Here is a 57671-nt window from a genome sequence, read left to right as displayed (position 1 = left end):
CGACATCGACCCCGAGGAGACCTCGGAGTGGATCGATTCGTTGGACGGCGTGATCGACGCGGGTGGGCCGAAGCGCGCCCGGTACATCATGCTGCGGCTGCTCGAGCGCGCCCGCGAGCGCCAGGTCGGCGTGCCGCCGCTCACCACCACGGACTACATCAACACGATCGCGCCGGAGCGCGAACCGTGGTTCCCCGGCGACGAGAACGTGGAACGCGCCATCCGTCGGTACATCCGGTGGAACGCCGCCATGCTGGTGCACCGCGCGCAGCGGCCGGGCATCGGCGTGGGCGGGCACATCTCGACCTTCGCCAGCTCGGCCAGCCTGTACGAGGTGGGCTTCAACCACTTCTTCCGGGGCAAGGACCACCCGGGCGGCGGCGACCACATCTTCTTCCAGGGGCACGCCTCCCCGGGCATGTACGCGCGCGCGTTCCTCGAGGGCCGCCTGACCGAGCACCAGCTCGACGGGTTCCGCCAGGAGCTGTCGCACGCGGGCCCGGGCGGGGGCCTGCCGTCCTACCCGCACCCGCGCCTGATGCCCGACTTCTGGGAGTTCCCGACCGTCTCGATGGGTCTGGGTGGTATCAACGCCGTCTACCAGGCGCGGTTCAACCGCTACCTGCACCACCGGGGCTTCAAGGACACCAGCCAGCAGCGCGTGTGGGCGTTCCTCGGCGACGGCGAGATGGACGAGCCGGAGTCGGTCGGCGCGCTGTCGCTGGCGGCCCGCGAGGAGCTGGACAACCTCACTTTCGTGGTCAACTGCAACCTGCAGCGCCTCGACGGCCCGGTGCGCGGCAACGGCAAGGTCATCCAGGAGCTGGAGGCGTTCTTCCGCGGCGCGGGCTGGAACGTGATCAAGGTCGTCTGGGGCCGGGAGTGGGACCCGCTGCTCGCGGCGGACGTCGACGGCGCCCTGGTGAACCTCATGAACGTCACGCCGGACGGCGACTACCAGACGTACAAGGCCGAGTCCGGCGCGTACGTCCGGGAGCACTTCTTCGGTCGCGACCCGCGCACCCGCAAGCTCGTCGAGGGCATGACCGACGACGAGATCTGGGGCCTCAAGCGCGGCGGCCACGACTACCGCAAGCTCTACGCGGCATACAAGGCGGCGACCGAGCACACCGGCCAGCCGACCGTCATCCTGGCCAAGACCATCAAGGGTTGGACGCTGGGTTCGAGCTTCGAGGGCCGCAACGCCACGCACCAGATGAAGAAGCTGACGCTGACCGACCTGAAGTCGTTCCGCGACCGTCTCTCCCTGGACGTGCCGGACTCGGTGCTCGAGGCCGACCCCTACCAGCCGCCGTACCTGAAGCCCAACGCCGACGAGCTGGCGTACCTGAAGGAGCGGCGCGCGGCGCTCGGCGGGTCGATCCCGTCGCGGCGCACCACGACGATCCCGCTGAACCTGCCCGACAACAAGGTCTACGCGGACCTGAAGAAGGGCTCGGGCAAGCAGAAGGTCGCCACCACGATGGCGTTCGTCCGCCTGCTCAAGGACCTCATGAAGGACAAGGAGATCGGCAGGCGCTGGGTGCCGATCATCCCGGATGAGGCCCGCACGTTCGGCATGGACTCGCTGTTCCCGACGGCGAAGATCTACTCCCCGCACGGGCAGAACTACACCCCGGTCGACCGGGAGCTGTTCCTGTCCTACCGGGAGGCGACGACCGGGCAGATCCTGCACGAGGGCATCGACGAGGCCGGCTCGGTCGCGTCGTTCACCGCGGTGGGCTCGAGCTACGCCACCCACAACGAGACCATGATCCCGGTCTACATCTTCTACTCGATGTTCGGCTTCCAGCGCACCGCCGACGGGCTGTGGGCCGCCGCCGACCAGATGACGCGCGGCTTCCTGCTGGGCGCCACCGCCGGCCGGACCACGCTCAACGGCGAGGGCCTGCAGCACGAGGACGGGCACTCGCTGCTCATCGCGGCGACGAACCCGGCCGTCGTGGCGTACGACCCGGCGTTCGGCTTCGAGATCTCGCACATCGTCGAGGACGCCCTGCGGCGGATGTACGGCGAGAACCCGGAGAACATCTTCTACTACCTGACCGTCTACAACGAGCCGATCCACCAGCCGGTGGAGCCGGAGAACGTGGACGCGGCGGGCCTGCTGAAGGGCCTCTACAAGTACCTCCCCGCGCCGGCGATCGAGCCGTCCGCGGCGCACGCCACCGTGCCGAAGGCGCAGATCCTCGCCGCCGGCACCGGCATGCAGTGGGCGCTCAAGGCGCAGGACCTGCTCGCCACCGACTGGGGCGTGGCCGCCGACATCTGGTCGGCCACCTCCTGGACGGAGCTGCGCCGCGACGCGGTCGAGGTCGAGGAGTGGAACCTCATGCACCCCGACGCGGAGCCGCGCACGCCGTACGTGACGCAGGCGCTCAAGGGCGCCGAGGGTCCGGTCATCGCGGTCAGCGACTTCATGCGGGCCGTGCCGGACCTCATCTCGCGGTGGGTGCCCGGCGACTACGTCTCGCTCGGCACGGACGGCTTCGGCCTGTCCGACACCCGCCACGCGCTGCGCCGCCACTTCCACGTGGACGCGGAGACGATCGTGGTGGCGACGCTGCGCGAACTCGCCCGCCGCGGCGAGGTGCCGGCCTCCGCGCCGTCGGACGCCTTCCGCAAGTACGCCGTGGACGACATCACCGCCGCCCCGGTCGGCGAGACCGGTGGCGACTCGTAGGTCCCTAACAACGGACAGCGGCCGTCGCCTTCTCCAGGCGACGGCCGCTGTCCGTTCACGCGACCAGGGCAGGGTCAGAGCCAACTGGTGGCGAGCCATGCCGTCGCGACGGCGGCGGCCAGGAGGCCGATGTTGAGGCCGATGACGCGGGTCTCACCACGGGAGACGTGGACGACAATGCCGCCCACCTGGATCAGCGCCAGGCCGATCGCCGCGACGAGCGCCAGCACCGGGGCGATCCCGGTCAGCGGCGGCAGGATCAGGCCGACAGCGCCGAGGATCTCCAGGGTGCCGATGAGCCGGACCGCCGGCATGGGAATCTGGTCGACCCAGGCCATCATGGGCCGGAGCTGGTCCTGGGTCCGGCTGACCTTCAGGCCGCCCGCGTAGAGGTAGAACAGCGCCAGCAGCCCGGCGAGGATCCAGTAGGCAATATGCACGGCAGGGCCTTTCCAACAGGATGGTTACTGGTCGTAACCAGCCCTATCATGGGGCACTATTGAGGGCCCTACAAAAGGCACACGCGTGTGCGTTGGGCACAGGGAGCTGTCGTGGAGTACGAGCACACCTGCATGATCCGGGGCGACGGTGGCCGGACGATCCGCGCGATCCTCGACCGGATCTGCAACAAGTGGACGCTGTTGATCGTGGCAACCCTGGACGGCGGCACGCTCCGCTTCACCGAACTGCAGCAGCAGATCCCCGGCATCTCCCAGCGCATGCTGACCCTGACCCTGCGCAACCTCGAACGCGACGGCCTGGTCTCCCGCACGGTGTTCGCGGAGGTCCCGCCCAGGGTCGAGTACGCGCTCACCCCGACGGGCAGGAGCCTCATCCCACCGGCGCTGACCCTGGCCAACTGGGCGATAACCAACGTGCCCGCGATCGAGGCCAGCCGCGCCGCCTACGAACAACGGTGACCTGCCTTGACGCCGGCGGGCAAGGTCTAGCGTCGTGGGCATGCGGATCGGAGAGCTGGCGCAGACGGCCAACACGAGCACCCGCACGCTGCTGGTGTTCCGCGGACGCCGCTTCGCCAGCTCATGGACGCTCACGCGGCCGTCAGGTGAGCTCGACGCGGCCCCGGGCGCGACGCAGCTTCTGCACCAGGTCGACCACGCCCAGGATGACGAACATCAGGAGGGCGAACTTGACGACGTCGTCGGTGGGTCGCGCCCGGTAGACGGGGCCGGCGACGAGCACGGCGGCCATCACTGCGGTCAACACGACGGTGAGCCAGATGTCGACGCGCCGCGACCGGTCGTCCCACCGGCCCCGGACCACGAGGTATCCCAGGAACACCAGCTCGGCGCCCAGCACCGCGAGGATGGCCGGCGCGCCCCACCGCAGGAACCCCGGGTCGTACTCGAACGCCGCGTACGCCGCCGGGGCGGCCCGTCCGCCGAAGAGCACGTCGAGCATGAGGTCCGGACGGATCAGCACGAACGTGCCGACCGCGGCAGCCGCCAGGCCCACCGCGCCGCCGACCCGGTTGAACCGCTCGCGCGGGACCCGCGGCCGCCACTCGGCGCCGCTGGGCCACCGGCCGCGGGCCCAGCGGGCGACGGCGAGCCCACCGGCGAACAGGCCGCCCCACAGCAGCGACAACGTGACGGTGCCGTACCAGAAGCGCTGCAGCACGAGGAGCGCCTCGCCGCCCTCCCGCAGGGCCGTCGCGAGACTGACGATCCCGGCGACAACCGCGCCACCGACCACCGCCGCCCGCAACGACACCGGGTCGGGAGGGACGACGACAACGCCGGCCGGCGCGTAGCGGGCGGCCACGTCGGCCGGGCGCCCGAACGCCCGCAGCATGTCGAGCGCCACCTGCTCGTCGGGCAGCCCGTCGGCCGCCGCCCGGGCGCCGGCCAACTCGTCGGCGAGCAGCCCGCGCAGCTCCAACGCGAGGTCGGCCCGCTGGTCACGGGGCAGATACGCTACGACGTCCGCCACATAGGCGTCCAATAGCCGGTCCGCGTTCATGACGGCCCACCCTCCAGGAGTTGGTCCACGGTCTGGTGCAGGCCGCGCCACGCGTCGGCCAGCTTGCGGTAGAGCACGCGCCCCTCGGCGCTCAGTGTGTAGTAGCGGCGCGGCGAGCCCTCGTCCGTGCGCCATTCGCTGACGAGGACGCCCTGGGACTCCAACCGCCGCAGCAACGGGTAGAGCGTGCCCTCCTCGATCGGCATGCCCCGGTCGGCGAGCGAGCGCCGCAGCTCGTAGCCGTACCGAAAGGTGCCGAGCTGCGACAACGCGGCGAGCACCACGACGCCGCGCCGCAGCTCCAGCTCGAGCTTGTCAAAAGCACCCTCAACCCCCATGCACCACATAGTACTGTGTGCCACACAGTCCCGTCCACGAAAAGATCTTCGGGCCCTCCGGCCGTCCCAACGACCGACTGTCCAACCGTTGGCGCATCCGCTACGACGTGGCCGTGGTCGGGTACGACAACTGGGAGGTGCTGGCCGCGGACTGCCGGCCGCCGCTGACCACCGTGGACCTGGACCTGGAGCGCCGCCGCGGTCGCGTACCTGCTGGAGGCCCTGGACGGCAGTCGCCGGGCCGGGGTCATCCGCCAGCCCGGTCGCCTCGTGGTCCGCGAGTCCACCGGCCCTCGTCCGCGCCAGGCGTGAGGGATGCTCCGCACGCTTGCTGAACCTCTGTGGCACTGCTGTGGCACCGGACCGGAACGCCTACAGCAACACGGCGCGGCGACCGATCCGGTCGCCGCGCCGTGGGCTGTGTAGGTCGCCGTTACGGCGTGGCCGACGGGTCCGGGGTCGGGGTGGCCTCCGTGCCACCCTCGGTCGGCTCCGGCGGGATCGGCAGGGCGCTGCCGTCGGTCCACTTCTTCCAGCTCAGCTGCCAGTCACCGAGGCCGTCGCGCGGGTCGAGCTGCTTGCCCGTGTTCTTCACGTCGATGACGTCGCCGGGGCGGAAGTTGTCGAACATCCAGTAGATGAAGCTCGGCCCGATGTTGATGCAGCCGTGCGACGTGTTCTGCTTGCCGTGCGCCCAGATGTTCCAGTCGGCCAGGTGGAAGAACTCGCCGGAGTTCGAGATCCGGACCGCCTTCTTGATAAGTGAGTCGTAGTAGTTGGGCGAGTTCTTGTCGGTGATGCCGAAGCTCGCCGACGTCATCCGGTACTCGTTGTGCTTCAGCATGACCACGTGCACGCCGCTGTACGTCCGGAAGTCGATCTTCTCGCCGTTCGCGCCGGTCTCGACCTGGTCCTTGCCCATGCTGATCGGGATGCCGGCACTGACGTCCTTGCCGTTGATCTTCTTGACCTGCTTGCCGTCGAAGTAGACCTTCATGCGCTTGGTCTTGGCGTCGGCGATGGCGATGTGCGAGGCGCCGATCTTGAAGGAGGCGGAGACGTCCTGCTGGCCGTAGAGGCCGTTGCCGAGGTTCTTGCCGTAGACGCTGGCCTTCACGGTCACCTTGGTGCCCGCCGGCCAGTACTCCTTGGGGCGCCAGTGCACCTCACGGTTGTCGAACCAGTGCCACACCCCGTACACCGGCGGGTCGGTCTTGACGGTCAGCGACTCCTCGGCGGCCTTCTTGTCCTTGATCGGCTCGTCGAACCAGACCGTGATCGGCTGGCCGACACCGAAGGTGCCGCCGTCGAGCATCGTGCCGTAGTTGGCGCGCAGGTACGGCAGGGTCAGGTTCTTCGGCTTGACCGTCGTGAACTTCGTCGTCTGGTCGTACGTCTTGCCGTCGGCGCCGGTCGCCGTCACCTTCATGGTGTACGTCTTGTTGTAGCCGAGCTTCTCGGTCACCTGCCAGCTGCGACGGTCGGCGTCGAACTCGCCCTTGACGGCCTTGCCGGACGAGTTGGTGAGCTTCACCTCGGTCAGCGAGCCCCCGTTGATCTCCGCTCCGATCGGCCCGGCCGGGGAGACGTTCTTGGCATTGGCGGCGGGCGTGACGGTCAGCGCCGACTCGCCGGGGCCGGCGGTGGCGCCGGGGCTCGCGGTGGCATCGCCGGGCGAGTGCCACTTCGCATCGGCGGACGAGCCGCACGCACCGGTCAGCGCGACCGCGACCGTCAACGCGAGCGCCGCGGCGACACGCAGCCTCACCTGCCCAGACCGCAACATGACGACTCCTCCCACATACCGCCAGTAGGCGCGCCGGGGCAAGACCCGGCGCACCTGCACCGGAGGCTACTTCGTCGAATCAACCCCTGCATACCCGCCGTATCGGCGAGTGGCAATTGCCCTATATGTCCCTCGACCCAAGGAACCTGGTTGCGAACACGTACCGCCCCGGACCTACGCTGAACGCGTGACGGTACGCGTACGCTTTGCCCCATCTCCGACCGGCATGTTCCATGTCGGCGGCGCCCGGTCGGCCCTGCAGAACTGGATCTATGCCAAGCAACACAGCGGCACCTTCGTGCTGCGCATAGAGGACACCGATCTGTCGCGTAACCGACCCGAGTGGATCGACGGCATCCTGTCGGCGCTCGACTGGATCGGCATCGCCCGCGGCACGTACGAGGGGCCGTACTTCCAGTCCGAGAACGCCCAGGCGCAGCGGGCCGCGGCCGGCCAGCTCCTGCGCGACGGCCGGGCCTACTACTGCGACTGCACCCGCGAGCAGGTCACCGAGCGGGCCGCGGTGCGCGGCGGCGCCGCGCAGTACGCCGGGTACGACGGCTTCTGCCGTGACCGCGGCCTCGAGGCCGCCCCCGGCCGCGCGCTGCGCTTCCGCACGCCCGACGAGGGCGTGACCACGGTCGTCGACCTGGTCCGCGGCGAGCCCACGTTCGAGAACAGGCTCATCGAGGACTTCGTCATCGCGCGCGGCGACGGCTCGCCCGTCTTCCTGCTCGCCAACGTCGTCGACGACATCATCATGAAGATCACCCACGTGATCCGGGCCGAGGAGCACCTGCCCAACACCCCCAAGCAGCAGCTGCTCTGGGACGCGCTCGGTGTGACCCCGCCGATCTGGGCGCACGTGCCGGTCGTGGTGAACGAGAAGCGGCAGAAGCTGTCGAAGCGCCGCGACAAGGTGGCGCTGGAGGCGTACCGGGCCGAGGGTTACCTCGCCGACGCCATGCGCAACTACCTCATGCTGCTCGGCTGGGCGCCGAGCGGCGACCGGGAGATCGTCCCGTGGGACGTCATCGAGGACGAGTTCCGCCTGGAGGAGGTCAACCCCTCCCCCGCGTTCTTCGACGAGAAGAAGCTGCGCGCGTTCAACGGCGAGTACATCCGCGCGCTCAGCGTCGCGGACTTCATCGAGGCGTGCCAGCCCTGGCTCACCGGCGAGATCGGCGGCGCCCGGGTGGCCCCCTGGCCCGCCGAGGCGTACGACCCGGCGGTGTTCGCGGCGGTGGCCGAGCTCGCGCAGACCCGGGTGGCCATCCTCTCCGAGATCATCCCGAACGTGGACTTCCTGTTCCTCGACGAGCCGGAGGTCGACGAGGCCGCGTGGGCCAAGGCGATGAAGGAGGGCGCGGCCGACCTGCTCGGCGCGGCGATCTCCGCTTTCGAGGCCGCGCCCGACTGGGCGGCCGAGCCGCTCAAGACGGCGCTGGAGGAGGTCGGTCTCGCCCGCGGTCTCAAGCTGGGCAAGGCCCAGGCCCCGGTCCGCGTCGCGGTGACGGGCCGCTCGGTGGGCCTCCCGCTGTTCGAGTCCCTCGAGGTCCTCGGCCGCGACCGCACCCTGGCCCGCCTGCGGGCCGCACTCGGCCGCCTTACGACCGCCTGATACCCGCCCTCCACGCCGCCTCGCCGCTACACCCCACCGCGCTCCGCGCGGTGCATCCGACGTTGACCGTTGGACCTGTTATCCGCGCCGGAATAACCGGCCTGGCGGTCCAAATGTCGGGCGGCGTAGCGCGGGCGGCGGGGACGGCGGAGGGCGGGAGAGGGTGGTGCGGATCAGGCCTGGCGGATGGCCTCGGCGCCGATCTCGATCTTGATCTTCTTGCCGACCAGGACGCCGCCCGTCTCGAGGGTCTGGTTCCAGGTGAGGCCGAAGTCCTCGCGGTCGATCTCGGTGGTCGCGGTGAAGCCGACGACCTCCTGGCCCCACGGGCTCTTGGCGACGCCCTCGAACTCGACGGCCAGCTCGACCTCGCGGGTCACGCCGGCGACGGTGAGGTCACCCACGAGGGTGAACTCGCCGCCCTTGAAGTCGGCGACCCGGGTGCTCCTGAAGGTCAGCTCCGGGTGGGCCTCCACATTGAGGAAGTCACCGCTGCGCAGGTGGTTGTCCCGGTCGGCCTGGCCGGTGCTGATGCTCTTCGTGGCGATGGTCACGTCGACGGACGACGCGAGCGGGTCCTCGCCGACCGTGATCGTGCCCGTGACATCTTCGAACGCGCCACGGACCTTGGAGACCATGAGGTGGCGCGCCACGAAGCCGACCGTCGTGTGGGCCGGGTCAAGGGCGAACGTGCCGGCCTCGGGGATGGTGATGCCCTGGTAGTCGCGGGTGGCAAGCGCAGGCGTGGTCATGACGTACTCCTCCAAGAGCTAATGCTTGTACAGACGATGTCTGACGCAACAACAATAACCTAAGCAATAATCCCCGTGTCAACGGTTGATAGGATGGATGTGTGACAGCCCACCCCACCCACACGAACGCCCCGTCGGCCACCCAGCACGACCGGGCGCGCTATGACGACGACCGGATCACGGCCATGGGCCTGTTCGCCGAGGTCATCGGTGGCCTGAACGCGAAGTTCTCCGCCCAGGTCGGCGACCACAAGCTCTCCATGGTCGAGTTCGAGGTGCTGCTGCGCCTGGCCCGCTCCCCCCAGCAGGCCCTGCGCATGACCGACCTCGCGACCCAGACGCTGCTCACCACGAGCGGCATCACCCGCGTGGTCGACCGCCTGGAGCGCGACGGCCTGGTCCGCCGGTTCGCCTGCCCGACCGACCGCCGCGGCCTGCTCGCCGGCATCACCGACGCGGGCCTGGCCCGCCTCAACGGCGTCATGCCCGGCCACATCGACACGATCGACCGGTGGTTCACCGGCCAGCTCAGCGACGACGAGCTGACCACGTTCCTGACGATCCTGCGCAAGCTGCGCGACATCGTCCGCCCCGGCGCCGTCGCGGGCGCGCGTCCGGCACACCGCTGAGCCGGCGCTGCGGGTCGAGTCGGCCACCTCGGCACGCGCCGGGTCCGGGCGGTCAGTAGGGTCGGCGGCGTGGACGTGTCGATCGTGCTGCGGTACCGCAAGGCCGTGACGTACGGGCATCACACGCTGCTCGCAGCGCTGGAGGAGCACGAGACGCCGGTGCGGCACGAGGTGCGCTTCGGCACGGACGCGGCCACCACGGTCGCGGAGATCAGGGCCGCGCTGGGCGGCGCGGCGCGCGTACTCGTGTTGTGGTCTTTTTATTCGCCGGATGCCGAGGGACTGGCCGCTGAGCTGGCCGGGATCCGGGCGGCGGTCGACGACCCGCGCGTGCTGCACGTGGCCGGCGGGGTGCACGCGACCGCCGAGCCGGTGCCGACGTTGGACGCCGGGTGGGACGTGGCCGCCGTCGGCGAGGGTGAGGCGACGCTGCTGGGGCTGGTCGGCGCGGTCGGGTCCGGCGGCGACCTCGCGTCGGTGCCCGGGCTGGTGTTCCGGGACCCGGCCGGCGAGGTCGTCCGGACCGGCAGGGCGCACCGGGGGCCACTGGACCGGTACCGGGCGTTTCCGGTGACCCACAAGCGGTTCAACCCGATCGAGATCACGCGCGGTTGCGTGTACGCGTGCCGGTTCTGCCAGACGCCGTTCATGTTCTCCGCGAAGTTCCGCCACCGCAGCGTCGAGAACGTGCGCTGGCACGTGCGGCGGATGCGCGAGGCGCGGCTGCGCGACGTCCGGTTCATCACGCCGACGTCGCTGTCCTACGGCACGCAGGACGAGACGCCCGACCTCGCCGCCGTCGAGGAGCTGCTCGCGGCGTGCAAGGAGGAGATCGGGCCGGACGGGCGGGTGTTCTTCGGGTCGTTCCCCTCCGAGATCCGGCCCGAGCACATCACGGTCGACGCGCTGCGGCTCGTGCGGAAGTACTGCGCGAACGACAACCTCATCGTCGGCGCGCAGTCCGGCTCGGAGGATGTGCTGGCCACGGCCAAGCGGGGCCACGACGTGGAATCGGTGCGCCGCGCGGTGCGGGTCGGCATCCAGGAGGGCTTCCGGATCAACGTCGACATGATCTTCGGGATGCCCGGCGAGGGGGCCGCGCAGGTCGCCGACTCGCTGGCGCTGGCCCGGGAGCTCGCCGGCCTCGGGGCCCGCATCCACGCGCACACGTTCATGCCGCTGCCGGGCACCCCGTGGCGCGACGCCCCGCCCGGCCGGGTGGACCCGGAGACGATCCGCGAGGTCGACCGGCTCAGCCGCCGCGGCGCGCTCTACGGCCACTGGCAGAAACAACAGGACCACGCGGTACGCCTCGCCGACGCGGCCGCGGCGAATCCCCGGCCCGGGCGCTCCCGCACGCTGCCGGTCCTCCCCGCGCCGTCCCGCCCGCCCGCCGACGACTGACCGTCAGGACGTTTGAGGATCCGCCAGCTGAGCGGCCCTGGCGAAGCGGCGGGCCAGGTGGGCGAAGGCCGCCTGGAGTTCTGTCGGGCCGATGACCTCGATGTCGGCGTCGAACCTGCCGATCAGGGCGGCCAGGCCGGGCCAGGACCAGGCGCCCATGACCAGCCGGCAGCGGTCGGGGCCCAGCTCCTCGACGACGGCGTCGCCGGCGAAGCCGGACACGACGGCGGCCGGCCGGTGCAGGATCACCTCGCCCCGGCACGGCCAGTCCCGGGCGCCGGCCGCGCCGGAGAACCGGTGGGCGATGAACGCCGCCACGTCGCCGCCGGGCAGGTCGCGCGGGGTGAAGCGCGGACCGGTGGGCACGCGGGGGCTGATCCGGTCGACCCGGAAGGTGCGCCAGTCGTCGCGGTCGAGGTCCCAGGCGACGAGGTACCAGCGCCCGCCCCACGTGACCAGGTGGTGCGGCTGCGTGCGGCGCGGGGGCGCGGCCGGGTCGGCGCCGGCGTAGTCGAAGCGCAACGTCTCGCGGGCGTGCACGGCGGCGCTGAGCGTCACCAGCACCTGGGGATCCACCTGCGGGCTGGGCCAGGGCCCCTGGCGCTCGACGGCGGTGACCCGCAGGGCGTCCACCCGGTGGCGCAGCCGCGCGGGCATGACCTGCCGGACCGTGTTCAGCGCCCGGGTAGCGGCCTCCTCGATGCCCGCGCCGGTCGTCGCGGCGGTCTGGAGCGCGACGGCGAGGGCGACGGCCTGGTCGTCGTCGAACAGCAGCGGCGGCAGCTCGCTGCCGGCGCCGAGCCGGTAGCCGCCGTCGGGGCCCTTCGTCGCCGCGATCGGGTAACCCAGCTCGCGCAGGCGGTCCACGTCGCGGCGCACGGTGCGCGGGCTGACCGCCAGCCGGTCGGCCAGCAGCGCCCCCGGCCAGTCGCGCCGGGCCTGCAGCAGAGAGAGCAGTTCGAGCAGGCGAGCGGACGTCTTCGGCATGCCGCCAGTATCGCCCGCAGAAGAGGACAGATCCTGACCGCTTCTCCTGCGAGAGTGGTCTGGTAACCGAACCGGAGGGGATCTGATGACGATGACAACCGCACTCGACGCCGAGCGGGCCGACCTGCTCGCCGAACTCGCGGTCGCGCGGGCGGCGCTGACCAACACGACCCGAGGCCTCACCGACGAGCAGGCCGGCGCGCGCCCGACGGTCAGCGAGCTGTGCCTGGGCGGGCTGATCAAGCACGTCACGGCCTGCGAGGAGGGCTGGCTGCGGTTCGCCGTGGCGGGCGCTTCGGCGATCAGCTACGACCTGCCCGACGGGGTCACCTGGGCCGACATCGAGGCCGGCACGGCGCGCGAGCTGCCGAGCTGGCTGACCGACCGGGTGACCGAGTTCCAGATGCTGCCCGGCGAGACGCTGGCCGGGATCCTCGAGCGCTACGCCGAGGTCGCCGCCCACAGCGAGAAGGTCATCACCACCATCCCCGACCTGTCCGCGACGCACCCGCTGCCGGCGGCGCCCTGGCACGAGCCGGGCTCGGCGTGGAGCGTGCGCCGGGTGCTGCTGCACGTCATCGCCGAAACGGTCCAGCACGCCGGGCACGCCGACATCCTGCGCGAGACGATCGACGGCCAGACCTCCACCTGACCGACGACCGCCCGCGTTACGGCGACGGTCCGGCGCCTTCACCGGTTGCCGGGCCGTGGCACGTCTCCCGAGGGCGATCGCGAAGGGCGTTAGCGGGAAACGTCGGGTCCCGCCCGGAAGATCGCCGTTTCGAGGCAAAAACCCCTGCCACAGCGCAGTTTCGTACCCCCGAACGCCGATCATTCCGGCCAACCGCCCGGCCGTGATCGGCGCCCCGGACGCCACCCGCGGCGCTACGGCGCCATGGCGCGGGATCCAGGGCCGCGCTCCCGACGTGGGGTGGCGGGAGTGGCCAGGTAGCGGGTCGCCAGGGCGTAGGCGGGTGGGACGAGGGCGACCGCGCAGAGCCAGCCGCCGACGACGTCGCTCGGCCAATGTACGCAGAGCATGGCTCTGCTCACCCCCACGAGGCAGGACCAGCCGATCATGGCGGTGACCAGCGCGGACCGCGCGAGAAAACCGCGCGCCGACGGCCAGAGGAGCATGCCGAGCAGGATCGCGCCCGTGGTCGCGGCCATCGTGTGGGAACTCGGGAAGCTCGGCGGCTCCACCGTGACGAAGAACGCCGGCGGGCGGGGACGGTGGACCGCCAGCCGCAGGGCGCGGAACACGAACTGGGAGGCCAGCACCGCGAGCGACACCACGAGCACCTCGCGACGCCGGCCGCGCCGGATCAGGACCAGGGCGGCGATCAGCCAGACGGCCAGCGCGAACGCCGAGCTGCCCGCGTGCGTGACCACCTTCCAGACCGCGATCCAGGCGTCGTGCTGTCGGCCGAAGGCGTACCAACGGGTGTTGAGGCTCGTGTCGAGCGTGGCGAGCGGGCCCCACGACGTCTCGACCGCGAACGTCAGCGCCGCCAGCGCGAGCCCGCAGGCTGCCGACACGTACCACCACCAACGCCCGTCGGTCCGCATCCGGCGATGATCGCACGCGGCGCGCGCCCCCGTCGGCGGCGTGCGGGTGCGGACCCCGCCGTGCGAGGCTGGTCCGATGGCGGCAGGTGGGACGGACGGCGAGCTGACCGAGAGCGTCCGGATGATCGAACGCGCGGCCGGCGGGCTGGCCACGGCGAGCGTGTCGCGCATGGACGACGTGCTGCCGTGGTTCCGGGAGCTGCCCGCCGACCAGCGCGCCTGGGTCATGCTCGTCGCGCAGGCCGGCGTGCGGTCCTTCGTCGAATGGCTGCGTGGGGCGGGCCGGCACGCGGACGGCACCCAGGAGGTCTCCGACGAGATCTTCGACGCGGCGCCCCGGGCGCTGGCCCGGTCGATCAGCCTCCAGCAGACGGTGCAGCTCATCCAGGTCACCATCGACGTCGTCGAGCAGCAGGTGACGCACCTCGCGGCGCCCGGCGAGGAGCGCGCGGTCTCCGACGCGATGCTGCGGTTCTCGCGCGAGGTGGCGTTCGCGGCGGCGCGGGTGTACGCGCGGGCGGCCGACTCGCGCGGCGCCTGGGACGCGCGGCTGCAGGCCCTGCTCGTGGACGCGCTGCTGCGCGGCGACTCCGCCGACGAGCTGGCCAGCCGGGCGGCCGCGCTGAACTGGGGCGACACGTCGCCGGCCGCGGTGGCGGTGGGGCGCTCGCCGGGCGGGGAGGCGGCCGCCGTGCTGCACGTGCTGCACCGGCTCGCCCGCCGCGTCGGGCTCGACGTGATCGGCGGCGTGCACGGCGACCGGTTGGTGCTGGTCCTCGGGGGTACGCACGACCCGGTGCACGCGACGGAGCGGCTGCTCGCGGCGTTCGGGGAGGGGCCCGTCGTGGTGGGGCCGCCGGTGCCGAGCCTCGACGAGGCGACCGAGTCGGCGCGCGCGGCGCTCGCCGGGTTCCGGGCCGTGCCGGCGTGGCCGAACGCGCCGCGACCCGTCGCGGCGACCGAGCTGCTGCCGGAGCGGGCGCTCGCGGGCGACGCGGAGGCCCGCCGGATCCTGCGCCAGGAGATCTACGGCGCGCTGGTGCGCTCGGGCGGCGAGCTGCTGGAGACCCTCGACGGGTTCTTCACGGCCGGCAACGTCCTGGAGAGCGCCGCCCGGGCGCTGTACGTGCACCCCAACACCGTCCGCTACCGGCTGCGCCGGATCGCGGAGATCACCGGGCTCACGCCGACCTCGCCGCGGGACGCGTTCGCGCTGCGGATGGCGCTGACGATCGGTCGGCTCGACCCGGCGTTGCCGGCACCGCCGGCGCCGATCGCTCCCGCCCTTGAGGCGGAATCGCTGCAAAATTAACGAAAGCCGCAGGCATAACGTGATCTAGATCTACGTTTTGGAGGATCCCTACAAAGATTCTCGTCGGATGTCGTGGGGTGCGCGCACGAACTAACCCAGCGGTATCCGGAAGAGTCGTAGTCGTGCTCGCCGTACTCGCTCCCGGACAGGGAGCTCAGAAGCCCGGCTTCCTCGCTCCATGGCTTGATCTTCCCGGTGCGGAAGCTCGGCTGCGCTGGTGGTCCGCCCTTGCCGGAACGGATCTCGTCCACCTCGGCACCGCCGCGGACGCCGACGAGATCAAGGACACCGCGAAGACCCAGCCGCTGCTGGTCGCCGCCGCGCTGCTCGCCGCCGGCCAGCTGCCCCTCGACGACGTCGGCCTCGTCGCCGGCCACAGCGTCGGCGAGCTCGGCGCCGCCGGCATCGCCGGCGTCCTCAGCCCCGAGGCGGCCGTCACGCTCGCCGGGGTGCGCGGCCGGGAAATGGCCGCCGCGTGCGCGCTGGAGGGCACCGGCATGAGCGCCATCCTCGGCGGCGACCCCGTCGAGGTGCTGGGCGCCATCGAGTCCGCCGGGCTCACCCCCGCCAACCGCAACGGCGCCGGCCAGGTCGTGGCCGCCGGGTCGCTCGCCGGGCTGGAGAAGCTCGCCGCCGCCCCGCCCGCCAAGGCGCGCATCATCACGCTGCAGGTCGCGGGGGCGTTCCACACGCCGTACATGGCGCCGGCCGAGAAGGCCCTGGCCGCCGTCGCCGGCGGGATCACCCCGACCAACCCGCACAAGATCCTGCTCTCCAACGCCGACGGCGCGGCCGTGGCGCACGGCCCGACCATGCTGTCGCGGCTCGTCGCCCAGGTCACCGCGCCCGTCCGCTGGGACCTGTGCATGCGGACCATGGCCGACCTCGGCGTCACCGCCGTCATCGAGCTGCCCCCGGCGGGCACGCTGGCCGGCCTCATCAAGCGGGAGCTCAAGGACAACCCGCCGGAGATCGTCACGCTGAACACCCCCGACGACCTCAAGGCCGCCCGCGACCTCATCGCCCGCCACGCCGTGGCGCCCAGCCACGAGCCGACCATGGCGTTCCTCGTGGCCGTCGCGCCGGTCGCCGGGACGTTCGAGCCGCTGGACGGGCTGGACGAGGGGACGACCGTCACCGACAACCAGGTGATCGGGCACGTCGTCACCCGCCAGGGGCGCACCGAGGTCCTCGCGCACGACCCGGGCGTCCTCGTCGAATGGCTCGCCCACCACGAAGACCCGGTCGCGCCCGGGCAGCCCCTCGCCCGCATCGGAGGCCACCAATGAGCAAAATCCTGAGCCTCGGCCACTACCAGCCGTCGCGGGTGCTCACCAACGACGACCTCGCGCAGATGGTCGACACCAACGACGAGTGGATCCGCGACCGGGTCGGCATCGCCACCCGCCGCATCGCGGCCCCCGACGAGACCGTCGCCGACATGGCCTCGGCCGCCGCGGAGAAGGCCCTGGCCAGCTCCGGGCTGACCGCCGCCGACATCGACCTCGTCGCGGTCGCCACGACCTCGTCGATCGACCGGTGCCCCAACGTCGCCGCGCGGGTGGCGGCCAAGCTCGGCATCGCCGCGCCGGCCGCCTACGACCTGAACACCGCCTGCTCGGGCTTCTCGTACGTGCTGGCCACCGCCGACCACGCGATCACCGCCGGGGCGGCCCGCAACGCGCTCGTCATCGGGGCCGAGAAGCTCTCCGACATCACCGACTGGACCGACCGGTCCACCTGCATCATCTTCGGCGACGGGGCCGGCGCCGCCGTGGTGACCGCCGACGCCGCCGGCGAGAAGGCCGGCATCGGCCCGGTGGTCTGGGGCTCCGCGCCCAGCGAGGCGATCCGGATCGAGGGCTGGCGGCCCTACATCCAGCAGGAGGGGCAGTCGGTCTTCCGGTGGGCGACCACCGCGCTGGCCCCGCTCGCCCTGCAGGCCTGCGAGCGCGCGGGCGTCGCGCCCACCGAGCTGGCCGCGTTCGTGCCGCACCAGGCCAACACCCGCATCATCGACGGCATCGCCAAGCGTCTCGGCCTCGCCGACGCCATCATCGCCAAGGACATCATCGAGTCGGGCAACACCTCGGCCGCCAGTGTCCCGTTGGCCCTGTCGAAGCTCGTCGAGCGCGGCGAGGTGCCCTCCGGCGCCCCCGTGCTGCTGTTCGGCTTCGGCGGCGGCCTCACCTATGCCGGGCAGGTCGTCCGCTGCCCGTGACCAGACGTCTCCGGGCCGCAGACCGCGGGCCCGGACGGACCCCATAAGAAGGGAAGCACCGCAGATGACCCGTGAAGAGATCACCACTGGCCTCGCCGAGATTCTCGAGGAGGTCGCCGGGGTGAACCCGGACGACGTGGCCGAGGGGAAGTCCTTCACCGATGACCTGGACGTCGACTCGCTGTCGATGGTGGAGGTTGTCGTGGCGGCCGAGGAGAAGTTCGGCGTGAAGATCCCCGACGAGGAGGTCCAGAACCTCAAGACCGTCGGTGACGCGGTCTCGTACATCCTCAAGGCAGCCTGAGCTGCATTGTCGTCCCGGCGGCCGGTTGGTCGCCTCGGTAGCGGGGGGGGGCGGCCGGCCGCCCACCGCGGAACATGAAGAAGGCGGAACGTGACCCGTCCAGACGTAGTCGTCACCGGGCTCGGCGCGACGACCCCGCTCGGCGGGGACGTTGCCTCGACCTGGGAAGCCATGCTCGCCGGCCGCTCCGGCGTCAGCCCCATCACGCAGGCGTGGGCAGCCGACCTGCCCGTACGGATCGCCGCGCAGCTCGCGGTCGACCCGTCCGAGAAGATCGACCGGGTGAAGCTGCGCCGCCTGGACCGCTCCGAGGCGGTCGCGCTGATCGCGGCCCAGGAGGCCTGGGCCGACGCCGGCCTGGCGGACGTTGACATCGACCTTGAGCGCCTCGCGGTCAGCGTCGGCACCGGCATCGGCGGGGCGCAGACCCTGCTCGCCCAGGACGACATCCTGGAGGCCAGCGGCGCCCGCCGGGTCTCCCCGCACACCGTGCCCATGCTCATGCCCAACGGCCCGGCCGCGTGGGTCGGCCTGGAACTGCACGCGAAGGCCGGCGTCCACTCGGTCGCCAGCGCCTGCGCCACCGGCGCCGAGGCCATCGCCCTGGGCCTGGACATCATCCGCTCCGGTCGCGCCGACATCGTCGTGGCCGGCGGCACCGAGGCCGTCGTGCACCCGCTGCCGATCGCCGGCTTCGCGTCCGCGCGGGCCATGTCCACGCGCAACGACGAGCCGGAGCGCGCGTCGCGGCCGTGGGACAAGGGCCGCGACGGGTTCGTCCTCGGCGAGGGCGCGGGCGTCCTCGTCCTGGAGCGGGTCGACCACGCCGCCGCCCGCGGCGCGCGCGTCTACGCCCGCCTCGCCGGCTCCGGCATCACCTCCGACGGGTTCGACATCGTGCAGCCCGACCCGGAGGGCGCCGGCTTCGTCCGGGCCGTCCGCAAGGCGCTCGCCGACGCCGACCTGTCGCCCGCCGACATCGTGCACGTCAACGCCCACGCCACCTCGACGCCGACCGGCGACATGATCGAGGTGAACGGGCTGCGGGCCGCGCTCGGCGAGCACCCGGTGCTCACCGCCTCGAAGTCGATGGTCGGTCACCTGCTCGGCGCCGCCGGCGCCGTGGAATCCATCGCGACCGTGCTGGCCATCCGTGACAGTGTCGTACCGCCGACCATCAACCTCGATGACCCGGACGACGACCTCACGCTGGACGTCGCGGCCCAGAAGCCGCGACCGATGGACATCCCCGCCGCGCTGAACAACTCGTTCGGCTTCGGCGGCCACAACGTCGCCCTGATCTTCACGCGTCCCTGACCCGGAGGTTGCCGTGACCGCCACCATCCCGACCGCCGACGAGTCCGTCGTCGACCGCCGCGACCCTGAGCTGCGCCTCAAAGCGCTGCTCGACCGCGGCTCGCTGCGGCCCATCGCGGCCCGCGACGAGCGCAGCGGCCCTGACAACTCGGGGGTCATCAGCGCCCGGGGCCAGATCGACGGCGCCCCCGTGATCGCGTTCGTCACCGACGCGACGCTCATGGGCGGCGCGCTGGGCATCGCCGGCTGCCAGCTGATCGCCGAGGCGATCGACACCGCCGTCCGCGAGCGCGTGCCGGTCATCGGCCTGTGGCACTCGGGCGGCGCCCGGCTCGCCGAGGGTGTCGTCGCCCTCGACGGCATCGGCCTGATCTTCTCGGCGATGGTCCGGGCGTCGGGCCGCGTGCCGCAGATCTCGGTCGTGCTCGGCCCCGCCGCCGGCGGCGCCGCGTACGGTCCGGCCCTGACCGACATCGTGATCATGTCGGACTCGGGCCGCATCTTCGTGACCGGCCCGGAGGTCGTCCGCAGCGTCACCGGCGAGCAGGTCGACATGGCGCGCCTGGGCGGCCCCGAGCCGCACGGCCGCCGCTCCGGCGTGGCCCACGTGACCACAAAGGACGAGGCCAGCGCCCTGGAGACGGCCCGTCACGTGGCCTCGCTGCTCGGCCGGCAGGGTCGGTTGACCCCGGCCGACGTGCCGGACAACAACGAGAACGGCCACGACCTCGCGGCGCTGTTCCCGGCCGAGGCCAGCCGGGCCTACGACGTGAAGCCGGTCGTCACCGCGCTGCTCGACGAGCCGGGCGTGGAACTGCACGCCAAGTGGGCGCCGAACGTGGTCACCACGCTGGGCCGCTTCGCCGGGCGTACGGTCGGCGTCATCGCCAACAACCCGATGCGCCTCGGCGGCTGCCTCGACGCGTCCAGCGCCGAGAAGGCCGCGCGGTTCGTGCGAATGTGCGACTCGCTCGGCGTGCCGCTGGTCGTGGTCGTGGACGTGCCCGGTTACCTGCCGGGTCTGGGCCAGGAGTGGGAGGGCGTGGTGCGCCGCGGCGCCAAGCTGCTGCACGCCTTCGCCGAGGCGGTCGTCCCGCGCGTCACCCTGGTGACCCGCAAGGCGTACGGCGGCGCGTACATCGCGATGAACTCGCGCTCGCTGGGCGCCACGGCCGTGTACGCGTGGCCCAACGCCGAGGTGGCCGTCATGGGCGCCAGCGCGGCCGTGAACATCCTGCACCGCAAGAAGCTCGCCGCCACCCCGTCGGAGGAGCGCGAGGCGCTGCGCGCCCAGCTGGTGGAGGAGCAGATCGCGACGGCCGGCGGCGTCGGCCGGGCGCTGGAGATCGGCGTGGTCGACGACGTCATCAAGCCGTCGGAGACCCGCCGCCGCATCGCCGAGGCCCTGGCCAACGCGCCCGCGGCCCGCGGCGCGCACGGCAACATCCCGCTGTAGGCGGCGACCACGCAGAGGGGCGGCCGACGAGGCCGCCCCTCTGCGCTATCCGCGCAGTCGGTACACGGCGAACTGGCCGGAGTCGTAGACCTTGGTGGCCAGGTCCGCCAGCTCCGGCGACTCGGGGAACTGCGCCCGGTCGGCCAGGAGCCAGCGGACCCCGTGGTTGACGTAGAGGTCGCGCAACGCCTCGGGCGTGGGGTCGCTGATCGCCGCGTCGTTGGCCGCGAGCAGCGCCGGGTCCCAGAACGGCAGGCGGTAGGCCCCCATGCCGCGGGGCGCGAAGCCCCAGCCCTCGACGAGCACCCGGCGCTCCGAGTACGCGGACAGCCAGAAGGTCCGCGAGTCGCAGGTCTTCTTGCTGACCATGCGCCAGCAGTGCCGGTTGGTCACCACGACGTCGTCGCCGTCGCTGTGGTCGCGGATCCAGCGGGCCACCGCGACGTGCGAGGCGGGCATCGGCACGTTGACGTACGCCCCGCCGTTGGGCGCGCGCAGCGACTTCGCCACGTCCATGATCAGGCCGGGGATGCCGGCGACGAGGACGAGCGTGAGCAGGACGAGCCCGCCCCGCCCGCGCATCCCGCGGACGAACCGGCCGGTCACCCACCACACGATGCCCGCCACGGCGGCGATGGCGGCGAGCACGCCCGCCCACTGCAGCAGCGGCACCAGCGGCGCGTACGAGTTGCCCGGCGTCCGGACGGGGGCCGCCCCGGCGACGGTGAGCTGCACCCAGACGAGCGCCGCGCCGAACGCGACGGTGACGGTGGCGAGCGTCCACCGGCCCCAGCGCGGCAGCGCCACCTTCTCGGCCAGCTCCACGTAGCCCCAGGCGGACAGGATCACCCCGAAGGTGAACCCGGCCCGGGTGAAGTACTCGTTGCCGCCCGAGGTCTGCTTGAACACGAAGTAGCAGGCCACGCCGGCGATCGCGCCGCCGAGCAGGAACACCTGCACCGGTAGCAGGCGCATCCGCCGGCGCCACAGCAGCGCGATCACGCCCGCGACGCGCAGCTGCAGGTTGAGGAAGAACGCGGCGAAGACCCCCGCCACGACCCACGCCTGCGCCCAGCCGGTCTTCCCGGAGTCTCGCCAGTAGTCGTAGAGTCCGGAGAAGAAGCCGACCGCCACCCCGTACGTCTGGAAGTGGAAGAGGACGACTGTCGCGAACAGTTGGGCGGCGGCGGCCAGGACCAGCGCGGCGAGCACCCGCCACGGGATCCGCCGCCGCGCCACGAGCATGACCACGGCGGTGAACAGCAGCGCGGCGATCACGATGGGCAGCGAGCTGGCCTTCGCCCCGCTGGAGGCGACCAGCAGCGACGCGGCGATGGCGAACGCGCCGAGGCCGATCGCGGGCACCTTCCCGGACGGATCATCCGGATCGCCGCCCTGTCGGCGCACGATGTCAGCGAGCGGCGCGATCAGCGCGATGAGCAGCACCCAGCTGTAGATCATCGACATGCCGTGCCAGATGACGAACGTCGCCTGCGTGCCCATGGGCATGGTCACCGGGTCGGTGAAGTTGAACTCGCCGACCACCCAGAACAGGGCCGCCGCGACCGCGCCGACGTAGGGCCGGCCGCTGACCCGCCAGCCGACCACCCCGGTGAGCAGCGCGGCGAGGGCGCACAGCGCCGGGACCGCCAGCCGCAGCGCCACGACGGGCAGGTCGATGTGGCCGATCAGGCTGGTCGAGGCCATGTGGACGTAGCCGAACCAGTGGTAGTACAGCGGCTCGCCGGCGACCTGCGGCAGGTGGATGGGCAGGTGGTTCTTGGCCTCGCCGGCCAGCGACAGCTGGTAGGCCAGGTCGATGTACTGCTGGGTGCTCTCCGACGTCGGGATGACCGGGTTGCGGAAGAGGAAGACCTGCGAGAGGTACGCGGTGAAGCCCACGGCCGCGGCGCCCACCGCCCACGAGAACCCCACCGGTACGGGCTGGTAGCCCCGCACCCACCAGTGCCGCCGGCGCAGGGCGGGCACGGCGAGGAACACGACGACGATCGCGGCCGGCCACGTCCACAGGTAGGCGCGCAGGTCGAGCGCGGAGAACACCGCCCACGCCGCGATTTCGAGCGTGAGCCCGACGGCGGCGCCCATCGCGAGGTCCTCGACGAGGGTGTGCGGGGTGCGCCGCAGCGCGCGGTAGACGAGCGTGCCGGGCAGGGTCACGGCCAGCGCGGCGTAGGCGGCGAAGCGCCCGAGGTCGGCGCCGGACGTGCCGGTGGCGGCCAGGATGGCGAAGAACGCGCCGACCGCGACGACCGCGGGCGCCCAGCGCAGCCACCAGGCCCGTCGGATGGGCGTCGCCTGATCGACCACTGCCGCCGACGCACGCTCCGCCACGAGGGTTCCCATCCGCCCTGTCCCGTCCGACGCTCTGGTGGGTGCACCTCGCACGGCGCACGTTCATGATCGAAGCGCCGAGCTTAGCATCGGTCTAAATTGGATCTTATTGCGGCGTTATGGGGCAACTGCTCGTGACGCCTCCATCACAATCTGTCATTGCGGGCCGCAGGCGGTGGCGGGCAGGCCGGCCACGGAGACCGGCGACCGGCCCGGGGCGGGCGCCCGGCCGGCAAGCACCGCGGCGAGCGCCTCGAGCGCGGCCAGCGTCGACGAGTACGTCGCGACGCGCACCGGCGACGTCGCCCTGGCCAGGATGAACGGCGAGTCCATGGCGACCGTGACAGCGGCGCGTCTGTTCAGATCGGCCGGACCGTCACCCCACCCGACGAGGTGGACGACCGTCACCTTCTTGTCCGGTTTATCGGCGACCTTGCCCACCGTGGCCTCGACGCCCGTCCGGCCGAGGGCGGCCACCAGCGCCGCCGCCTTGTCGGCGCGGCCGTCGGCGGCGGTCACCCGCACCGCGCCCCGGACCAGCGGCTGCTCGCAGGCGCCCTTCAGAATGGTGATCCCCGCGGCCGCCACCTGCGCGGCCAGCGCGGCGTTCGGCGACGACCCGACCGTGTCCAGGCCGTCCCGGCCGGCCGGCCTGACTCTGGCGCGCACCGTGAGCGCCCGGGTGACCGCCTCGACCAGGCGCTCGCGCAGCTGCCGCCCGCTGTGCAGGGCGTCGAGCAGGCCGCGCTGGGCGGCGCCCAGGTCGGGCGGCATGAGCAGCAGGTCGTTGCCGGCGAGCAGCGCCCGCACGGCCGCCTCGCCCGGGGCCCAGCGCTGCGCGGGCGCCATGTTCAGCGCGTCGGTCACCACGGCGCCCGTGAAGCCGAGCTGCTTGCGCAGCAGGTCCACCAGGACCTTCGAGGAGAAGCTCGCGGGCACGCCCGGGTCGATCGCACGGACGTCGAGGTGGCCCGACATCACCAGCCAGCTGCCCGCGTCGATGCCGGCCTGGAACGGTGGCAGGTCGGCGGCGCCCAGGTCGGCGCGGCTCTGCTTCAGCACCGGTAGGTTCTTGTGGCTGTCGACGGCCGTGCGGCCGTGGCCGGGGAAGTGCTTCACGCTCGCCGCCACGCCGGCCCCCTGCAGGCCGCGCGTCACGGCCGCGACCTGCGCGGCGACCGCCTTCGGGTCGCTCCCGTACGACCGGGAGCCGATCACCGCGTTCGCGGCGGAGCCCAGCACGTCCGCGTCCGGGGCGAAGTCCACGTTGATGCCCAGTTCGAGCAGTTCGCCGCCGACCGCGCGCCAGGCCGACTCGGTCAGTTCGGGCCGGGCCGCCGCGCCGAACGCCATGGCGCTGGGCAGCTGGGTGATGCCGGCGGTCAGCCGGGTCACGAACCCGTACTCCTGGTCGATGCCGATGAGCAGCGGCAGCTCGCCCGGGGTGTCAGCCGCCTCGTGCAGCTTGCCGGTGAGCACGCGGACGGCGGCGACGTCGCCGCCCCTGCCCATGAGGATCACGCCGCCGACGTGGTAGTCGCGCACCAGGGCCGCCGTGACGTCGGCCGGGTCGTCCAGGTTCACCGACGGCATGAGGACGGCGCCGACAAGCTGCTCGTCGGTCAGGTCGGCGACAAGGCGGGCCAGCGTGTCGGCGTCGGCGCTCGTGGGAACGGCGCTCACGATCGGACTCGATGTCGAGGTCGGCCGGGACGAGCACGCCGCGGCAGCGCCGAGGAGCGCCGCCACCACCCCCGCAGCCACGATCCGGTTCCACCCTGCGTTGCGCACCGGCCTACCCCATCACATCCCGGCACGCGGCGCGACCTCGCCACGGTTGCTATCCGACGCGGGTGAGCCAGGTCTGGGAGGCGCCCTCCCCCGCGTACCGGTACGGCTCCAGTTCGGCGTCCCAGGCGGCGCCCAGGGCGCCCTGGATGGCGTGGGCGAGGCCCTCATGGCCCCGGGTGGTGGCGATCAGGTGCCGCAGCATGTCCTCGCCCAACTGGATGTCGCCGTTCGCGCTGGTCGCGGCCCGGAACAGGCCCAGGCCGGGGACGAACATGAACCTCTCGCCGTCCGCGCCGGGCGACGGCTCCTCGGTGATCTCGAAACGCAGCATCGGCCAGACCCGCAGGGCCGCCGCGAACTCCGCGCCCGTGCCGGGTCGGCCCGTCCACGTGCACTCCGTGCGGCGGGCAGCAGGCTCAGCCGGTTGCGGGCTCCAGTCGAGCCGCACCGGCGTGCCGAGGACGCGCGCCACGGCCCACTCGACGTGGGGAGCCACGGCGAGCGGCGCCGAGTGCACGTAGATGACGCCACGGGTTGACACAGCAGGCCTCCAGGGACGAGGTGCGTCTTCCCCTACGACCTCGAACCGCGTTGCCCGGTACGCCTCCGCTTACCCGTACAACGAGTGGTTGCCGGGGTGGTCACGTCACTGGCCTATTCATGATGACTGCTGTGGCCAGTGTGGCAAAAGAGCACAACCGGTGGAGGTGCACCACGGCCGGTCGGCCGGGCTGATCCCGTCGGGTAGACTTGACCCGCTCTTCGTGTCCGCACCACATCTTCCAGGGAGTAACCGGCGTGGCAGCCAACACTTCTAAGACCGCGCGCGCGTCAGTCCGGGCCGGTCAGGCCGCCGGTGGCGCGCTCAGCGTCCTGGGTGAGTTCAAGTACCTCATCCCACTCAACGGTGGTAAGCACGCCTACGTGCGAAACCTCACCAACGGCAAGACCGTGCACCTGTCGACCACCTCGGACGCCTTCGTCGAGGAGATCCGGGTGCTGTCCGCGGCCGGCCACGGCGCCAAGATCCGCGCCGAGCTCGCCGCGCTCGCGACCGCCGAGCCGTCGCACGGCTGGGACAACACCGAGAAGCGCCTCGTCGAGGCGGGCGTTTTCGAGGGCTGAGGCCCTCTACGCAGCTCACGGCCCCCGCGACGCCTCGGCGTGCGGGGGCCGTCCGCTGTCCGCGGCCGGTCGCGGCCGTGGGCTACAGCGGCACCCAGGTGGTCGCCGTCGTGATCTCCTCGAGTACGCCCGGCAGCGGCGCGACGCCCAGTCCCGGCCCGTCCGGCACGGTCACGTGGCCGTCCTCCAGCACGAACGGCCTGGTCACGTCCTGTGCGAAGTACCGGTCCGAGGCGGAGGTGTCGCCCGGCAGCACGAAGCCGGGCAGCGCGGCCAGCGCGACGTTCGCGGCCCGGCCGAGGCCCGTCTCCAGCATCCCGCCGCACCACACGGGCACCCCGTTGGCCTGGCACACGTCGTGCACCCGGCGGGCCTCCAGGTAGCCACCGACCCGGCCGGGCTTGATGTTCACCACGGACGTGGCGCCGAGCGCGATCGCGTCGGCGGCCGCCCGGGCCGAGGTGATCGACTCGTCCAGACAGATCGGGGTGGCGACGACCCGGGCCAGCGCCGCATGCCCGCGCACGTCGTCCTCGGGCAGCGGCTGCTCGATGAGCAGCAGGTCGAAGGCGTCGAGCTTGGCCAGGTGCCGCGCGTCCGCCAGCGTGTAGGCCGTGTTCGCGTCGACCTGCAGCAGCACGTCGTCGCCGAACCGCTCACGCACCGCGCGCACGGGCGCGACGTCCCAGCCGGGCTCGATCTTCAGCTTGATCCGCGCGTACCCCTGGTCCAGGTATTTCTCGACGGCCTCGAGCAGTTGCGGGACCGAGTCCATGATGCCGACCGAGACGCCCGACGGCACCCGGTCGCGCACCGCGCCGAGGTAGCCGCCGAACGACATGCCGGCCGCCCGCAGCTCCGCGTCGAGGATGGCGGTCTGCAGCGCGGCCTTGGCCATGGGGTGGCCCTTGATACGGGCGAAGACGGGCTCGGTCGCGTGCGCGTCGAGCGTGCCGGCCGCGGCGAGGTCCTCGAGCCCGGGCAGCAGGAACCGGGTGATGACCTCGGCCGCGCCGTCGACGTACTCCGACGAGTACAGCGGGGCGTCCATGGCGACGCATTCGCCCCAGCCCTCGGCGTCGGGCGTCACGGCCCGCACGAGCAGCACGTCGCGGGCGGTCTCGGTGCCGAACGACGTCCGGAACGGGGCCACCAGGGGCATGGCGATCCGGCGCAGCTCCACCCCCGTCAGGCGCATCAGGCGGACCCCTCGTCCCGCACCAGCACGTACCACCCGGCCCGGTCGAAGCCCTCGAACCGGTAGCCGGCCGCCAGCGCGCCGTCGAGCGCCCAGCGCAGCGCCTCCCGCCACGCGGAGGCGGTCGCCGGCCGGTCCGGCCGCATCCGTTCGATGTCGGCAGGCACCGCGACCAGCAGCGGCGTCCGGGCGGCGGCCGCGGCCGCCAGCGTCGGATCATCGGAGGTCACCGGGCGATCATCCGACCGGTCCAGGAGGACGACGGCGCCCGCCGCCCGCAGCGCGGCGGCGTCCGGGTCGGCCAGGTCGTCGAGGGCCGCGTCGGTCGCGCGTTTCGAGGCGGTCTCCCACCGCAGCCAGAGCCGGTCCGTCGCGTCGCCGGCGTTGATGCCGTCGTCGAGGGCGCCGTAGAAGTTCGGCAGGTAGGCGACCGGCAACGCGCCGAGTTTCTGCAGGTTGAAGTACGCGTTGCGGCTCACCAGCGGGTCGAACGTCCAGCAGATGCGCCCGATGCCCCGCCGCAGCGCCCACGCGCGCTGGTGCTGCTTGAGCACCCGGCCGACGCCCTTGCTCTGCCCGCCCGGCAGCACTCCGGCGAGGTGCGAGAGCAACTGGATCCCGTCGGCGTCCATGCCGAGGAACGCGACGGCCCCGCCGACCAGGTCGCCGCCCCGGTAGGCCGCCGCGACGTAGTTGCCGCCGTGCGCCAGGGCCCGCAGGGTCGCACAGTTGATCACATGGTCGATATTGGGCGCGGACCAGACGTCCATGAAGAATTGGGCGAGCTGGTTGAGCTCGGGGAGGCTGTCCACCTCGCGCACGTCGAGGCCGTGTCCGGCGGCGGCCTTCTCGGCCAGCCGCGACGCCTCGTCGCCCAGGGTGGGGTCGGCCGCTTCGTTGCGGACCGTGTCGACGTTGCCGGTCGGGTTCATGCCCTGCAGTCTGCCCGCTTCCGGCCCGTCCGTCAGGGACCGGTCAGCAGTTCGACCGTGCCCGTGTCCAGGTTGTAGATCGCGCCCGCCACGGCGACCGCGCCCTTCGAGGTCGCCACCACCGGCAACGCGCGCAACTGGGCGACGGTGAACAGCACGTGCCGACGGGTGGCCCGGGCCGCGATCTCCGCGTCGGTCACCGGCTCGCCGCCCGTCGGGGCCTCGGCCTCGGCCCCCGTCACGGACGGCGCGATGACCTCCACGAGGTACGACAGCGCGCCCGGGGGTCGGGTGCCGGCCCGCACCGCCTGCACCGTCGCCCCGACCGCCCCGCAACGCTCGTGGCCGAGCACCAGCACCAGCGGCACCGCCAGCTGCGTCACGGCGAACTCGATCGACCCGATCAGGGCGCGATCGAGCACGTGGGCGCCGGATCGGACGACCGCGATCGAGCCGAAGTCCTGGTCGAAGATCGCCTCAAGTGGGACGCGGGAGTCGATACACCCCGCGACCACCGCGTAGGGCTTCTGCTCGCCCGAGCGGGCCGCCTCGGAGCCGACCTGGTGCCCGTAGCGGGGCGTCTCGCTGGTGAATCGGGCGTTCCCGGCGAGCAGGTGTTCCAACGCCGCCTGCGGGGTTACGGTCTCGGGCCTCGACATGGTCCTAAGACTGTCGCACTCTTCACTCTTGATAAAGCGTACCGATGGGTAATGCGAGCGCGATCACTATCGGCCAGAATGGAATGAGGGAGGCTGCCATGGCTGCGCTAGTTCCCAAGCGCCGTAGGCTTTCCGCCGAGGACACCCACCTCTCCGGAAGGCTTGCGACGCTCTCCCTCGCCGACGGTGGATACCTTTCCGTCGAGCGGCAGGGTCCGGCGGACGCGCCGATGGTGATCGTGCTGCTGCACGGCTGGACGCTGGACAAGCGCGTCTGGCGACCGCAGATCGAGGCCCTCACCGGTCAGGGCCACCGCATCGTCGCGTACGACCTGCGCGGCCACGGCCGCTCGTCGGACGTGCGCCCCGGGCAGGCGACGGTCGAGCAGCTCGCCGACGATCTCGCCGAGGTCCTCGGCACGGAGCTCGCCGCCGGCCAGCGCGCGGTGCTGGTGGGGCACTCGCTCGGCGGCATGGCGATCCTGGAGCTGGCCCAGCGCCACCCCGACGCGCTGAGCGCGTCGGTGGCCGGGGCGGTGCTCGTGGCCACCAGCGCCGAGGGCTCCACACACACCGACTACGGCTTCGCCTCGCAGGCGCTGGTCGCGGCAGCCCGCCGGATGGAGCTCGCCGGGGCCGCCCTGCTCGCCCGGTCGGGCACCTGGCGGCCGCACCGGGCGCTCTCCCCCGGCCTGCTGCCGTTCCTGCGCTGGCTGCTGTTCGGCGCGACGGCCCACCGGGCGGACGTGCGGCTGACCCTGTCCACGCTGTCGCACACCCCGCTGAGCTCGATCGGCGGGTTCCGCCCCGCGGTGCACCTGCACCGGTGCCTGGAGACCCTGCCGGCGCTGCGCGGTCTGCCGACCAGTGTGCTTGTCGGCACCATGGACCGGCTCACGCCGCCCCGGTGCGCCGAGGCGATCGTGGAGGCGCTGCCCGACGCTGAGCTGACGGTCCTGCCGGACGCGGGTCACATGCTGAGTTTGGAGCGGCCCGCCGAGGTCACCGAGGCGATCGGCCGGGTGGTGACGGCCGCCACGACCGGGCGACGTCCGCCGACCCCGCGTGCCGGTGCGGTCGACACAGCGGCGCCGCTGGTCTAACTTCGATATCCGGTCGGGTTCCGCTCCCGGCCCGACATGATCGACGAACGGGGCGCAACGGTGCATCTCATCGAGCAGTGGCTCACGGGCCTGCCTCCCCTGCTCGTGTACCTCGTGCTCGGCATGATCATTTTCACCGAGAGCATGGGCATCCCGCTGCCGGGCGAGATCGTCCTGGTCACGTCGTCGATCATGGCGGCCAGCGGCGTCGTCGACATCTGGTGGGTGGCCGCGGCCGCCTCGATCGGCGCCATCGCCGGCGACTCCGTGGGCTACGCGATCGGTCGTCGGGGCGGGCGCGCGATGCTGGAGCGCCTCGGCCGGCGCTTCCCCAAACATCTCGGCCCCGCACACCTCGCCCGCGCCGAACAGATCTTCGCGCGGTACGGCGTGTGGGCCGTCTTCTTCGGCCGCTTCGTCGCCCTGCTGCGCATCCTCGCCGGGCCGCTCGCCGGCGCCCTGCACGTGCCGTACCGGAAGTTTCTCCTGGCCAACGCCACGGGCGGCGTCTGCTGGGCGGCCGGCACGGCCTTCGTCATCTACGCCCTCGGCCAGCAGGCCGAGCGCTACCTCAAGGGTTTCTCCTGGGTCGCGCTCGTGGCCGCCGTCGTTTTCGGCGTGTTCACCACGCTCTACCTGCGTCGCCGCGCCGCCCGCGGCCTGGCGCTCGTCGAGGCCGCGGCCGAGGCCGCCGAAACGGTGACCGAGACGGTCGAGGAGATCGCGGACGCCGTGGACGACATCGTCGAGGACGTCGTGGACACCGTCGCCGGCGTGGCCGACCCCAGGGGGGCCGGCCACGCACGGCTCACTCGATCGGTCGGCGCACCAGTACCGGCGTCGCCACCTCAGTGACGCCGGGGACGGCGGGCGTGCTCATCGTGGTGACGACCTGCCCCACGCCCCCACGCACGCCGCGCATCCACACGGTGTAGGTCAGGGGTGCCCCCGGGATCGGCGCCGACCCGTAGACCCGCAGGTCCTTCGTCGGCAGTTGCCCGGGGCTGAGCTTCGCCGCCACGGTGCCGATCACGTTCTCCGCGCCGATGGCGAACGGCAGATCGTCGGGCTTCTGCGGCAGGTCCGCCGGGTTGTAGGCGAACGTGATGTCCTGGGTCGACACCCGCAACGCCGCCGGCGCCTCCGCCGTGGCCCGCGGCGTGTCCACACCCAGCCACAGCTGGAAGTGCCGCTCGTCGTCGGTCGTCCCGTAGAGGTCCAGCAGCCACTCCACGACGATCCACTTCTTGGACCCGCTGGTCACCGCCGCGACGAAGATCCCCGGCGCCTCCCGACCGTCCAGGTCCGTCCAGAACGGCGCCAGGATGTTGTTGGGCCGCTCCCGGGCGGGCAGCGCGACGTTGCAGCAGTTGTCGTCCTCCGACGTGCCCCCACCGGGCACCACGTACCCGTTGGTGTCCACGCCGATGCGGGTGAAGGTCGTCCCGCCGTACGTGAACGGTGGGGTGTCGAAGTTGACCAGCTCATCGTCGCCGACCTTGGTGGGCCGGATGCCGAGGCCGGCCAGCGGCCGGAACTTGCGGTCGTCGATCGCGGTCAGCGACGGCCGGCTCGGCGTCGTCCCCGCGATGGTGCGTGGCTGCATCCGCACGGTCCGCCCGTCGATGATCCCCAGCGACGCCCGGGTCACCGCCAGGTTCGGCGGCACCGTCGTGGTGAGGGTGACGGCGGCCGGCGTGTAACCCTTGTTCGCGGCCGTGATCGTGCACGCCGTCTCCGACGCGACCATGACGCTCGCGGGCTCGCAGGTGCTGGTCAGGCGCACGTCGCCCTGCTGGGAGACGAAGGCCACGGGCAGGTGCAACGTCGGCAGCCGCGCGCCCGCCGCGGGCACGAGCCGGATCTGACCGAACTGCTGGCCGCTGGACTTCTGGCTGCGGATGGTGATGGTGAGCCGCTGGCGCGCGCCGGGCGCGATGGTGAACCGCGCCGGCGCCACCGTGATGGCGGCGCCCGCGGGTGCCGTGCCGACGACCGTGTACGTCAGCCGCCGGCCGCTGACGTTGGTCACCGTGCGGGTCAGGTCCAGCCGGCCCGCCATGACCGGGGCGTTCACCGAAGGCAGGTTGAGCTGCATCTGCCCGGCGCTGGTCGTGTCCGTCGCGGCCACGCTGCGCATCCGCGCGGCGGTCTCGTCGAACGTGAGGCCCGGGTCGCCCGCCCGCGACAGGTCGATGCGGCCGGAACCCACCTCGAAGGCGGTGGCCGGCGTGCGCAGGTCCTCCCGGACGATCCCGGTCTTCGCCGTGGTCACCATGGCGGACTTGACCTGGCCCGGTGTCCATCCCGGGTGCAGGGACCGCAGCAGCGCGGCCGCGCCGGCGATGTGCGGCGAGGACATCGAGGTGCCGGCGATCGCCTGGAAGTACTGGCCCGTCGGTCCTTCCTCCACCTCGTCGGCGACCGGCGAGTGCCCCGCGAAGATCTGCACGCCGGGCGCGGTGAGGTCGGGCTTGATGTAGTTGCCGGCCGGTCCGCGCGACGAGAACGCCGCGAGGACGTCAGCCCGCCCGGGGCGCCGGCGGCCGTCGGCGAACTGGGCGGTCACGTTCCGGTGCGCCGCGAGGAAGGCCTTCAGCTGGGTGCCGTCGGCCAGGTGGACGGTCGGCAGCCAGTGGTTGTCCGTCTCCACGTCGGCGAGCGTCGGGTTGTAGAGCACCATGCCCACGGCGCCACCCTTGAGCACGTTGTAACCCTTGGTCACGCGCGGGACCCCGCCGCGCTCGCACGCCACGATCTTGCCGGTGAACGAACCCGCCGGCGCGACCTTGTCGCACTGCGCGCTGGCGTACGGCGCGGCGGTGGCCAGCACGACGGGGTGCGCCGAGATGCCCCGGGTGATGGTCGCCCCGCGCAGGTCGACGTGGGCCCCGTCGGACGCGCGCAGCCGCAGCGTGGAGGCGAACTCACGGCGCTGCGTGGTGGCCCCCACGGTCGTCGTCCACGGGAACAGGTGCTGGGTGTTGCCGGTCGCGGGCCCGTCGTTACCCGCCGCCGCGGCGATGAACACGCCCGCCGCGTACGCGTCGAGGAAGGCCAGCTCGACCACGTCGAGGGTCGCGCCCCCGGAGATCGAGAAGTTGATGACCTTGACGCCGTCCTTGACGGCCTGGCCCACGGCGGCGGCCGCGTCCGACGGGAAGCAGCCCTCCTCGCCGCACACCTTGTAGACGGACAGCCAGGCCCCGGGCGCCACGCCGCCCACGGGACCCCGGTCGATGCCGAGCGCCCGCGCGGGGCTCACCAGATCGCCCGTCGCCGTGCTGGCGGTGTGGGTGCCGTGGCCGTCCGAGTCGCGGCCGTTGTGGAACCGCTCCTTGCGGGCCCGGTCGGCGTCGGCCAGATAGTCGGTCATGACCGCCTGGCCACCGATCAGCTTCCGGTTGCAGCGGAACGGCGTGGTGCCCGGCGTCAGCGGGTTGTCGCCGAAGTCGCACTTGCGCGGCGTGCCGTCCGCCTTGGGCGGCGGCACGCCGAGCTGACCCTGGTCGGCGAACGACGGGTGCTCGGGCCAGGCGCCGGTGTCGATGACGCCGACGATGACCCCGCGGCCCGACGTCGCCGCGCCGCCCATCCGGGGGTAGATGGCCGTGGCGCCGATGAACTGCGGGCTGGCGTCGGTGAGCGGGCGCACCATCTCGTTGGCCTGCACCGCCAGGACGCCCGGCATCCCGACGACGTCGCCGACCCGGTTGGCGGGCAGGGTGGCGGACACGCCGCCGTACACGGTGCGCAGACGCTGGCCGACGCGCGCCTGCGGCACGCGCTTGCGCAGCTGGTCCACAAACGTCTGCTCGCGCTGTTCGACATAGCGGGTGTACAGGCGCTCGGCCGGCGCCTCGCGCAGCGTCTGCCCGGTCACCGACGGGCTGGTGGCGGGCAGGCCGGCCACGTCGCCCTGGTAGGTCGCCACGGAGTCGTAGTCGAGCTTCACGAGGACGTTCACCGGCGCCTCGTCGGTGCGGTTCAGCAGCTTCTCGTCGGTGCGGGCGAGCCGGCTGGTGAGGGACTTCCCGGTGTTGCGGACCCGGTGCGGCGGGCCGAGCGGGGTGGCCTGGAACCCGTCGATCTCGGGCCCGGCCACGAGGGTCGACGGCGCACCCGCGGTCGCCGGGGTCGCGGTCACCGCCGCCCCGCCGGAGGCTACGAGCGCCAACGCGAGTACGGCGGCTGCAGGTGGACGTGACCAGCGTCGGCGCTTCATATCTCCTCCTCGACGGTGACAGGCCGCCAAGCGGAGACGAAGTGCCGTTAGCCAGGCGGTATGCCCTTTTTGGGGGTTCCGCATACCTAACGACTGTTGTGGGAATTCGGCCCTAGGGAGCTGCCCGGCCGATCGGCAGGAGATCCGGGCCGGCGTGGTCGACCTGCAGCGTGGTGTGGGTGAGCCGGTAGCCCTCATAGAGCTCGGCCTCGATCGCCAGCCGGGCGCCGTGGCAGTCCAGCTCCGGCCGGACGAGCACGTGCGCCGACAGCGCCGGCTCGCCCGACGTGATCTCCCAGACGTGCAGGTCGTGCACGTCCACGACGCCCTCGACCGCGCGCATGCGCGCGTTGATGCCGGCCGGCTCCAGGCCGCGCGGCGCCCGCTCCAGCAGCACCCGACCGCTGTCGCGCAGCAGGGCCAGCCCGGCCTTGAGCATGAGGGCCACCACGATGAGCGACGCGATGGCGTCCGCCCCGGTGAAGCCGGTGAGCAGGATGACCGCGCCCGCCGCCGCCGTGGCGATGAACGCCGCGAGGTCGGTGAGGATGTGCTGGTACGCCCCCTCGATGTTGAGGCTGCGCCGGTTGGCCCGGCCGATGAGCACCGTGGCGACGAGGTTGACCACGATGCCGGCCAGGGCCGTCCACAGCACGGCCGCGCCGGCGACCTCGCCGGGGTCGAGCAGCCGCAGCACCGCCTCGACGCCGAGCCACCCGGCGAGCAGGATCAGCGTGATGCCGTTGGCCTGCGCGGAGAGGATCTCGGCCCGCTTGAGCCCGTACGTGTACCCGCCGCGCGGCGGGCGGGCCGCGAGCCGCATCGCGAGCAGGGCCAGCGCGATGGCAGCCGCGTCGGTGAGCATGTGCGCGGCGTCGGTGAGCAGGGCGAGCGAGCCGGCCGCGAAGCCCACGACCACCTCGACGGCCATGAACGCGAGGATCAGTGCGAGCGCCCACACCAGCAGGCGCCGGTCGGTGGTGGCCGACACCTTCGGGCCGTGCCCGTGATCATGGTCGTGTCCGGCGCCCATCGCTCCCCTTTCGCTGCCCGGAGCCAATCTATGCGGACATTGCAATGAGTGCAATCGATTGTGGCGCCGCTCCCTCGTACGGCGACGCGAAACTCGCGGGAACCGGCCGCCTCCCGCGGCCGACCCATGTGATGGCGGAGGATCGACGGGCCGCACGATCGAGGGTAGGCGGGCCGCGCCCGCCCCACGAAGGGGAGACCGATGACCAGATGGGCCCTGCGCGCCGCCGCGGTCGCGGTCGGCGTCGTCGCCGCGCTGCCCGTGGCCGGCGTGGCGTCCGCGCACGTCGAGGTCGAGGCCAGCAACGCCCGGGCCGGGGCCACCAACGTGACGCTCACCTTCGACGCCGAGGCGGAGTCCAGCGAGTCCGGCATCAAGTACGTCCGCGTCATCCTGCCCGAGGGCATCGCGCCCGCCGACGTCAGCCTGGTCTCGGCGCCGTCCGGCTGGACGCTGGCCACCACCGTCGACGGCTACCAGATCGGCGGCCTCTCGCTGCCCGTCGGTCGCAACGTCGTGCACAAGGTGAAGGTCAAGCAACTGCCCGACGCGCGGTCGCTGACGTTCAGGTCGCTCGTCACCTACGCCAACGGCGACGTGGACCGCTGGATCGGCGACCCCGACAGCGCCAACCCGGCGCCCGTACTCAACCTGCAGGCCGCCGCGCCCGCGACGTCAGCCGCACCGACCACCGCCGCCCCGACGTCGGCCGCGCCCGAGCCGTTCGACTCCCTGAGCATCGCGCCGACCACGCCGACCATCGTGACCACGGACTCCAACAACTGGTGGTGGTGGGTCGTGGGCCTCGCGGTGCTGCTGGGGGCCGGGCTGGCCGGCCTCCTCGCGTCACGCCGGCGGCGCGCCGGCTCCTGACGCGACCGGCCAGTCCACCCGGGGCGAGCGGTAGTAGGCGATCCCCAGGGCGTCCCAGCGCGCGGCGTGCGCGGTCAGCCGGTCGCGCATCGACGACCAGTCCCGCGCCGTGCGCGGCGACCAGCCGACCTCCGCGATCACCGGGAGCCGCGGGAACGCGAGCTCGTCGAGGTCTGCCGCCGTGGCCGCGGTCTCCGTCCACAGCGGCGACTCCACCCCGAGTACGTGCTCGTCGGCCACGCCCGGCAGGTAGTCGCCCGGGTCCCAGCCGTACGCGTCGTCGACCTCGATGTAGCCCGCCCAGTGCAGGCCCAGCCGGTCGCCGGGGGCGTACTGCATGTCGAGGTAGGTGAGGTTGGCCGGCGACATGATGACCCGGTTGCCCCGCCCGGCGGCCGCGACGACCTCCGGCGCGTCCCGCGTGGTGCCCCAGAACTGCACCACCGTCGACGGGTCCAGCGGACCCTCGGCCGCCTCGTGCCACCCGATGGGCGTCTTGCCGTGGGCGCGCACCATCTGCTGCGCGCGGACGAGGATCTGGTCGTACTCCTCGCGGGTGGTGTTCTTGGCCTCGTCCCCGCCGAGGTGCAGGTAGGGGCCGGGGGTGAGCGCCGCGACCTCGCCGAACACGTCGTCGAGGAACCGGTACGTGCGCGGGTTGTCCGCGACCAGCGAGCTGAACCCGACCTCGATCCCCGTGTACCGGGGCACCGCGACGCCGTCGCGGGTCAGCTCCGGATACGCGGCGAGCGCCGCGTTGGTGTGCCCAGGAAGATCAATCTCTGGTACGACGGTGATGAAGCGCTCCGCGGCGTACCCGACGATGCGGCGGTAGTCGTCCCGCGTGTAGAAGCCGCCCGGCCCGCCGCCGACCTCGGTCCCCGCGCCGTAGGCGGTGAGCCGCGGCCAGGTGGCGATCTCCAGCCGCCACCCCTGGTCGTCGGTCAGGTGCAGGTGCAGATGGTTGACCTTGTAGAGCGCGGCCTGGTCGATGTAGCGCTCCACGTCCGCCACAGCGAAGAAGTGCCGCGCCACGTCGAGCATCACGCCCCGGTAGGCGAACCGCGGCCGGTCGCTGACGCGCACGCCGGGAACCGTCCACGGGCCGGCGACCCGCTCCCGCCCCTCGATCGTCACGGGCAGCAACTGCCGCAGCGTCTGCACCCCGCGGAACAGCCCCTCCGCCGCCGCGGCGGTGATCGTCACGGTGCGCCCGTCGGTCGAGATCCCGTAGGCCTCGTCGCCGCCGGGCAGGGCCGTGAGGCGCAGCGCGATGCCAGGGCCCGCCGGGGCCGCCGCGTCGAGGACCACGACGGGCAGCGCCAGTCCCGTCGCGGGGCGCAGCAGCCCGGCCAGGTACTCCCCGACGCCCACCGCGTTCGGGTCCGCGGCGATCACGGCGTCGTCGCCGAGCGTCACGTCCGTGCCGACGATCGCTTCGATCTCCGCCGGCACCGGAATGACCGCCGGCAGTCCTGCCTGCGTGCGTGCGTCGTCCATGGTCCCCCGCCTCCGATGAGCCAGACCCCGTTGTCGCGCCCATCGTAACTGTAAAGACTCTTAACACAAACACCCTGGGCCTTTTGAATGATTCGGTCCACATTTGTGTGAACTACCGGGCTGTGGCAGACAGCCCTCTGAAGATCGCCGTTCGCGCCGAAAACCCCCGCCCCAGCGCGGTTTCGTACCCCGGACGCCGATCATCCCGGCCGCGCGGTACCGGACGAGTCAGGCCGGGAGGAAGCGGCGGGCCACGACGTGGAGGGCGAAGAGCGCGTAGCCGAGCAGGATCGGGGCGCAGACAGGGATCAGCACCGCCAGCAGCACGGCGAGCGACAGGACGCCGCCCTCCGCGAGCGCCACGACCGGGCGGCGCAGGGCCACGTCCACGGCGGCGCGGGCGGCGGAGCGCCAGCCCTTGCCGCCGGCGCGGCCGATCTCGACGAGGGTGAGCCCGGCGACGCCGAGCACCAGGACCCCGACGATCGTGGTGGCCGCGATGAGTGCGCCGCCGCCGGGGACGGTGCCCTCGCGCAACAGCTGCAGGTTCAGCGCGAACAGCCAGACCAGCACGAGAGCGACGACGCTCGCGCCGAGGCCGGGCAGGATGCCGCGGCCGAACCGGCGCGCCGAGTCGCCGGTCGACGGGAAGCGTTCGGTGCGGCAGAACTCCGCGATGGCGGCGCTCGCCGTAGCGAGCGCCGCGCCAGCGGTGACGATCGGCGCCGCCACCACGAAGGTGACGATGCCGGCGAGCGCCAGGTCGGCACCGTTGCGCAGCGTGTCGCGCCAGTCCCGCCCCGCCCCGATCTCCGGTTCGGAGTCGGGCTCGGGGGTGGGGGCAGGGTCACGACGCCGCGTCGACATGCCGGCCATCATGGCGCACCCCCGTCAGCCCTTGAGGCCGGAGGTGTTGATGCCCTGCACCAGCATGCGCTGGAAGGCGACGAAGAAGATGAACACCGGCAGCAGCGACAGCACCGACATCGCGAACATCGGGCCGATGTCGCTCTGGCCGCTGGAGTCCAGGAAGCCGCGCAGGGCGACCGGGACGGTGCGGTCGTCAAGGTCGTTCAGGTAGATCAGCTGCGGCAGGAAGTCGTTCCACGTCCAGATGAACGAGAAGATCGCGGTGGTCACCAGCGCCGGCCTGGTCAGCGGCAGGATCACGTGCCAGAAGATCCCGTACGGGCTGCAGCCGTCCATCTTGGCCGCCTCGTCCAGCTCGCGCGGGATGCCCCGCATGAACTGCACCATGAGGAACACGAAGAACGCCTCGGTGGCGAGGATCTTGGGCAGGATCAACGGCCACGGCGTGTTGATCATGTCGAAGTCTTTGAAGATGATGAACTGCGGAACCATCAGCACGTGGTGCGGCAGCAGCAGCGTGCTGATCATGATCGCGAAGTAGAGCCCGCGACCGACGAACTTCAGCCGCGCGAAGGCGTACGCCGCGACGCAGCACGACACCATGTTCGCCAGCACCGTCGCACCCGCGATGAGGGCGCTGTTGGTGAAGAACGTGGCGAAGGTGACGCCGGTGAAGCCGTTCCAGCCGTCGCTGTAGTTGCTCCACGTGACGTTCCTCGGCAGGACGGAGAGGTTGCTGAGGATCTCGGTGGGCGACTTCAGCGACGTGCCCAGCAGCCAGGCCAGTGGGTAGAGCACCACGGCCATGATGGCCAGCAACGCCGCCCACCGCGCGAGGTTGGTGCCCGCACTCACCCGGTCGCCGGGAAGCACAGCGGTTTCGGTGCTCACTTGTCGCCTCCGTCGCCGTAGTGCACCCAGAACTTGCCGGTCGAGAAGAGCAGCACCGTGAGCGCGCCGACGGCGATCAGGAACACCCAGGCCATGGCCGAGGCGTACGCCATCTTGAACTCCGTGAAGCCCTTGATGTAGAGGTACAGCGTGTACATGAGGGTCGAGTCGGTCGGCCCGCCGGTGCCGCCACTTACGACGTACGCGGACGTGAAGCCCTGGAAGCCGTGGATCGTCTCCAGCACCAGGTTGAAGAAGATGACCGGCGACAGCGCGGGCAGCGTGACGTGCCAGAACGAGTTCCACCGCGTCGCCCCGTCGACAGCCGCGGCCTCGTAGAGCTCCGGCGGCACCTGCTTCAGGCCCGCCAGGAAGATCACCATAGGCGCGCCGAACTGCCACATGCCGAGCAGGATGATGGAGCTCAGCGCCCAGTCGGGGTCGTTCACCCACGCCTTGCCCTCGATGCCGAAGAGCCCGAGGAAGGAGTTGAACGCGCCGTTGCGGCTGAACATCGCCTGCCAGAGGATGGCGATCGCGACGCTGCCGCCCAGCAGTGACGGCAGGTAGAACAGCGCGCGGAACAGGCCGATGCCGCGACGCTCGCGGCGCAGCAGGAGCGCGACGCCCAGGGCGGCGGCCAGTTTGAGCGGCACCGCGACGAGGGCGTAGATCAGGGTGACCTGCACGGCGTGCCAGAAGTGCGGGTCGTTCGTGAAGATCTTCTTGTAGTTCTCGAACCCGATCCAGTTGCTGTCACCGAACAGTTCGTTGTCGGTGAAGCTCAGGTACAGCGAGTAGAACATCGGAACCGCGGTGATGAACATGAAGCCCAGCAGCCACGGCGACAGGAAGGTGTAGCCCGCCACGTTCTCCCGCCGGCGCATCAGCGCGGCGCGACGATTCGTGGGAGTACGGCCGTTGCGCGGTTCGCGCACGGGCGGTGCCGGTGCCTGGGTGAGGGCCACCGTCGGTTCTCCTCTCGGGCCGTCCGTGGCACGGCCGGTTGCTGCCGTGCCACGGACGGGTTCGATACGTCGTGGGTTGCGACTAGCCGCCGATGGCGGCCTTGGCGTCCGCGACGAAGGCGGCAGCCGCCTCGGCCGGGGTCGCCTTGCCGTACTGCACGGTCTCCGCGGCCTTGACCAGCGCGGCGCGGACACCGCTGTGGCCCTTGATCGGCGGCGGCGGGGCCTGGCCGAACTTCGGGGTCATCTCGTTCTCGAACGCGACCGTGACCTTCATCTGCGCCGTCAGGTCGGGCTCGATGGCCTTGCGCAGGTCGGTGTTCGACGGCAGACCGCGGTCGGTACCAAGGATCTTGGCGGCCTCGGGGTCGTTGACGAAGAAGTTGATGACGTCGGCGACCACGTCCTTGTGCTTGGTCCCCTTGAACGCCGACCAGTAGAGCGCGGCCCGGGCCCACTGGGCGCTCGGGTCACCCGGGTAGGCCACCACACCGAGCTCGTGGTCGGTGTTCTTGGCCAGGTCGGGCATCTGGTTCGACCACATGAACGACGTGCCGGCGTTCTTGGTGACGACCAGCTGCTTGGTGGCGTCGCCACCGTTCGCGGCGTGGATCAGGTCGGCCGTGGGGGTGGCCTTCTTGGCGGCCGCGCCCTTCCACAGCTCGAACCACGCGGTCACGTCAGCCTCGGTGAAGCCGAGCTGGCTGCCGCTGTAGAGGTCCTTCTTCTGCTGGCGCAGCCACATCCAGAACGCCTTGTAGTCGGCGGACGGGTCCATGGTGCCGTAGACGTCCTTCAGCCCGGCCTTCTGCGCGGCCGCGGTGACCTGGGCGCCCCAGTTGATGAGCTCGTCCCAGCTCATGCCGGTCCTGGGCTCCGGCAGCTTGAGCTGAGCCAGCAGGGTCTTGTCGTAGACCATGGCGGGGGTGTTCTCACCGGTGGCGATGCCGAACGACTTGCCGTCGATCTGGCCGTACTTGGCCAGGCTCTCCGGGAACTTGGAGGTGTCGATCTTCTTCGACGCGACCAGGTCGGACAGGTCCATGGCGATGCCACGGGCCGAGTACTCGCCGAGGAAGTTGTCGTCCATCTGGAAGATGTCCGGGGCGTTGCCGCCGGCGGCCTGGGTGGCGAGCTTCTCGAAGTAACCCTGGTTGCCCTGCCAGGTCGGCTTGAACACCACGTCGGGGTGCTTGGACGTGTAGAGGTCCAGCGCCTTCTGCGTGGTGGTGGCGCGGCTCTCGGCTCCCCACCAGAAGATGGAGATCTCGGTCTTGCCGCTGCCCTTCTCGTCGTCGCCGCAGGCTGCCGCGCCAAGGGCGACGGGAAGCACCGCGGCAGCGGCCACCAGGGCTCGGATCAGGCGCGGGCGCCGGGGGGATGGGACTTTAGCGGGGTGCATTGCGCTCACTCCTTGACGTAGGACGCGACGGGTCCGGGTGCGGCCGTGGCCGCGTAGCCGGGGTCCGCAGGCAGATGCGGTCCCGGTCCCGTGGAGTCGCGGATGACCAGTTCGGTCTGGAGCGTTACCTGTGCGGTGGTGCGACGGCCGTCGACCGCTCCCACGCCCACGCCGGGCCGCGCGGTGCGCGCCACGGGTGCGTTGTCGTGCTGGAGCAGCATGTCGACGGCCGCCCGTCCGGCGGCCGCTGTGGGGGTGGCCACCGTCGTCAGCTTGGGTCGGGTGCGGCGGCTCGGGGCGATGTCGTCGATGCCGACAACGCTGATCTCCTCCGGCACCCGGACCCCCAGCGAATCGAGTTCGTCGAGCAGCCCGATCGCCATCAGGTCGTTGTAGGCGAGCACGGCCGTGCAGCCGACGCGGCGGACCTGGTCCGCCGCGGCCGCGCCGCCGTCCTCGGTGGGCGGGTTGGGGCCGAGCACGGTCAGGTCGGCCCCCGCGGCTCGCGCCGCCAGCAGGGCCGAACGCCGGATCTCCCGGCTGGTCCATGACCCGCGCGGCCCGCCCAGCAGGGCGATCTCGCGGTGGCCGAGGCCGGCCAGGTGTTCGATCGCGTCACGAGCGCCCTGCCCCACGTCCATGACGACGGAGGGCAGGCCCGTGACAAGCCGGTTGATGACGACGAGCGGCACCTCGCGGCTGCACTGTTCGATAAGGCTGTTGCTCATCCGCGGACTGCACAGGAGCACGCCGTCGACCTGCTTGGCCATGGCGAGGACGAGCTCCTCTTCGGCTGTGGCGTCCTCGTTCGTGTCCGCCACGAAGATGTGGTAGTCGCGCTGACGGGCCTGGCTCTCCGCCGCCTTGATGAGCGGCGGGAAGAATGGGTTGGCGATGTCCGCGACGATCAGGCCGACGTTGTGCGTGCGGCCGGTGATCAGGGCTCGCGCCGCCCGGTTGGGTCGGTAGCCGAGGCTCTCGGCGGTCGCCAGCACCCGGCTGCGGGTCTCCGGGTTGACCAGGTGCGGCGCCGAGAACGTGCGGGACACGGTGGAGATGTGCACGCCGGAGGCCCGCGCTACGTCACGGATGGTGGCCGGCACGGCGCCTCCCTTTCTCGGTGCGTTGTCGTCCTGGGACAGTGGCTCGGATGGATGGCCAATTAATGCAAACGGTTGCTCCGGTGTCAACGGTCATGTGTTGCCGTTTGGTTACAGGTAAGCGCTATCCTGAGCTGTAGACTCGCCCAAATCGGGATGTTCTCGGTCGACTTGAAACGAGCCGTTGACGCAGGAGCCATCGACATGGTTACTTCTCCTGCAAACCTTTGCAGCCCCTGGGGAGGCGTGGATCCCGATGCCTACCGACCAACCCAACGGTCGTACCCGCTTCGCGATCGTTGGCACCGGTGCGCGGGCCGAGATGTTCGCCCGCGCCATCGCCACCGAGCACGCCGCCACCGCGGAGCTCGTGGCGCTGGCCGACGTCAACCAGATCCGCATGGACACGCACAACCGCCACCTCGTGGCGCTCGGCGCACCCGCCGTGGCCACGTACCCGGCGGAGGAGTTCCGCGCCATGCTCGCCCGCGAGCGCGTCGACGTGGTGCTCGTGACCAGCGTCGACCGCACCCACGACGAGTACATCGTGGCCGCGCTCGAGGCTGGTCGCGACGTCATCACCGAGAAGCCGATGACGGTGGACCTGCCGCGCTGCAAGCGGATCCTCGAGACCGCGGCGCGCACCGGCCGGCACGTCACCGTGGCCTTCAACTACCGGTACAACCCGGTCCACGAGAAGGTGCGCGAGCTGCTCGCCGCCGGCACCATCGGCGAGGTCGGCTCGGTGCACTTCGAGTGGCTGCTCGACGTGCGCCACGGCGCCGACTACTTCCGCCGCTGGCACCGGGAGAAGGCCAACTCGGGCGGCCTGCTCGTGCACAAGTCGACGCACCACTTCGACCTGGTCAACTGGTGGCTGGGCGCCCGCCCCGAGACGGTGTACGCGCAGGGGCGGTTGTTCCTCTACGGCGCGGAGGCCGGTGCCCGGCACGGGTACGCGCGCGACTACGACCGCGCGTACGCCTCGCCGGCGGCCGACGACGACCCGTTCGCCATCCACCTCGCGACCAGCCCGTCGCTGCGCGAGCTGTACCTGGAGGCGGAGTCGCTCGACGGCTACCACCGCGACCGCAACGTGTTCGCCCCGGGCGTCACCATCGAGGACGACCTCGCCGTGCTCGTCCGCTACGACACCGGCGCCACGATGAGCTACCACCTCACGGCGTACGCGCCGTGGGAGGGCTACCGCGTCATGTTCAACGGCTCGGCCGGCCGCCTCGAACTCGAGGTGGTCGAGTCCGACCACGTCAGCCTCGCGAGCCCCGCCGGGGAGCACGGATACCAGAACCTGTTGGTACGCCCGTACTGGCGCCCGCCGTACGAGGTCGACATCTCGGGGCACGCGCGAGAGGGGCACGGTGGGGCCGACGCCCGGCTCACCACGGTGCTGTTCGGGCGCGACCGCCACGCCGTCGACCCGCTCGGCCGGGCCGCCACCGAGCGGGACGGCGCCGCCTCCCTGCTCACCGGGCTCGCCGCCAACCTGTCACTCGAGTCGGGCCTGCCGGTGCACGCCGCTGACCTGCTCGACCTGAGCTGATCGACCGCGCGGGCCCGGGGCCGCCCGCCGCGCTCGACCCGCTCGCTCGACCGCACGAAGGAGAACCCGCAGTGCCCAGCGACATCCTCTTCCCGAGCGACCCCGCCCAACGGGGCCTCGCCCGGGAGCTGTACGCCCTCGCGGCCGACCAGCCGATCATCAGCCCGCACGGCCACGTGGACCCGGCGATCCTCGCCGACGACGCGCCGTTCCCGGACCCGGCCCGGCTGCTCATCGTGCCCGACCACTACCTGACGCGGATGCTGCTCAGCCAGGGGGTGACGCCGGCCCGGCTGGGCGTGCCCACGGTCAACGGCGAGCCGGTCGAGACGGACGGGCGGGCGATCTGGCGTACCTTCGTCGACCACTGGCACCTCTACCGGGGCACCCCGTCGCGGCTGTGGCTGGAGCGGACCTTCGAGACCGTCTTCGGCGTGACCACGAAACTGCGCCCCGACACGGCCGACGAGGTGTACGACGCGATCGCGGCGAAGCTGGCCGAGCCGGCGTTCCGGCCGCGCGCGCTGTTCGAGACGTTCAACATCGAGGTGCTCGCCACCACCGAGTCGCCGCTGGACGACCTGCACCACCACGCAAAGCTCGCGGCCGACGGCTGGGGCGGCCCGGGCGGACGCGTCATCACGACCTTCCGCCCCGACAACGTGGTGGACATGGACTGGGCCGGCTGGGCCGACCGGGTCGCCCACCTCGGCGAGCTGACGGGCGAGGACACCACCACCTTCGCCGGGTACCTCGCCGCACTGCGGCAACGCCGCGAGGCGTTCATCGCCGCCGGCGCGACGTCCAGCGACCACGGGCACCCCACCGCCCGCACCCTGAACCTCACCCCCGCCGAGGCGGAGGCCCTGCTGCACCGCGGCCTGGCCGGCGAGGCGAGCCCGCTGGACGCCGAGGCGTTCCGGGCGCACATGCTCGTCGAGTTCGCCCGCATGTCGATCGAGGACGGGCTGGTCCTGCAACTGCACCCCGGCTCGGTGCGCAACCACAACGCGTGGCTGCACGCCACGCACGGGCGCGACGTGGGTGGCGACATCCCCCACGCCACGGAGTACACCCACGCCCTCGCGCCGTTGCTCGACGCGTACGGCAACGACCCGCGCCTGCGGGTGGTGCTGTTCACCCTCGACGAGTACACGTTCTCGCGGGAGCTGGCGCCGCTCGCCGGCGGGTACGCCGCCCTGTTCCTCGGGCCGCCGTGGTGGTTCCTGGACTCCCCCGAGGCCATGCGCCGCTTCCGCGAGTCGGTCACCGAGACCGCCGGCTTCTACAACACCACCGGCTTCGTGGACGACACCCGCGCGTTCTGCTCGATCCCGGTGCGCCACGACGTGGCCCGCCGGGTCGACGCGGCGTTCCTCGCCCGCCTCGTGGCGGAGGACCGGCTGCCGCTCGACGAGGCCGCCGAGACGATCGTCGACCTCGCGTACCGGCTGCCCAAGCGGATCTTCCGCCTGGACCACACTGAGAAAGAGACAGCATGACCACCACCATCATCGCCGTCGACGTCCACGACGTGCGCTTTCCCACCTCGCTGACCGGCGACGGCTCCGACGCGATCAACCGGGGCGACTACTCGGCGACCTACGTCGAGCTGCGCACCGACGACCCGTCCGGCGCGGTCGGCGCGGGCTTCACCTTCACCAACGGGCAGGGCAACGAGATCACCTGCGCGGCCGTGCGGGCGTTCGCGCCGACGCTCGTCGGCCGTACCCTCGAGGATTTCATCGCGGAACCGGTGGCCTTCTCGCGCAGCCTGACCGCCCACCCGCAGTTGCGGTGGCTCGGCCCGGAGAAGGGCGTCATCCACATGGCCACCGGCGCGATCATCAACGCCGTGTGGGACCTGCGGGCCAAGCTCGCCGGGGTGCCGCTGTGGCGGCTGCTCGCCGAGATGCCGACCGACGAGCTGGTCGCGTGCGTCGACTTCAACCACATCACCGACGCGATCACCCCGGCCGACGCGGCCGCGATCCTGGACAAGGGCCGGGTCGGCTATGAGGAGCGGCTGGCGGGGCTGGAGAGCGACGGGTTCCCGTCCTACACCACGTCGGTGGGGTGGCTCGGCTACCCCGACGACAAGGTGCGGGCGCTGACCCGGCAGGCGTACGCCGAGGGCTGGCGGGCCATGAAGATGAAGGTCGGCGGGCCGCTCGCCGACGACATCCGGCGCGCGGAGATCATCCGGTCGGAGATCGGGCCGGACGCGCTGCTCATGATGGACGCCAACCAGGTGTGGGACGTCGACGTGGCGATCGCGGCCATGAAGGAGCTCGCCGCGTTCAACCCGTACTGGATCGAGGAGCCCACGCACGCCGACGACGTGCTCGGCCACGCCCGCATCGCGGAGGCGGTCCGGGGGTTCACCAACGGGACCTGCCACGTGGCCACCGGCGAGGCCGGCGCCAACAAGGTCATCTTCAAGCAGCTGCTGCAGGCCAACGCGATCGGCATCATGCAGATCGACTCCTGCCGGGTGGCCGGCGTCAACGAGGTGCTCGCCGAGATCCTCATGGCCGCGAAGTTCGGCGTGCCGATCTGCCCGCACGCCGGTGGCGTGGGCCTCTGCGAGTACGTACAGCACCTCGCGATCTTCGACTACCTGCGCGTCGGCACGTCCCTGGACGGCCGCATGGTCGAGTACGTCGACCACCTCCACGAGCACTTCGTCGACCCGGTACGCACCCGCGAGGGCCGCTACCTGCTGCCCGAGCAGCCCGGCTACAGCGCGACGATGAAGCCTTCCTCCATCGCCGAGTACTCGTTCCCGGACGGGCCGGTGTGGGCCAGGTGACCGAGCGACTCTCGCTCGCGACCGTTGGGCGGGTGCCTTCCGGCGCCCGCCCCGCGGTGCTGCCGGGCGACGTGCGGGCCGGCATCGTGCACCTCGGGCTCGGCGCCTTCCACCGCGCCCACCAGGCCGTCTACACCGAAGCGGCGATCGCCGCCGGTGGCGGGGACTGGGGCATCGTCGGGGTCGCGCCGCGCAGCCGCGACGTGCTGCGCGCCATCGCCGAGCAGGACGGGCTGTTCAGCGTCGTCACCCTCGACGGCGGCGGGGCCAGCGCGAAGGTCATCGGGGCGTTCGCCGGCCTGCGGCACGCCGCGAGCGACCCGGGCGGCGTCGTCGGGCTGCTCGCCGACCCCGACATCCGCGTCGTGACGCTCACCGTCACCGAGAAGGCGTACGCCCTGGACCCGGCGACCGGCAAGCTCCGCGACGACCCCGAGGTGCACGCCGACCTGACCACCGACCGCGCGCCGACGACGGTGCCCGGGCTGCTCATCGCCGGGCTGCGCGCCCGCGCCGCCGCCGACGCCGGGCCGGTCGCCCTGGCCAGCTGCGACAACCTGCCGACCAACGGCGAGCGGCTGCGCGGCCTGATCACCCAGGCCCTGATCGTCGCCGGCGACGACCGGGCGGCCGCGTGGGTCGCCGCCAACGTGTCGTTCCCGTCGTCGATGGTCGACCGCATCGTCCCCGCCGCCACACCGGACACCCTCGCCCGCGCCGAGGCCGCGCTCGGCGTGGTCGACCTCGCGCCGGTGCCCGCCGAGCCGTTCATGCAGTGGGTCATCGAGGACGACTTCCCCGGCGGCCGGCCCGCGTGGGACCTGGCCGGCGCGACGATGACGACGGACACCACGCCGTACGAGCACCTGAAGCTGCGCGCGCTCAACGGCGTGCACTCGACGATCGCGTACCTCGGGGCGCTGGCCGGGCGCGAGTACATCGCGGACGCGCTGGCGATACCCGGGATGGTGGATCTGTTGCGTCGCATGATCGCCGAGGACATCGCGCCGAGCCTCGAACCGCCTGCGGGCGTCTCTGTCATCGAGTACGGTGAATCCGTGCTGAGTCGGTTCGCCAACCCCGCCATGGGGCACCGCACGTTGCAGGTGGCCATGGACGGCACGCAGAAGCTGCCGCAGCGCGTGCTGCACGGCATGCTCGACCGCCGCCGGGCCGGGGCGTCGCCGCGCTGGGGGGCGCTCGTCGTGGCCGCGTGGATGCGCTTCGCCGCCGGCGTCGCCGACGACGGTCGCGAACTGCCGCTCGACGACCCGCTGGCCGGGCCGGTGCGGGCCGCGCTGGCCTCGGCCGGCGAGAAGCCCGACGAGATCGTCGCGGCGCTGCTCGGCCTGCGTCAGGTGTTCCCCGCCGAGCTGGCCGAGGACAAGGTCGTCCGCGACCTCATCGCCGACTGGCTCGGCGACCTGAGCGCCCACGGCGCGGCCGCGACGATCGTGGGCGCCCGATGAGCCGTGTCGCGCTGATCGGTGCCAACGGGCACGGGTTGTGGCACCGGCGGCGGATCGCGCCGTTGCACGAGGCCGGACGGCTCGACCTCGTGGCGCTCGTCGACGTCAAGGAGGTCGCGCCCGCCGAGGGCGCGCCCATCCCGGACGGCACGGCGATCCTCACCGACCATCGCGAGCTGCTCTCGGCGTACTCCCCTGATGTTGTGGTGATCTGCACGCCGCCGCACACGCACCTGCCCATCGCGTCGGACTGCCTGCGCGCGGGCGCCGACGTGCTGCTGGAGAAGCCGCCCGTGGTCGACGTCGCCGACCACCACGCGCTCGCCGACGTGGTCGCCGAGACGGGCCGGGCCTGCCAGGTCGGCTTCCAGGCGCTGGGTTCGGTCGCGCTCGCCCGGCTGCGCGCGGCCGTCGCGGCCGGCGGGCTGGGCATGCTCACCAGCGTGTCGGTGGTCGGGTCGTGGCAGCGCTCGGACGCGTACTATGCGCGGTCGCCGTGGGCCGGCAGGCGCAGCATGGGCGGCAACCCGGTGCTCGACGGCGCGCTGGCCAACCCGTTCGCGCACGCGGTCATGCAGGCGCTGGCCATCGCCGGCTCGTCGCCCGCGTCCGTGGAACTCGACGCCTACCGCACCCGGCCGATCGAGGTGGACGACACCGCCACACTGCGGGTCACGCTCTCCTCGGGAGTGCGCATCCTGGTGGCGGTCACGTTGTGCGGCGAGGAGTTCATCCCCGGCATGGTCACCGTGACCGGCACGGACGGCACGGCCAAGCTGGAGTACCCGACGGACCGGCTCGCCATGCCCGCCGACGCGGACCTGCGCGACGTGCCCGGCCGGGTGGGCCTGCTGGAGAACCTGCTCGACCACCGCGCCGACCCGACGGGCGTGCCGCTGCTCGCGCCGCTCGCCGACACCCTGCCGTTCACCGCGGTCCTGGAGGCCATCCGCGCCGCCGGCACGCCCCCGTTGGTAGACCCGGCGTTCGTCACGGTCACCGGCGAAGCCCCGGAGATCCACCACACCATCCCGGGCATCAACGACGCGCTGCTGCGGGCAGGTCGCGACGTCTCGCTGCTCAGCGAACTGGACGTCCCCTGGGCAACCGGCAAAGCGGCGACTACCTCGGTCTGACGCGCGGCCGGCTGCCGACCGCGCAGTGGTAGCAGTGCTCCACCACGTCGTCGTGGTTGTACCACTCATGGTCGCCGCAGTCGGCCTTCCCTTTGTCGGCCACCGTCAGGCAGGCCGCACTGGCGGGGCATACATCGCGCTCCGTCACATTTTCCACAACGCTGCCACTTCGGTTCAGCAGGAGTTCGCATTGGTTCGGCACACGACCCAGTCACAGCGGACGTGAGTAGCGGATCTCAGCGAGGCCGCGCCACGGCCGGGTCAGGCCGGGATCGCTGGTGAATCCTTCGCGCTCGTAGAACCGACGGGCCGGTTCGAACCGCTCGACCGCCCACACCAGACACCGCTCCCGTCCCGTCGATGCCAGCCAGGCGAGCGCGTCGGCGACCAGCAACCGGCCGGCGCCGCGCCGTTGGGCTGCGGGATGGACGTACAACGCCAGCAGTTCGCCGCTGTCGGCATCGCCAGACCCGTCGGGCGGCCCGCTCCAGGCGTAGCCGACCACCCTGCCGTCCCCGACCGCGACCGCCACCCGTTGGTCCGGTCGCCGGCTGGCGCGCGCCCAGTTGTCCGCGGTTCGGACGGGATCGAGGCCGGCGACCACCTCCGGGATCCAGGCGCCGTAGGTCGCCTGCCACGCGGCCCGTTGCACCGCCGCGATCGCGGGTCCGTCGTCGGGGCCAGCGGCACGGATCACAAGACTCGACATGGCTGCCCACCATACGCAACCGCGGACCCGCCGACGTTTGGCCAATTACGTGCGGAGCTTAGCGCGCGATGACCACACGTAACTGGCCAAACGTTGGCGATCCCGCCGTCACGGCAGGCCGGCGGTCATCGACGACGCCGCTGCAACAAACCTGCACATTCGCGGCATTGACTTCGATCAGTAACGATGTCAGTTTGTTGGGAACAGGAATGCGCTTTCCTCTTCGCACTACCGGTACGTGGTGACGTCGCGCCGCCCAGGAGCAGGCGTGACGGCGCCGCGCGGCTGTCGCGCTCACGGCAGCCGGTAGCTCAGGGAGGCACGTTCATGCACGTCCCGTTCCGCCGGCGCACCACTACGCCGGCGTCCACCACCAGACGACGCGCCTGGTCGGCCGTCGCGGGAGGTAGCGCGGTGGCTCTGGTCACCGCGCTGCTCGTCACCATCGGCGGCACGGCCGAGGCGGCCGTCCTGTTCAGCGACAACTTCGAGGACGGCAATGCGAACGGCTGGTCCAAGACGAACGGCAGCTGGTCGGTCGTGTCCGACGTGTCGTACGTCTACCGCCAGGGCAGCACGGGCGCCGACGCCCGGGCCATCGCCGGTGCGGGCTCCGGCAATGGCACATCCGTCAGCGCGCGGGTCAAGCCGATCGCGTTCCGGTCCGGCGGCGGCAACGCCGTCTCGCTGCTGTCCACCGCGGGCAGCCTGACCAGTTACTACTACGTGGCGCTGCGCAGCTCGAACACCATCGAGGTCGGCAAGCGCACCACGTCCGGCCTCACCGCCCTGGGCTCGGCGAGCTTCACGGTGACCCCGGGCACCTGGTACACCCTGACGCTCAACACGAACCTGCTGGCCAGCGGCCAGATCATCGGCTCGGTCGCCGGCGGCCCGAGCGTCACCGTCACCGATTCCAGCCCGCTCACCGGGACCGGCAAGGTCGGCTTCGGCACGCTCTACGCCAGCGCCTCGTTCGATGACGTGACGCTCTCCAACAACCTGATCATCGAGCCGCCCACGTCGGCCCCGCCGACCACGGCCGGCCCGACGACCGGCGGACCCGGCCCGGCGCAGACCGGCCTGGTCGGCTTCGCCACCGTCAACGCCTGGGGCCAGAACGGCACCACGGGCGGCGCCGGCGGCCCGAGCGTCACGGTGTCCACGGCCGCGCAGTTCATCGACTACGCGACGCGCACCGGGCCGTACACGATCTTCGTGAGCGGCATGATCTCGCTGTCGGCGATGCAGAACGTGTCGTCGGACAAGACGATCATCGGGCTGGGCACAGGCTCCGGGTTCACCGGGTACGGCCTGAACATCGGCATCCCGATCGACGACGCCATCACGTCGCCGCCCGCCAACGCGGTGAAGAACATCATCATCCGGAACCTGGTCTTCACCGGGTCCGGCGACGACGCGATCAACGTGCAGATGTTCTCGCACCACATCTGGATCGACCACAACGACCTGTGCTGCGGGTACGACGGTCTGATCGACATCAAGCGCGGCTCGAGCTACGTGACGGTGTCGTGGAACCACACCCACAACCACAGCAAGAACATGCTGCTGGGCCGCGACGACGGTGACACGGCGCAGGACACCGGCCGGCTCAAGGTGACCTACCACCACAACTGGTTCAACCGCACCCCGCAGCGCAACCCGCGCGTGCGCTTCGGCGAGCCGGTACACATCTTCAACAACTACTACGTCTACAACACCGACGTGGGCGTCGCCTGCCAGGCCAACGCCGGCTGCCTGGTGGAGGGCAACTACTTCGCCGACGTCGAGGAGCCCGTCACCAACAGCTACGCCGGCCCGGCCGGCCGGTGCGTGGCCCGCAACAACGTGTTCGTCGGCGAGTCCGGCAGCCCCGACTGCTCCGGCACGGTCCAGGAAGCCAGCGGCTACTACAGCTACACCCTGGACGACCCGAACGCGGTGAAGAGCATCGTCTCCGCCGGCGCGGGCGTCGGGAAGATCGGCTACTAGGCCCAACCGTCCCCCCGGTGTCCTACCGGGTCCCGGGGCCCGTGTCCGGGTGCGGTGGAGATGACCCCACCGCATCCGGGCCGGGCCGCCGTCCTCCCTCGAAAAGGCGGCGTCAACAACATCACCCAGGTGGGCTCGTTCACCAGCCCGCCGTACTCGGCGGGAGAACCCAGGCGAGCGCGTCCGCGCCCGATAGGACGCCGTCGACGCGATAAGGGCGGTGAAGCCGGCCGGCAACAGCAGGAACCCACGGTGGCCGGGCCTCCGCCGGTCCCGCCAACTGTGAACATCTGGCGAGGCGCGGCTTTAGCGCTCCGCCAGAAGGGCACATCCGGTCGGCAGACACGCCGCGGCCGCCAAAGGATGCGACCGCTTGGCGACGTCGCCGTCGCCCCGGCAGGCCCGGGGCGGGCGCCGCGCGTGGCCTAGGGCGATGCGGCCTCAGTCGGGCGAGGAGTGGCAGGTCAGGCGGGGTGGTAGGTCTGGTGGAGGACGCCCGTGGTGAAGGTCGCGGAGCTGGCCAGGGTGAGCGGGATCGTCGGGCCGTCCTGCTCGAACAGGCGCTGACCGTGGCCCACCACGATGGGGTGGACCAGCAGGGACAGCTCGTCAACGAGGCCGGCGCGCAGCCGCGCCCGGGCGAGCGTGACGCTGCCCGGCGCCAGGATGTCACCGCCGGGCTGCTCCTTCAGTCGCCGTACCGCCGCGATGAGGCCCCCCGGCGTGGGGTCCGCCTTCAGCAGGGTCGAGTTGTGCCAGGTCAGGTCGGTCAGCGTCCGGGACACCACGACCTTGGCGGGCCGGTTCATCATGGCCGCGCCCGGGGCGTCGGCCGGCGCGTCGGCGAACGCCGCCGCGAAGGTCTCGTACGTCACCCGACCCAGCAGCAGTGTGTCCGCCGCCGCGCTGTTCGTCCCCATGACGGCGAACATCTCCTCGTTGACGTACGGGAAGTGCCACTGATCGGGCGCCTCCACGACGCCGTCGAGCGAGATGAACTGGGCCACCACGAGCTTGCGCATCGCTGTCTCCTCCGGTGTTCGCGGCGGCCCGTCGCCGCCCGCTACCGGTGCGTCGATCGGCCCACCGCCGATTCGACACGTGCCGCGAGAATTTTCGGGGCCGTGTTTGGATAGGGGCGACGGATCACCCGACGGAGGTCGACAGTGCGGTTCCTCATGACGATCAACGGCGGCGGGCCGACGCCGGACGAGCAGCTGTACGCCGAGATGGGCCGCTTCGTCGAGGAGCTGAGCCGCGCGGGCACCCTCGTCGCCACGGGCGGCCTGGACCCGAACGGCACCCGGATGTCCGCCACGGGCGGCCGGGTGACCTTCACCGACGGGCCGTACGCGGAGTCGAAGGAGACCATCGCGAGCTTCGCGCTGGTGGACGTCGCCACGAAGGGGGAGGCGCTGGCGCTCGCCGAGCGGTTCTGGGCCATCGTGCGCGACGGCGAGGGCGACATGCGCCTGGTGTACGGCCCCGATGGACCCTGACGTCGCGGCCGTCATCGACCGCGTGTGGCGGGCGGAGTCCGCGCGCATCGTGGCGGGTGTCGCGGGCGTGGTGCGCGACGTGGGGCTCGCCGAGGAACTGGCGAACGACGCCCTGGTCGCCGCGCTGGAGCAGTGGCCGGCCGAGGGCGTCCCGGACAATCCGGGCGCCTGGCTGATGCTCGCGGCACGGCGCCGGGCCGTCGACCGGATCCGTCGCGATGTGCGCCTGCGGGAACGCGTCGGCCAGTTGGGTCATGAGGCGCACCAGCGCCAGCAGGCGGACGCCTTCAACGGCCTGGCCGACTTCGACGCCGCCGTCGATGACGACGTACTCAAGGATGATCTTCTGCGGTTGATCTTTGTGTCGTGTCATCCGGCGGTGGCGGCGGACGCGCGGGTGGCGCTGACGCTGCGGGTCCTCGGCGGGCTGTCCACGGCCGAGATCGCGCGCGGGTTCCTGACGTCGGAGCCGACGGTCGCGCAGCGGATCGTGCGGGCCAAGCGGACGCTCGCGGACAAGCGGATCCCGTTCGAGGTGCCCGAGCCGGCCGAGCGGGCCACCCGGCTGGCGTCCGTCCTGGAGGTGCTCTACCTGATCTTCAACGAGGGGTACTCGGCGACGGCCGGCGACGACTGGTTGCGGCCCGGGCTGTGCGAGGAGGGCCTGCGCCTGGCGCACCTCCTGGCCGAGTTGGCGCCCACCGAGCCGGAGGTGTTCGGGCTGCTGGCGCTCATGGAGATCCAGGGCTCGCGGCTCGCCGCGCGGGTCGACCCGGCGGGTGCGCCCATCGCGCTGGACGACCAGGACCGCGGCCGGTGGGACCAGGCGATGATCCGACGGGGGTTCGCCGCGCTGCTGCACGCCGAGCGGCTGCTCGCGTCGACGACCGCGGGTCCGTACGTGTTGCAGGCCGCGATCGCGGCCTGCCATGCGCAGGCCCGCACCGCCGGGCAGACCGACTGGGGCCGCATCGCGGCGCTCTACGACCGCCTGGCCACGCTCGCCCCGACGCCCGTGGTGGAGCTCAACCGGGCCGTCGCCGTGGCCATGTCCGCGGGCCCGGCCGCCGGGCTGGAGATCGTCGACCGGCTCGCCGCCGAGCCGGCACTCCGGGAGTACCACCTGCTGCCCGCGGTCCGGGCCGACCTGCTCGGCCGGCTGGGGCGGCACGAGCAGGCGCGCGCCGAGTTCGAGCGGGCCGCCGCGTTGACGGCCAACGCCCGGGAGCGGGCCGTTCTGCTCGACCGGGCCGCCCGGACATAGAAACGCCGCGCCGGACGTGGTGGCGTCCGGCGCGGCGCTGGGCAGTGACGGCTACTGCGGGAAGTCGCCGCCGTCGACGTCGCTGGTCGAGGCGTTGCCGCCGACCGACTTCGTCAAGGTGATCGACCAGGCCTTCGTCGACGAGAAGACGAACGTGTCGTCGAACTTCGAGTACCCGCAGTTGCGGGTGAAGCTCTTGGCGTTGCGGTCGTAGTCGGTGCCCGAGGCCATGTAGACCAGGTAGGTACCGCTGGGGATGTTGTTGACGGTGAACGACTTGCTCGGGCCCACGTACACGACGATCGACGCGGTCTTCGAGCCCTTCTTGACCAGGCTGATCGTGCCCGGGTCGCTGCTGTTCTTGATCTTCAGGTAGCTCGGGCCGCCGCTGGCGCGCTTGAGGTACGTGCCGTTGGACAGCGTGCGCGCCTTCGAGGTGCCGGGCAGCCAGGTGCCGGCCCTGTACGGGTGCGCGGCGTCGTCCTCGGCCAGCTCCTTCGCGGCGCTGCGCACCGTGGCGGCGGCGCTCGAGTTGCGGATGGCGGGCAGCGCGGCCGCGGCCGGGCAGGACGAGCGGCCGTCCTTCATGCTGCTCACCTCGCTGCGCAGGGTCTGCAGCGCGGTGATGTAGCTCATGTGCGCGCCAGCCGTCGCCGGGCCGGGGGTCGCCGTGGCCTGCAGGAGCGTGATCGCCGACCCGACCGCGGTGTCGAACTGGGTCGCGGCGCTGACGGCGGCCGACTTGCTCGTCGCCTTGGCCAGCGCCTGGTACGCCGGGGCGATCGTGTCGTCGGCCTGCTTGAGCACCGCCTGGTACTGCTCCGGCGACACGGACGCCGCCGTGGTCGGCGCGAGCGTGCGGCCCGAACCGCCCGTGGTCGACAGCGGGCTCGACCCGGACTTCGGGTCGGTGTCGGTGTTGACGAAGCGGTAGCCGAGGAAGCAGCAGCAGGAGACCAGCAGCAGCGCGACGACGCCCAGCACGATGAACAGGGTCGTGTTCTTCTTGCCGGGCGGCGGCGCGACGGGCTGACCGGGGAACCCGCCGTACGGGGGCTGGCCCTGGAACGGCGGTTGGCCACCGTACGAGGGCTGGGCGCCGTAGGGCTGACCGGGCGAGGCGGGCGGGCCCGAGGTCTGCGCCCCGTAGGGCGGCTGACCCGGCGACGCCGGCTGACCCGGGTACGCGGGCTGGCCGGGGTAAGCGGGCTGACCGGGGTAGGTGGGCTGACCAGGGTATGCCGGCTGGCCGGGCTGCGGCGCCGACCCGTATGTCCACGGTGGAGGTTCGTTCGCCGGAGCGCCCCCGGGCTGCGTGCCATCACTCATGACGCGACAGTATGGTGCCGCCGTGCGACACCATCAACCCGGTCAATCACCGGACAGTTAGCTACGGGAACGTCCGTGTCGGGCCGACCTGCGGCTCCGTCCTTTCCTGATCACGACACCTGATCACGCACCGGACAGACCGTGTCCCGAAACACAGTCGCCCCCGGACCCGTTCACCTGCCGCGTACACCATGGCAGAACTCTTTGCTGGTTTGTAGATGCTAGGTGCGTTGCCTATCCGGCCTTGAGGATGCGACAGTTCCACTGGACCTCAGGAAAGGTGGCGAGCGTGACGATCCGAAGGGCCATCGCGGCCGTCGCGGCAGCGGGCCTGCTCCTCGTCGGCGGTTGCGCCGAGGACACTCCGGACAAAACGAGTGAGAAGCAGAGCGCGGTGACCGTGTTCGCGGCGGCGTCGTTGACCGAGGCGTTCACGCGGATCGGCAAGGACTTCGAGGCGGCCCATCCGGGCACGAAGGTGACGTTCAGCTTCGCGGGCAGCTCGGCGCTGGCGACCCAGATCGGCCAGGGCGCGCCGGCCGACGTGTTCGCCTCGGCCAGCCCGACGAACATGCAGACCGTGGCCGACGGCGGCGGCGTGGCCGACGCGCCGGTCACGTTCGCCCACAACCAGCTCGTGATCGCCACGGCGAAGGGCAACCCGAAGGGCATCAGGGTGCTCGCCGACCTGACGGCCGCGGGCACCAAGGTGGCGCTGTGCGCGGAGCAGGTCCCCTGCGGCGCGGCGGCGAAGAAGGCGCTCACCGCGGCCAACGTGACGCTGACCCCGGTCACTCTCGAACAGGACGTCAAAGCGGCCCTGTCGAAGGTGCGCCTCGGCGAGGTGGACGCGGCGCTGGTCTACCGGACGGACGCCAGGGCGGCCGCGGCCGACGTGGACGCCGTCGAGTTCCCCGAGTCGGCCGGGGCGATCAACGACTACCCGATCGCGGTGCTCAAGGCCGCGCCCAACGCGGCGGGGGCGAAGGCCTTCGTCGACTACGTACGGTCGCCGCAGGGTCTCGTCGTGCTGACCACCGCGGGGTTCCAACAACCCTGACGCGCGCGCCGTTGATCCATAACAGCGCTGCCGGCGTTAATTCGCGCCTCGCGAATCGCCGGCGGCACTGACCTTTTCCGGGCCGGCTACCAGGACTTTCGCGGTGCCGAAACTTACACGGAACCGAAAGTTGTCGACCCGGCTTCATCGACGTTGACAGACCCGAGCGGCACGATCTCGGTGTCGGGCACGTACGACGGCGGCATGAAGCGCATCTGCTGCATCGGCGACGGCGGCCAGTCCGAGTCCCAGGACCCCGTCTTCGAGCTCGCCAACGGCGCGACCATCAAGAACGTCATCGGCGGCGGCGCCAAGTCCGCGACCGACAAGCTGTTCCAGCACAACGGCAACGGCACCGTCAACATCTCCGGCTTCTACGCCGAGAACATCGGCAAGCTCTACCGGGCGTGCGGCAACTGCACGAACAGCTACACC

General features: G+C 71.8%; 50 protein-coding genes (1 of these 50 running past the window's edge). 26 read left to right on the top strand and 24 right to left on the bottom strand.

Annotation, left to right across the window (positions count from 1 at the left end):
- On the top strand, nt 1-2704 hold the 3' portion of the coding sequence (gene aceE / locus ABD211_RS06345; RefSeq protein WP_344127191.1) for a pyruvate dehydrogenase (acetyl-transferring), homodimeric type. Its footprint begins 56 nt before the window's first position; the window shows 2704 of its 2760 coding nt (coding positions 57-2760); the start codon falls outside the window, past its left edge; it ends in the stop codon at nt 2702-2704.
- A 74-nt stretch (nt 2705-2778) separates the two neighbouring features.
- On the opposite strand, the gene ABD211_RS06340 is transcribed toward aceE, so the two are convergent.
- Entirely contained in the window at nt 2779-3144 is a 366-nt protein-coding gene (locus tag ABD211_RS06340; RefSeq protein ID WP_344127189.1) for a DoxX family protein, read from the bottom strand.
- Nucleotides 3145-3276: 132 nt separating this feature from the next.
- Between ABD211_RS06340 and ABD211_RS06335 the strand changes: the two genes are divergently transcribed.
- Nucleotides 3277-3624 (top strand): winged helix-turn-helix transcriptional regulator, encoded by a 348-nt coding sequence (locus ABD211_RS06335; RefSeq protein WP_344127207.1) that lies wholly within the window; start codon nt 3277-3279, stop codon nt 3622-3624.
- 142 nt (nt 3625-3766) lie between these two features.
- Here ABD211_RS06335 and ABD211_RS06330 read toward each other — a convergent pair whose 3' ends face one another.
- The 3 genes from ABD211_RS06330 to ABD211_RS06320 all read right to left on the bottom strand — a co-directional run bounded on the left by ABD211_RS06330 (nt 3767) and on the right by ABD211_RS06320 (nt 6793).
- On the bottom strand, nt 3767-4687 hold the full coding sequence (locus ABD211_RS06330; protein WP_344127187.1) for a hypothetical protein: 921 nt from the start codon (nt 4685-4687) through the stop codon (nt 3767-3769).
- Nucleotides 4684-5025: a PadR family transcriptional regulator gene (locus tag ABD211_RS06325; protein ID WP_344127185.1), complete on the bottom strand. Its 342-nt coding sequence runs from the start codon at nt 5023-5025 to the stop codon at nt 4684-4686. Before ABD211_RS06325 ends, ABD211_RS06330 begins: the two co-directional genes overlap by 4 nt.
- A gap of 433 nt (nt 5026-5458) precedes the next feature.
- Nucleotides 5459-6793, bottom strand: a complete 1335-nt coding sequence (locus tag ABD211_RS06320) for a L,D-transpeptidase (protein ID WP_344127184.1) — start codon at nt 6791-6793, stop codon at nt 5459-5461.
- A 205-nt stretch (nt 6794-6998) separates the two neighbouring features.
- Between ABD211_RS06320 and gltX the strand changes: the two genes are divergently transcribed.
- Entirely contained in the window at nt 6999-8432 is a 1434-nt protein-coding gene (gene gltX / locus ABD211_RS06315; protein ID WP_344127183.1) for a glutamate--tRNA ligase, read from the top strand.
- Nucleotides 8433-8605: 173 nt separating this feature from the next.
- Here gltX and ABD211_RS06310 read toward each other — a convergent pair whose 3' ends face one another.
- Nucleotides 8606-9184, bottom strand: coding sequence for a YceI family protein (locus tag ABD211_RS06310; protein ID WP_344127182.1), 579 nt, complete (start codon nt 9182-9184; stop codon nt 8606-8608).
- A gap of 185 nt (nt 9185-9369) precedes the next feature.
- Here ABD211_RS06310 and ABD211_RS06305 point away from each other — a divergent pair, with 185 nt between their 5' ends.
- Both ABD211_RS06305 and ABD211_RS06300 read left to right on the top strand, forming a co-directional pair.
- Nucleotides 9370-9813 (top strand): MarR family winged helix-turn-helix transcriptional regulator, encoded by a 444-nt coding sequence (locus tag ABD211_RS06305; protein WP_344127205.1) that lies wholly within the window; start codon nt 9370-9372, stop codon nt 9811-9813.
- 69 nt (nt 9814-9882) lie between these two features.
- Nucleotides 9883-11217 carry a TIGR04013 family B12-binding domain/radical SAM domain-containing protein gene (locus ABD211_RS06300; protein WP_344127181.1) on the top strand — a complete coding sequence of 445 codons (1335 nt, stop codon included), beginning with the start codon at nt 9883-9885 and terminating at the stop codon, nt 11215-11217.
- 3 nt (nt 11218-11220) lie between these two features.
- On the opposite strand, the gene ABD211_RS06295 is transcribed toward ABD211_RS06300, so the two are convergent.
- The gene (locus tag ABD211_RS06295; RefSeq protein ID WP_344127180.1) at nt 11221-12204 is read right to left on the bottom strand and encodes a helix-turn-helix transcriptional regulator; all 984 of its coding nucleotides are present in this window, start codon (nt 12202-12204) and stop codon (nt 11221-11223) included.
- A gap of 85 nt (nt 12205-12289) precedes the next feature.
- On the opposite strand from ABD211_RS06295, the gene ABD211_RS06290 reads away from it, so the two are divergent.
- Complete coding sequence (locus ABD211_RS06290) at nt 12290-12856, top strand: DinB family protein (RefSeq protein WP_344127178.1); 567 nt, start codon at nt 12290-12292, stop codon at nt 12854-12856.
- Between the two features lie 233 nt (nt 12857-13089).
- Here the strand turns inward: ABD211_RS06290 and ABD211_RS06285 are convergent, their stop codons facing one another.
- Nucleotides 13090-13773, bottom strand: coding sequence for a phosphatase PAP2 family protein (locus tag ABD211_RS06285; protein WP_344127176.1), 684 nt, complete (start codon nt 13771-13773; stop codon nt 13090-13092).
- 76 nt (nt 13774-13849) lie between these two features.
- Between ABD211_RS06285 and ABD211_RS06280 the strand changes: the two genes are divergently transcribed.
- From ABD211_RS06280 to ABD211_RS06255, 6 genes are all read left to right on the top strand, one after another.
- Nucleotides 13850-15085 carry a PucR family transcriptional regulator gene (locus tag ABD211_RS06280; RefSeq protein WP_344127174.1) on the top strand — a complete coding sequence of 412 codons (1236 nt, stop codon included), beginning with the start codon at nt 13850-13852 and terminating at the stop codon, nt 15083-15085.
- A gap of 122 nt (nt 15086-15207) precedes the next feature.
- Nucleotides 15208-16374: an acyltransferase domain-containing protein gene (locus ABD211_RS06275; RefSeq protein WP_344127172.1), complete on the top strand. Its 1167-nt coding sequence runs from the start codon at nt 15208-15210 to the stop codon at nt 16372-16374.
- Complete coding sequence (locus ABD211_RS06270; RefSeq protein ID WP_344127170.1) at nt 16371-17306, top strand: beta-ketoacyl-ACP synthase III; 936 nt, start codon at nt 16371-16373, stop codon at nt 17304-17306. Before ABD211_RS06275 ends, ABD211_RS06270 begins: the two co-directional genes overlap by 4 nt.
- 64 nt (nt 17307-17370) lie before the next feature.
- Nucleotides 17371-17610, top strand: coding sequence for an acyl carrier protein (locus ABD211_RS06265; protein ID WP_344127168.1), 240 nt, complete (start codon nt 17371-17373; stop codon nt 17608-17610).
- Nucleotides 17611-17700: 90 nt separating this feature from the next.
- Entirely contained in the window at nt 17701-18927 is a 1227-nt protein-coding gene (fabF, locus tag ABD211_RS06260) for a beta-ketoacyl-ACP synthase II (protein WP_344127165.1), read from the top strand.
- A 13-nt stretch (nt 18928-18940) separates the two neighbouring features.
- Nucleotides 18941-20383, top strand: coding sequence for an acyl-CoA carboxylase subunit beta (locus ABD211_RS06255; RefSeq protein WP_344127163.1), 1443 nt, complete (start codon nt 18941-18943; stop codon nt 20381-20383).
- Nucleotides 20384-20428: 45 nt separating this feature from the next.
- On the opposite strand, the gene ABD211_RS06250 is transcribed toward ABD211_RS06255, so the two are convergent.
- The 3 genes from ABD211_RS06250 to ABD211_RS06240 all read right to left on the bottom strand — a co-directional run bounded on the left by ABD211_RS06250 (nt 20429) and on the right by ABD211_RS06240 (nt 25067).
- A complete protein-coding gene (locus ABD211_RS06250) occupies nt 20429-22735 on the bottom strand; it encodes a hypothetical protein (protein WP_344127161.1) in 2307 nt (768 codons plus the stop codon).
- 156 nt (nt 22736-22891) lie between these two features.
- Nucleotides 22892-24526 carry a glycoside hydrolase family 3 N-terminal domain-containing protein gene (locus ABD211_RS06245; protein ID WP_425560364.1) on the bottom strand — a complete coding sequence of 545 codons (1635 nt, stop codon included), beginning with the start codon at nt 24524-24526 and terminating at the stop codon, nt 22892-22894.
- 49 nt (nt 24527-24575) lie between these two features.
- Nucleotides 24576-25067: a DUF3145 domain-containing protein gene (locus ABD211_RS06240; RefSeq protein ID WP_344127156.1), complete on the bottom strand. Its 492-nt coding sequence runs from the start codon at nt 25065-25067 to the stop codon at nt 24576-24578.
- A 257-nt stretch (nt 25068-25324) separates the two neighbouring features.
- On the opposite strand from ABD211_RS06240, the gene ABD211_RS06235 reads away from it, so the two are divergent.
- Nucleotides 25325-25651: a hypothetical protein gene (locus ABD211_RS06235; RefSeq protein ID WP_344127154.1), complete on the top strand. Its 327-nt coding sequence runs from the start codon at nt 25325-25327 to the stop codon at nt 25649-25651.
- 82 nt (nt 25652-25733) lie between these two features.
- Here ABD211_RS06235 and menC read toward each other — a convergent pair whose 3' ends face one another.
- From menC to ABD211_RS06220, 3 genes are read right to left on the bottom strand one after another with little or no spacing between them, the layout of a single operon-like run.
- On the bottom strand, nt 25734-26849 hold the full coding sequence (gene menC / locus ABD211_RS06230) for an o-succinylbenzoate synthase (protein ID WP_344127152.1): 1116 nt from the start codon (nt 26847-26849) through the stop codon (nt 25734-25736).
- Nucleotides 26849-27781 carry a GNAT family N-acetyltransferase gene (locus tag ABD211_RS06225; RefSeq protein WP_344127150.1) on the bottom strand — a complete coding sequence of 311 codons (933 nt, stop codon included), beginning with the start codon at nt 27779-27781 and terminating at the stop codon, nt 26849-26851. Before ABD211_RS06225 ends, menC begins: the two co-directional genes overlap by 1 nt.
- Nucleotides 27782-27813: 32 nt before the next feature.
- Complete coding sequence (locus ABD211_RS06220) at nt 27814-28440, bottom strand: carbonic anhydrase (protein ID WP_344127148.1); 627 nt, start codon at nt 28438-28440, stop codon at nt 27814-27816.
- A 98-nt stretch (nt 28441-28538) separates the two neighbouring features.
- On the opposite strand from ABD211_RS06220, the gene ABD211_RS06215 reads away from it, so the two are divergent.
- Nucleotides 28539-29543 carry an alpha/beta fold hydrolase gene (locus ABD211_RS06215; protein WP_344127146.1) on the top strand — a complete coding sequence of 335 codons (1005 nt, stop codon included), beginning with the start codon at nt 28539-28541 and terminating at the stop codon, nt 29541-29543.
- A 36-nt stretch (nt 29544-29579) separates the two neighbouring features.
- On the top strand, nt 29580-30398 hold the full coding sequence (locus ABD211_RS06210) for a DedA family protein (RefSeq protein ID WP_344127144.1): 819 nt from the start codon (nt 29580-29582) through the stop codon (nt 30396-30398).
- On the opposite strand, the gene ABD211_RS06205 is transcribed toward ABD211_RS06210, so the two are convergent.
- Both ABD211_RS06205 and ABD211_RS06200 read right to left on the bottom strand, forming a co-directional pair.
- Nucleotides 30352-33768 (bottom strand): S8 family serine peptidase, encoded by a 3417-nt coding sequence (locus tag ABD211_RS06205; protein WP_344127142.1) that lies wholly within the window; start codon nt 33766-33768, stop codon nt 30352-30354. The two genes, ABD211_RS06210 and ABD211_RS06205, sit on opposite strands and share 47 nt — an antisense overlap.
- Before the next feature lie 112 nt (nt 33769-33880).
- Nucleotides 33881-34801 carry a cation diffusion facilitator family transporter gene (locus ABD211_RS06200; RefSeq protein WP_344127140.1) on the bottom strand — a complete coding sequence of 307 codons (921 nt, stop codon included), beginning with the start codon at nt 34799-34801 and terminating at the stop codon, nt 33881-33883.
- A gap of 201 nt (nt 34802-35002) precedes the next feature.
- Here ABD211_RS06200 and ABD211_RS06195 point away from each other — a divergent pair, with 201 nt between their 5' ends.
- A complete protein-coding gene (locus ABD211_RS06195) occupies nt 35003-35674 on the top strand; it encodes a hypothetical protein (protein WP_344127138.1) in 672 nt (223 codons plus the stop codon).
- Here ABD211_RS06195 and ABD211_RS06190 read toward each other — a convergent pair.
- The 6 genes from ABD211_RS06190 to ABD211_RS06165 form a co-directional block, all read right to left on the bottom strand.
- The gene (locus ABD211_RS06190; RefSeq protein WP_344127136.1) at nt 35648-37174 is read right to left on the bottom strand and encodes a family 20 glycosylhydrolase; all 1527 of its coding nucleotides are present in this window, start codon (nt 37172-37174) and stop codon (nt 35648-35650) included. The two genes, ABD211_RS06195 and ABD211_RS06190, sit on opposite strands and share 27 nt — an antisense overlap.
- A 228-nt stretch (nt 37175-37402) precedes the next feature.
- The gene (locus ABD211_RS06185; RefSeq protein ID WP_344127134.1) at nt 37403-38041 is read right to left on the bottom strand and encodes a hypothetical protein; all 639 of its coding nucleotides are present in this window, start codon (nt 38039-38041) and stop codon (nt 37403-37405) included.
- Between the two features lie 24 nt (nt 38042-38065).
- The gene (locus ABD211_RS06180) at nt 38066-38851 is read right to left on the bottom strand and encodes a carbohydrate ABC transporter permease (protein ID WP_344127203.1); all 786 of its coding nucleotides are present in this window, start codon (nt 38849-38851) and stop codon (nt 38066-38068) included.
- 80 nt (nt 38852-38931) lie between these two features.
- Nucleotides 38932-39903 carry a carbohydrate ABC transporter permease gene (locus tag ABD211_RS06175; RefSeq protein ID WP_344127132.1) on the bottom strand — a complete coding sequence of 324 codons (972 nt, stop codon included), beginning with the start codon at nt 39901-39903 and terminating at the stop codon, nt 38932-38934.
- Nucleotides 39904-39985: 82 nt separating this feature from the next.
- Complete coding sequence (locus ABD211_RS06170) at nt 39986-41251, bottom strand: ABC transporter substrate-binding protein (protein ID WP_344127130.1); 1266 nt, start codon at nt 41249-41251, stop codon at nt 39986-39988.
- A 59-nt stretch (nt 41252-41310) separates the two neighbouring features.
- Nucleotides 41311-42408 (bottom strand): LacI family DNA-binding transcriptional regulator, encoded by a 1098-nt coding sequence (locus ABD211_RS06165; protein ID WP_344127128.1) that lies wholly within the window; start codon nt 42406-42408, stop codon nt 41311-41313.
- A gap of 253 nt (nt 42409-42661) precedes the next feature.
- Between ABD211_RS06165 and ABD211_RS06160 the strand changes: the two genes are divergently transcribed.
- The 5 genes from ABD211_RS06160 (at nt 42662) to ABD211_RS06140 (ending at nt 49383) form a co-directional block, all read left to right on the top strand.
- Entirely contained in the window at nt 42662-43966 is a 1305-nt protein-coding gene (locus ABD211_RS06160; protein WP_344127126.1) for a Gfo/Idh/MocA family protein, read from the top strand.
- A 71-nt stretch (nt 43967-44037) separates the two neighbouring features.
- Nucleotides 44038-45468 (top strand): glucuronate isomerase, encoded by a 1431-nt coding sequence (gene uxaC / locus ABD211_RS06155; RefSeq protein WP_344127124.1) that lies wholly within the window; start codon nt 44038-44040, stop codon nt 45466-45468.
- Nucleotides 45465-46778, top strand: coding sequence for an enolase C-terminal domain-like protein (locus ABD211_RS06150; protein WP_344127122.1), 1314 nt, complete (start codon nt 45465-45467; stop codon nt 46776-46778). The genes uxaC and ABD211_RS06150 overlap by 4 nt, the downstream gene beginning before the upstream one ends.
- A complete protein-coding gene (locus tag ABD211_RS06145) occupies nt 46766-48247 on the top strand; it encodes a mannitol dehydrogenase family protein (protein WP_425560363.1) in 1482 nt (493 codons plus the stop codon). The genes ABD211_RS06150 and ABD211_RS06145 overlap by 13 nt, the downstream gene beginning before the upstream one ends.
- Nucleotides 48244-49383 (top strand): Gfo/Idh/MocA family protein, encoded by a 1140-nt coding sequence (locus ABD211_RS06140; RefSeq protein WP_344127118.1) that lies wholly within the window; start codon nt 48244-48246, stop codon nt 49381-49383. The genes ABD211_RS06145 and ABD211_RS06140 overlap by 4 nt, the downstream gene beginning before the upstream one ends.
- A 211-nt stretch (nt 49384-49594) precedes the next feature.
- Here the strand turns inward: ABD211_RS06140 and ABD211_RS06135 are convergent, their stop codons facing one another.
- Nucleotides 49595-50092, bottom strand: coding sequence for a GNAT family N-acetyltransferase (locus ABD211_RS06135; protein WP_344127116.1), 498 nt, complete (start codon nt 50090-50092; stop codon nt 49595-49597).
- Nucleotides 50093-50419: 327 nt separating this feature from the next.
- Here ABD211_RS06135 and ABD211_RS06130 point away from each other — a divergent pair, with 327 nt between their 5' ends.
- On the top strand, nt 50420-52084 hold the full coding sequence (locus ABD211_RS06130) for a pectate lyase family protein (RefSeq protein ID WP_344127113.1): 1665 nt from the start codon (nt 50420-50422) through the stop codon (nt 52082-52084).
- Nucleotides 52085-52548: 464 nt separating this feature from the next.
- Here the strand turns inward: ABD211_RS06130 and ABD211_RS06125 are convergent, their stop codons facing one another.
- Nucleotides 52549-53106 carry a dihydrofolate reductase family protein gene (locus tag ABD211_RS06125; protein WP_344127111.1) on the bottom strand — a complete coding sequence of 186 codons (558 nt, stop codon included), beginning with the start codon at nt 53104-53106 and terminating at the stop codon, nt 52549-52551.
- A gap of 144 nt (nt 53107-53250) precedes the next feature.
- On the opposite strand from ABD211_RS06125, the gene ABD211_RS06120 reads away from it, so the two are divergent.
- Together ABD211_RS06120 and ABD211_RS06115 are read left to right on the top strand one after the other, a co-directional pair.
- The gene (locus tag ABD211_RS06120) at nt 53251-53583 is read left to right on the top strand and encodes a YciI family protein (RefSeq protein WP_344127109.1); all 333 of its coding nucleotides are present in this window, start codon (nt 53251-53253) and stop codon (nt 53581-53583) included.
- Entirely contained in the window at nt 53573-54847 is a 1275-nt protein-coding gene (locus ABD211_RS06115; protein WP_344127107.1) for an RNA polymerase sigma factor, read from the top strand. Before ABD211_RS06120 ends, ABD211_RS06115 begins: the two co-directional genes overlap by 11 nt.
- A gap of 51 nt (nt 54848-54898) precedes the next feature.
- Here the strand turns inward: ABD211_RS06115 and ABD211_RS06110 are convergent, their stop codons facing one another.
- Nucleotides 54899-56176 (bottom strand): hypothetical protein, encoded by a 1278-nt coding sequence (locus tag ABD211_RS06110; RefSeq protein ID WP_344127105.1) that lies wholly within the window; start codon nt 56174-56176, stop codon nt 54899-54901.
- Nucleotides 56177-56471: 295 nt separating this feature from the next.
- Here ABD211_RS06110 and modA point away from each other — a divergent pair, with 295 nt between their 5' ends.
- Nucleotides 56472-57236 carry a molybdate ABC transporter substrate-binding protein gene (modA, locus tag ABD211_RS06105; protein ID WP_344127201.1) on the top strand — a complete coding sequence of 255 codons (765 nt, stop codon included), beginning with the start codon at nt 56472-56474 and terminating at the stop codon, nt 57234-57236.
- 153 nt (nt 57237-57389) lie between these two features.
- Nucleotides 57390-57671: pectate lyase (locus ABD211_RS06100; RefSeq protein WP_344127103.1), on the top strand; the 282-nt coding region annotated here is incomplete at its 3' end.

The organism is Luedemannella flava (genome assembly GCF_039528515.1).
GTDB lineage: Bacteria > Actinomycetota > Actinomycetes > Mycobacteriales > Micromonosporaceae > Luedemannella > Luedemannella flava.
This window is presented reverse-complemented; position numbering and strand designations above follow the sequence as displayed.

Coding starts and splice junctions, on each gene's coding strand:
- ABD211_RS06335 (WP_344127207.1), top strand. CDS start 3,277: ATGATCCGGGGCGACGGTGGCCGGACGATCCGCGCGATCCTCGACCGG.
- ABD211_RS06330 (WP_344127187.1), bottom strand. CDS start 4,687: ATGAACGCGGACCGGCTATTGGACGCCTATGTGGCGGACGTCGTAGCG.
- ABD211_RS06325 (WP_344127185.1), bottom strand. CDS start 5,025: ATGGGGGTTGAGGGTGCTTTTGACAAGCTCGAGCTGGAGCTGCGGCGC.
- ABD211_RS06310 (WP_344127182.1), bottom strand. CDS start 9,184: ATGACCACGCCTGCGCTTGCCACCCGCGACTACCAGGGCATCACCATC.
- ABD211_RS06305 (WP_344127205.1), top strand. CDS start 9,370: ATGGGCCTGTTCGCCGAGGTCATCGGTGGCCTGAACGCGAAGTTCTCC.
- ABD211_RS06295 (WP_344127180.1), bottom strand. CDS start 12,204: ATGCCGAAGACGTCCGCTCGCCTGCTCGAACTGCTCTCTCTGCTGCAG.
- ABD211_RS06290 (WP_344127178.1), top strand. CDS start 12,290: ATGACGATGACAACCGCACTCGACGCCGAGCGGGCCGACCTGCTCGCC.
- ABD211_RS06285 (WP_344127176.1), bottom strand. CDS start 13,773: ATGCGGACCGACGGGCGTTGGTGGTGGTACGTGTCGGCAGCCTGCGGG.
- ABD211_RS06280 (WP_344127174.1), top strand. CDS start 13,850: ATGGCGGCAGGTGGGACGGACGGCGAGCTGACCGAGAGCGTCCGGATG.
- ABD211_RS06270 (WP_344127170.1), top strand. CDS start 16,371: ATGAGCAAAATCCTGAGCCTCGGCCACTACCAGCCGTCGCGGGTGCTC.
- ABD211_RS06265 (WP_344127168.1), top strand. CDS start 17,371: ATGACCCGTGAAGAGATCACCACTGGCCTCGCCGAGATTCTCGAGGAG.
- menC (WP_344127152.1), bottom strand. CDS start 26,849: ATGCGCCTGACGGGGGTGGAGCTGCGCCGGATCGCCATGCCCCTGGTG.
- ABD211_RS06225 (WP_344127150.1), bottom strand. CDS start 27,781: ATGAACCCGACCGGCAACGTCGACACGGTCCGCAACGAAGCGGCCGAC.
- ABD211_RS06220 (WP_344127148.1), bottom strand. CDS start 28,440: ATGTCGAGGCCCGAGACCGTAACCCCGCAGGCGGCGTTGGAACACCTG.
- ABD211_RS06215 (WP_344127146.1), top strand. CDS start 28,539: ATGGCTGCGCTAGTTCCCAAGCGCCGTAGGCTTTCCGCCGAGGACACC.
- ABD211_RS06210 (WP_344127144.1), top strand. CDS start 29,580: ATGATCGACGAACGGGGCGCAACGGTGCATCTCATCGAGCAGTGGCTC.
- ABD211_RS06205 (WP_344127142.1), bottom strand. CDS start 33,768: ATGAAGCGCCGACGCTGGTCACGTCCACCTGCAGCCGCCGTACTCGCG.
- ABD211_RS06200 (WP_344127140.1), bottom strand. CDS start 34,801: ATGGGCGCCGGACACGACCATGATCACGGGCACGGCCCGAAGGTGTCG.
- ABD211_RS06195 (WP_344127138.1), top strand. CDS start 35,003: ATGACCAGATGGGCCCTGCGCGCCGCCGCGGTCGCGGTCGGCGTCGTC.
- ABD211_RS06190 (WP_344127136.1), bottom strand. CDS start 37,174: ATGGACGACGCACGCACGCAGGCAGGACTGCCGGCGGTCATTCCGGTG.
- ABD211_RS06185 (WP_344127134.1), bottom strand. CDS start 38,041: ATGTCGACGCGGCGTCGTGACCCTGCCCCCACCCCCGAGCCCGACTCC.
- ABD211_RS06180 (WP_344127203.1), bottom strand. CDS start 38,851: ATGGCCGTGGTGCTCTACCCACTGGCCTGGCTGCTGGGCACGTCGCTG.
- ABD211_RS06160 (WP_344127126.1), top strand. CDS start 42,662: ATGCCTACCGACCAACCCAACGGTCGTACCCGCTTCGCGATCGTTGGC.
- ABD211_RS06150 (WP_344127122.1), top strand. CDS start 45,465: ATGACCACCACCATCATCGCCGTCGACGTCCACGACGTGCGCTTTCCC.
- ABD211_RS06140 (WP_344127118.1), top strand. CDS start 48,244: ATGAGCCGTGTCGCGCTGATCGGTGCCAACGGGCACGGGTTGTGGCAC.
- ABD211_RS06135 (WP_344127116.1), bottom strand. CDS start 50,092: ATGTCGAGTCTTGTGATCCGTGCCGCTGGCCCCGACGACGGACCCGCG.
- ABD211_RS06130 (WP_344127113.1), top strand. CDS start 50,420: ATGCACGTCCCGTTCCGCCGGCGCACCACTACGCCGGCGTCCACCACC.
- ABD211_RS06125 (WP_344127111.1), bottom strand. CDS start 53,106: ATGCGCAAGCTCGTGGTGGCCCAGTTCATCTCGCTCGACGGCGTCGTG.
- ABD211_RS06115 (WP_344127107.1), top strand. CDS start 53,573: ATGGACCCTGACGTCGCGGCCGTCATCGACCGCGTGTGGCGGGCGGAG.
- ABD211_RS06110 (WP_344127105.1), bottom strand. CDS start 56,176: ATGAGTGATGGCACGCAGCCCGGGGGCGCTCCGGCGAACGAACCTCCA.